Source organism: Pseudoxanthomonas sp. PXM01, assembly GCF_014851815.1.
Lineage (GTDB): Bacteria > Pseudomonadota > Gammaproteobacteria > Xanthomonadales > Xanthomonadaceae > Pseudoxanthomonas_A.
In genome coordinates, this window is the sequence record NZ_JACVAJ010000001.1 from 115,343 (window position 1) to 173,013 (window position 57,671).

The 57,671-nt window shown below is 68.0% G+C and carries 48 protein-coding genes (2 of these 48 running past the window's edge); 13 read left to right on the forward strand and 35 right to left on the reverse strand.

Translation table 11 applies throughout. The annotated features are described in order from the left end of the window. Positions 1 to 200, reverse strand: the 5' portion of a protein-coding gene (gene flgB / locus IB230_RS00505; protein WP_192267724.1) for a flagellar basal body rod protein FlgB. 187 nt of this gene lie to the left of the window's left edge; 200 of the gene's 387 nt are visible here — the first part of the coding sequence; it begins with the start codon at positions 198 to 200; its stop codon lies off the left edge, out of view. Between the two features lie 170 nt (positions 201 to 370). Beyond that, positions 371 to 1,324, reverse strand: a complete 954-nt coding sequence (locus IB230_RS00510; protein WP_192267726.1) for a chemotaxis protein — start codon at positions 1,322 to 1,324, stop codon at positions 371 to 373. A 773-nt stretch (positions 1,325 to 2,097) separates the two neighbouring features. On the opposite strand from IB230_RS00510, the gene flgA reads away from it, so the two are divergent. The 4 genes from flgA to IB230_RS00530 all read left to right on the forward strand — a co-directional run bounded on the left by flgA (position 2,098) and on the right by IB230_RS00530 (position 4,918). Beyond that, entirely contained in the window at positions 2,098 to 2,751 is a 654-nt protein-coding gene (flgA, locus tag IB230_RS00515) for a flagellar basal body P-ring formation chaperone FlgA (RefSeq protein WP_192267728.1), read from the forward strand. Positions 2,752 to 2,919: 168 nt separating this feature from the next. Continuing rightward, positions 2,920 to 3,228, forward strand: coding sequence for a flagellar biosynthesis anti-sigma factor FlgM (gene flgM / locus IB230_RS00520; RefSeq protein ID WP_192267730.1), 309 nt, complete (start codon positions 2,920 to 2,922; stop codon positions 3,226 to 3,228). Between the two features lie 5 nt (positions 3,229 to 3,233). Further along, positions 3,234 to 3,578 carry a flagellar protein FlgN gene (locus IB230_RS00525; protein WP_192267732.1) on the forward strand — a complete coding sequence of 115 codons (345 nt, stop codon included), beginning with the start codon at positions 3,234 to 3,236 and terminating at the stop codon, positions 3,576 to 3,578. 188 nt (positions 3,579 to 3,766) lie between these two features. Further along, a complete protein-coding gene (locus IB230_RS00530) occupies positions 3,767 to 4,918 on the forward strand; it encodes an ATP-binding protein (protein ID WP_192271173.1) in 1,152 nt (383 codons plus the stop codon). A gap of 169 nt (positions 4,919 to 5,087) precedes the next feature. On the opposite strand, the gene IB230_RS00535 is transcribed toward IB230_RS00530, so the two are convergent. The 17 genes from IB230_RS00535 to IB230_RS00615 all read right to left on the reverse strand — a co-directional run bounded on the left by IB230_RS00535 (position 5,088) and on the right by IB230_RS00615 (position 26,547). After that, complete coding sequence (locus IB230_RS00535; protein ID WP_192267734.1) at positions 5,088 to 5,357, reverse strand: GIY-YIG nuclease family protein; 270 nt, start codon at positions 5,355 to 5,357, stop codon at positions 5,088 to 5,090. Continuing rightward, entirely contained in the window at positions 5,350 to 6,996 is a 1,647-nt protein-coding gene (locus IB230_RS00540; protein ID WP_192271175.1) for an EAL domain-containing protein, read from the reverse strand. The genes IB230_RS00535 and IB230_RS00540 overlap by 8 nt, the downstream gene beginning before the upstream one ends. 65 nt (positions 6,997 to 7,061) lie before the next feature. Beyond that, the gene (locus tag IB230_RS00545) at positions 7,062 to 7,697 is read right to left on the reverse strand and encodes a histidine kinase (RefSeq protein ID WP_192267736.1); all 636 of its coding nucleotides are present in this window, start codon (positions 7,695 to 7,697) and stop codon (positions 7,062 to 7,064) included. 132 nt (positions 7,698 to 7,829) lie between these two features. Then, on the reverse strand, positions 7,830 to 9,020 hold the full coding sequence (locus tag IB230_RS00550) for a methyl-accepting chemotaxis protein (RefSeq protein ID WP_192267738.1): 1,191 nt from the start codon (positions 9,018 to 9,020) through the stop codon (positions 7,830 to 7,832). 221 nt (positions 9,021 to 9,241) lie between these two features. After that, entirely contained in the window at positions 9,242 to 10,312 is a 1,071-nt protein-coding gene (locus tag IB230_RS00555; RefSeq protein WP_192271177.1) for a chemotaxis response regulator protein-glutamate methylesterase, read from the reverse strand. Continuing rightward, a complete protein-coding gene (gene cheD / locus IB230_RS00560) occupies positions 10,309 to 10,911 on the reverse strand; it encodes a chemoreceptor glutamine deamidase CheD (protein WP_192267740.1) in 603 nt (200 codons plus the stop codon). The genes IB230_RS00555 and cheD overlap by 4 nt, the downstream gene beginning before the upstream one ends. After that, positions 10,908 to 11,816: a CheR family methyltransferase gene (locus IB230_RS00565; RefSeq protein ID WP_192267742.1), complete on the reverse strand. Its 909-nt coding sequence runs from the start codon at positions 11,814 to 11,816 to the stop codon at positions 10,908 to 10,910. Before IB230_RS00565 ends, cheD begins: the two co-directional genes overlap by 4 nt. Positions 11,817 to 11,916: 100 nt before the next feature. Further along, on the reverse strand, positions 11,917 to 14,139 hold the full coding sequence (locus IB230_RS00570) for a methyl-accepting chemotaxis protein (protein ID WP_192267744.1): 2,223 nt from the start codon (positions 14,137 to 14,139) through the stop codon (positions 11,917 to 11,919). A gap of 92 nt (positions 14,140 to 14,231) precedes the next feature. Continuing rightward, entirely contained in the window at positions 14,232 to 14,579 is a 348-nt protein-coding gene (locus tag IB230_RS00575) for a hypothetical protein (RefSeq protein WP_192271179.1), read from the reverse strand. 227 nt (positions 14,580 to 14,806) lie between these two features. Continuing rightward, a complete protein-coding gene (locus tag IB230_RS00580; protein WP_192267746.1) occupies positions 14,807 to 17,419 on the reverse strand; it encodes an EAL domain-containing protein in 2,613 nt (870 codons plus the stop codon). A 164-nt stretch (positions 17,420 to 17,583) separates the two neighbouring features. Further along, a complete protein-coding gene (locus tag IB230_RS00585) occupies positions 17,584 to 19,833 on the reverse strand; it encodes a methyl-accepting chemotaxis protein (protein WP_192267747.1) in 2,250 nt (749 codons plus the stop codon). A gap of 214 nt (positions 19,834 to 20,047) precedes the next feature. After that, the gene (locus tag IB230_RS00590; protein WP_192267748.1) at positions 20,048 to 20,536 is read right to left on the reverse strand and encodes a chemotaxis protein CheW; all 489 of its coding nucleotides are present in this window, start codon (positions 20,534 to 20,536) and stop codon (positions 20,048 to 20,050) included. Positions 20,537 to 20,633: 97 nt separating this feature from the next. After that, positions 20,634 to 23,339 carry a methyl-accepting chemotaxis protein gene (locus tag IB230_RS19895; RefSeq protein WP_305077065.1) on the reverse strand — a complete coding sequence of 902 codons (2,706 nt, stop codon included), beginning with the start codon at positions 23,337 to 23,339 and terminating at the stop codon, positions 20,634 to 20,636. 168 nt (positions 23,340 to 23,507) lie between these two features. Next, a complete protein-coding gene (locus IB230_RS00600) occupies positions 23,508 to 24,287 on the reverse strand; it encodes a flagellar brake protein (protein ID WP_192267749.1) in 780 nt (259 codons plus the stop codon). Positions 24,288 to 24,463: 176 nt separating this feature from the next. Continuing rightward, on the reverse strand, positions 24,464 to 25,249 hold the full coding sequence (locus IB230_RS00605; RefSeq protein WP_192267750.1) for an alpha/beta hydrolase: 786 nt from the start codon (positions 25,247 to 25,249) through the stop codon (positions 24,464 to 24,466). A gap of 189 nt (positions 25,250 to 25,438) precedes the next feature. Further along, entirely contained in the window at positions 25,439 to 26,221 is a 783-nt protein-coding gene (locus IB230_RS00610; protein ID WP_192267751.1) for an SDR family oxidoreductase, read from the reverse strand. Next, positions 26,218 to 26,547: a nuclear transport factor 2 family protein gene (locus IB230_RS00615; RefSeq protein WP_192267752.1), complete on the reverse strand. Its 330-nt coding sequence runs from the start codon at positions 26,545 to 26,547 to the stop codon at positions 26,218 to 26,220. Before IB230_RS00615 ends, IB230_RS00610 begins: the two co-directional genes overlap by 4 nt. Positions 26,548 to 26,645: 98 nt before the next feature. Between IB230_RS00615 and IB230_RS00620 the strand changes: the two genes are divergently transcribed. Continuing rightward, the gene (locus IB230_RS00620; protein ID WP_192267753.1) at positions 26,646 to 27,581 is read left to right on the forward strand and encodes a LysR family transcriptional regulator; all 936 of its coding nucleotides are present in this window, start codon (positions 26,646 to 26,648) and stop codon (positions 27,579 to 27,581) included. Between the two features lie 80 nt (positions 27,582 to 27,661). Here the strand turns inward: IB230_RS00620 and IB230_RS00625 are convergent, their stop codons facing one another. Further along, complete coding sequence (locus tag IB230_RS00625) at positions 27,662 to 28,378, reverse strand: XRE family transcriptional regulator (RefSeq protein ID WP_192267754.1); 717 nt, start codon at positions 28,376 to 28,378, stop codon at positions 27,662 to 27,664. A gap of 241 nt (positions 28,379 to 28,619) precedes the next feature. Here IB230_RS00625 and IB230_RS00630 point away from each other — a divergent pair, with 241 nt between their 5' ends. The 8 genes from IB230_RS00630 (at position 28,620) to IB230_RS00665 (ending at position 41,040) form a co-directional block, all read left to right on the forward strand. Next, positions 28,620 to 30,644, forward strand: coding sequence for a serine hydrolase domain-containing protein (locus IB230_RS00630; protein ID WP_192267755.1), 2,025 nt, complete (start codon positions 28,620 to 28,622; stop codon positions 30,642 to 30,644). 63 nt (positions 30,645 to 30,707) lie between these two features. Next, a complete protein-coding gene (locus IB230_RS00635) occupies positions 30,708 to 31,709 on the forward strand; it encodes a dipeptide epimerase (RefSeq protein ID WP_343227237.1) in 1,002 nt (333 codons plus the stop codon). Then, positions 31,706 to 32,980, forward strand: a complete 1,275-nt coding sequence (locus tag IB230_RS00640) for a peptide MFS transporter (protein ID WP_192267757.1) — start codon at positions 31,706 to 31,708, stop codon at positions 32,978 to 32,980. The genes IB230_RS00635 and IB230_RS00640 overlap by 4 nt, the downstream gene beginning before the upstream one ends. Before the next feature lie 14 nt (positions 32,981 to 32,994). Further along, positions 32,995 to 34,707, forward strand: a complete 1,713-nt coding sequence (locus tag IB230_RS00645; RefSeq protein WP_192267758.1) for a D-aminoacylase — start codon at positions 32,995 to 32,997, stop codon at positions 34,705 to 34,707. A gap of 129 nt (positions 34,708 to 34,836) precedes the next feature. Then, on the forward strand, positions 34,837 to 37,197 hold the full coding sequence (locus tag IB230_RS00650) for a TonB-dependent receptor (protein WP_192267759.1): 2,361 nt from the start codon (positions 34,837 to 34,839) through the stop codon (positions 37,195 to 37,197). A 57-nt stretch (positions 37,198 to 37,254) separates the two neighbouring features. Beyond that, complete coding sequence (locus tag IB230_RS00655) at positions 37,255 to 38,307, forward strand: DUF1611 domain-containing protein (RefSeq protein ID WP_192267760.1); 1,053 nt, start codon at positions 37,255 to 37,257, stop codon at positions 38,305 to 38,307. 13 nt (positions 38,308 to 38,320) lie between these two features. Beyond that, a complete protein-coding gene (locus IB230_RS00660) occupies positions 38,321 to 39,451 on the forward strand; it encodes a hypothetical protein (RefSeq protein ID WP_225589107.1) in 1,131 nt (376 codons plus the stop codon). Continuing rightward, a complete protein-coding gene (locus tag IB230_RS00665) occupies positions 39,448 to 41,040 on the forward strand; it encodes a serine hydrolase (protein ID WP_192267762.1) in 1,593 nt (530 codons plus the stop codon). Before IB230_RS00660 ends, IB230_RS00665 begins: the two co-directional genes overlap by 4 nt. A 168-nt stretch (positions 41,041 to 41,208) precedes the next feature. Here the strand turns inward: IB230_RS00665 and IB230_RS00670 are convergent, their stop codons facing one another. The 15 genes from IB230_RS00670 to IB230_RS00740 all read right to left on the reverse strand — a co-directional run. Then, on the reverse strand, positions 41,209 to 43,851 hold the full coding sequence (locus IB230_RS00670; protein WP_192267763.1) for a Cache 3/Cache 2 fusion domain-containing protein: 2,643 nt from the start codon (positions 43,849 to 43,851) through the stop codon (positions 41,209 to 41,211). Between the two features lie 181 nt (positions 43,852 to 44,032). Then, positions 44,033 to 46,246 carry a methyl-accepting chemotaxis protein gene (locus tag IB230_RS00675; protein ID WP_192267765.1) on the reverse strand — a complete coding sequence of 738 codons (2,214 nt, stop codon included), beginning with the start codon at positions 46,244 to 46,246 and terminating at the stop codon, positions 44,033 to 44,035. 211 nt (positions 46,247 to 46,457) lie between these two features. Continuing rightward, positions 46,458 to 47,651 carry a porin gene (locus IB230_RS00680; RefSeq protein ID WP_192267767.1) on the reverse strand — a complete coding sequence of 398 codons (1,194 nt, stop codon included), beginning with the start codon at positions 47,649 to 47,651 and terminating at the stop codon, positions 46,458 to 46,460. 87 nt (positions 47,652 to 47,738) lie between these two features. Then, positions 47,739 to 49,733, reverse strand: a complete 1,995-nt coding sequence (locus tag IB230_RS00685; protein ID WP_192267769.1) for a chemotaxis protein CheA — start codon at positions 49,731 to 49,733, stop codon at positions 47,739 to 47,741. Positions 49,734 to 49,781: 48 nt separating this feature from the next. Next, positions 49,782 to 50,147: a response regulator gene (locus IB230_RS00690; RefSeq protein ID WP_055944462.1), complete on the reverse strand. Its 366-nt coding sequence runs from the start codon at positions 50,145 to 50,147 to the stop codon at positions 49,782 to 49,784. After that, complete coding sequence (locus IB230_RS00695; RefSeq protein WP_192267771.1) at positions 50,144 to 50,455, reverse strand: STAS domain-containing protein; 312 nt, start codon at positions 50,453 to 50,455, stop codon at positions 50,144 to 50,146. Before IB230_RS00695 ends, IB230_RS00690 begins: the two co-directional genes overlap by 4 nt. A 115-nt stretch (positions 50,456 to 50,570) precedes the next feature. Then, positions 50,571 to 51,650, reverse strand: a complete 1,080-nt coding sequence (locus IB230_RS00700) for a chemotaxis protein CheW (protein ID WP_192267773.1) — start codon at positions 51,648 to 51,650, stop codon at positions 50,571 to 50,573. After that, positions 51,647 to 52,429 carry a ParA family protein gene (locus IB230_RS00705; protein ID WP_192267774.1) on the reverse strand — a complete coding sequence of 261 codons (783 nt, stop codon included), beginning with the start codon at positions 52,427 to 52,429 and terminating at the stop codon, positions 51,647 to 51,649. The genes IB230_RS00700 and IB230_RS00705 overlap by 4 nt, the downstream gene beginning before the upstream one ends. Then, positions 52,429 to 53,391 carry a flagellar motor protein MotD gene (motD, locus tag IB230_RS00710; RefSeq protein ID WP_192267776.1) on the reverse strand — a complete coding sequence of 321 codons (963 nt, stop codon included), beginning with the start codon at positions 53,389 to 53,391 and terminating at the stop codon, positions 52,429 to 52,431. Before motD ends, IB230_RS00705 begins: the two co-directional genes overlap by 1 nt. Positions 53,392 to 53,409: 18 nt before the next feature. Further along, entirely contained in the window at positions 53,410 to 54,150 is a 741-nt protein-coding gene (locus tag IB230_RS00715) for a flagellar motor protein (protein WP_192267778.1), read from the reverse strand. 233 nt (positions 54,151 to 54,383) lie between these two features. Beyond that, the gene (locus IB230_RS00720; protein WP_192267780.1) at positions 54,384 to 56,126 is read right to left on the reverse strand and encodes a chemotaxis protein CheA; all 1,743 of its coding nucleotides are present in this window, start codon (positions 56,124 to 56,126) and stop codon (positions 54,384 to 54,386) included. Between the two features lie 27 nt (positions 56,127 to 56,153). Next, positions 56,154 to 56,297 carry a hypothetical protein gene (locus IB230_RS00725; protein ID WP_192267782.1) on the reverse strand — a complete coding sequence of 48 codons (144 nt, stop codon included), beginning with the start codon at positions 56,295 to 56,297 and terminating at the stop codon, positions 56,154 to 56,156. A 37-nt stretch (positions 56,298 to 56,334) separates the two neighbouring features. Then, on the reverse strand, positions 56,335 to 56,952 hold the full coding sequence (locus tag IB230_RS00730) for a protein phosphatase CheZ (RefSeq protein ID WP_192267784.1): 618 nt from the start codon (positions 56,950 to 56,952) through the stop codon (positions 56,335 to 56,337). Further along, a complete protein-coding gene (locus tag IB230_RS00735; protein WP_162338496.1) occupies positions 56,952 to 57,332 on the reverse strand; it encodes a chemotaxis response regulator CheY in 381 nt (126 codons plus the stop codon). Before IB230_RS00735 ends, IB230_RS00730 begins: the two co-directional genes overlap by 1 nt. Positions 57,333 to 57,449: 117 nt before the next feature. After that, positions 57,450 to 57,671, reverse strand: the 3' end of a protein-coding gene (locus IB230_RS00740) for an RNA polymerase sigma factor FliA (RefSeq protein ID WP_192267786.1). It continues 531 nt past the right edge of the window; only the last 222 of its 753 coding nucleotides appear in the window; its start codon lies off the right edge, out of view — the gene reads right to left on this strand; the stop codon is at positions 57,450 to 57,452.

The following is a 57,671-nucleotide window of genomic DNA, read 5'->3' on the forward strand; positions in this document are numbered from 1 at the left end:
ATGTGCTGCTCGCTGGTGCTCCGCAACGGGGCGGCCTTGGCGGCGGCCTGTTCCAGCGCGGCCTGGAAGTCCAGGTCCTTGGCCTTGAAGTTGGGCGTGTCCGCATTGGACAGGTTGCTGGCGATCAGCTGCATCCGCTGCTCACGCAACGGCAGGGCCGCCGCGTGGACACCCAGGTAATTGGAGATGGGATTGGACATGGCACCGCTCCGGCAGACCGTTGCCGGGGCAGGTGCAAGGCGTGTGCCAGAACGCGCGCTCAGCGCGAGCTTCTGGACAGGAAGCCGTAGAGTCGAGCTTGCTCGACTGCTTTACGGCCGGGCGTGGGATCCTGTCCGACCGCCAGCGGAGCAAGCTCCGCTCTACGCCGTCAGGCGGCCATTCTTGCCGCCGCCACCTGGTTCAGGCGGAACAGCACGTGTTCGGCCAGCTCGTGCGGGCTGTACTTGGCCACGAAGGCATTGGCGCCCACCCGTTCGACCATGGCGTTGTTGAATACGCCCGACAGGGACGTGTGCAGCAGCACGTACAGGCCGGCCAGGCCGGGATGGCGCCGGATTTCCGTCGTCAGTGTGTAGCCGTCCATGGCCGGCATCTCGATGTCGGAGATGACCATGGCGTAGCGATCGGCCGGGTTCTCGCCGGCGGCGTGCACCTGCAAGAGATGGTCCAGCGCCTGGCGGCCATCGGAGAGCAGGGTGGCGGTGACGCCCAGTTGCTCCAGCACGCTGCGGATCTGCGAGCGCGCCACGCGGGAATCGTCGACCACCAGCACCTGCATCGGCGGGGCGTCGGCCGGCAGGGCCATTTCCGGCGCGAGCGTGGCGTCCATGCGCGACTGGCAGATGTCGGCCAGCACGCTTTCCACGTCGATCACCTGGATCAATTCGCCCTGGAACCGCGTCACCGCGGTCAGGAAGCTGTTTTCCGCGCCCAGCTCCGGCGGCGGATGGATGTCCTCCACCGCGATGTTGACGATGCGCTCCACGCCGCTGACCAGGAAGCCCTGCACCGAGCGGTTGAACTCGGTGACCACCAGGTAGTTGGGGGCATTCTCGGGATTCGGGTCGCGCTCGGGGTGGCGGATGCTCAGGCCCAGATCGAGCACCGGCACGGACCGCCCGCGCACGTCCGCCACGCCGACGAATTCGGAGGGCAGGCCGGGCAGCTGGAACAGGCCCGGGCGGCGCAGCACTTCCTGCACCTTGAAGACGTTGACGCCAAAAAGCTGACGCCCGCCCAGGCGGAACAGCAGCAGGGCGAGGCGGTTGTGGCCGGCCAGGCGGGTGCGCTGGTCGATGCGGTTGAGCAGGTCCTGGGTCATGTCCAGCATATCGGCCGGGGGGGAGGGCTCTTGAGGGGGCTGCCGAAGCTGTGAAGCCCCTCTCCCTGCGGGAGAGGGGTTGTGGAGTGGGCCAACGAAGTCTGTTGCCTGTGCGGGGCATTGGCCTGCCCACGCCGCCGCGTTGGATTCCTGGGCCTGCCGGGATCGTTCCTTTGAGGTGCCGGCATGGTGCCGCTCGCCGCGGGGGCCTTACTTTCTTTGCTTGTGCAAAGAAAGTAAGCAAAGAAAGCACACCCCGGCGGTCCGCCCGCCGCTGCGCGGCGGGTTCGCAGTCCCAGCGGGAATTTTCGTGCGGGGCATCCTGCCCCGTACGAAAACGGCGCACATCCTTGTGCGCCGCCCTGCGGGTTTTGCCCGCTGTGACTGCCGGCCCTCAGGGGGCCCAAAGCTGTAGCTGATGGGTCGACGCTCGTTTTCGCCGCTGCCGTTGCTTCCGGGTCCCCATGAGGCACGGCGAGTGGGACGGATAAAACCCGAAGGGCGCCGTCATGGATGACGGCGTTTTCGTATGGCACATGGAGGTGCCATACGAAAATTCCCGGCCCGCTCGCGGACCCGGCGCGTAGCGCCGGGCGTGCCGCCTGGGGTGTGTTTCTTTGCTTCTTTCTTTGCACAAGCAAAGAAAGAAGGCCTCCGCGGCGAGCGGCACCAAACCCCAGCGTCAAGAAACCTCACGCCGAAGGCCCTAAGAGGGGACGGCTTCTGGCACACCGCTTGCACCTTCCTCGCCGATGAACCACCGGAGCCCACCCATGCTGCTGCGCCTGACCACCGCCCTGATCGGCGGACTGACCGCGTGCGCCGTGCTGGCCGCGGATTTCCAGCCGGTCGACAGCATCAAGGCCGCTGCCATCGGTGCCTTGCCTCCCGGCAGCGAGGCCGATGCCACGCTCGATCCGGCCCTGCGCCTGCCGCGCTGTGGCGCCGCGCTGGTCGCGCGCGTGCAGGGGAGCAGCAGCGTGGAGGTCAGTTGCCCGCAGGATGCCGGCTGGCGCCTGTTCGTGCCGGTGCGCGTGCGCCGCAGCCAGACCGTCCTGGTGCTGGCGCGGGGAATCGCGCCTGGCGAAACAATCACCGCCGACGCCTTCGTCGCCGAGCGCCGCGACGCCTCGCGTATCGTGGGTGCCGCCGTCGCCGATCCGGCGCAGGCCGTAGGCCGCGTCGCCCGGCGCATGCTGCCGGCCGGCGCGGTGCTGGCGTCGACGGACCTGGTCGCGCAGCGCCTCATACGTCGCGGCGACAACGTGGCGCTGGTATCCCGTCGGGGTGGCGTGGAAGTCCGCGTGGCCGGCAAGGCGCTGGCCGATGCCGGCGAGAACGAGCGGGTGACCGTCGAGAACCTGTCTTCGCGCCGTGTGGTGCAGGGCATCGTGGGTGCGGGCGGCGACGTCTGGGTGAGTCGATGAAAAAAATTCCACATTCGCCCTCAAGATGTCCTGGAAGGGGCCGATACCGACGCTGGGTGGAAGGACATCGGGCAGAATCCGGCGTCCCCTCGGAATTGTGCGATCCGTCACTAAAGTCCACCGGGTGGCGGCCGATAACTCCTATGAACCCTGTTACAGGTGACTGACATGAACCAGAAAATCGAAGGCACTCCCCCTGCCGCCATCCGCACCACGGGCCCCGTAAGTGGCCGTGTCGCATCCGCCGGCGCCGATCGTTCCAGCCCCGTGGAAGCCAGTGCGGCGGGCGACAGCCTGCGTCTGACCGGTGAAGCCACCAGCCTGCAGGCGATGCAGCGCGAACTGGCCACGGCGCCGGCGATCAACGAAGCCCGCGTGGCGGCCGTGCGCGAAGCGCTGCAGTCCGGCACGTACAAGATCAACGCCGAGGCGATCGCCGACGGCATGCTTGGCCTGGAAGACCAGCTGGGCGGCTGAGCACGATGAACCACGCGTCCCTCCAGCGACTGTCCACGGCCCTGGAAGAGGAGCGTCGCGCCATCGTCGAGCACGACGTGGAAGCGCTCGTGCGCTGTACCCAGGACAAGCTGGACGCGCTGCGCGCGCTGGAGACCGCAGCCGCCGGCTTCGGCTTCCCCGACGACCTGCGCGAAAGCCTGGCCGACCTGGCCGAGAAAAACCATGCGAACGGCATCCTGCTCGCGCGTCGCCGTCGCGAAGTGAACTGGGCGCTGCGCCACCTCGGCCGCACCGAAAGCCACGGCGCCTACGACGCGCAGGGCCAGACCTCGACGACCACCGCGCCGCGCCCGATCGCCGTGGCCTGAGCCCGGTGCCCGATCCGCAAACTGCGACACCGCACCTTGCCGCCCCTGCGGCCGCGCCGGATACTGGCGCCCCATCGCCGCCACCCGATGCATCCGTGGCCACACCCTCAGCCCCGAATCCCCCCTCCGCCAGCTGCACCGCGGACGACATCCCCAGCTTCGCCGATCTGAAGGCGCTGGCCGAACTGATGGACGATGGCTACCTGCTGTGCCGTGGCGATGCACGTCCCCTGCACGCCAACGCCGCGGCCTGCGCGCTCGTGGGCGATGAAGCCGATGCACTCGATGCGTTGTCCCGTTTGCTGCCTGCGGACGCGATCCGCACCGCCCGCGAATCCGGGCGCTGGAACGGCGACCTGACGCTGGCCGATGGCCTGGTGCTGCAGGTGCGCGCGTATTTCCACGACAATCCCGGCGGTGGCCACTGCATGGTGGTGTTCCACGACGTCAGCGAAGCGCATGCGCGGCAGCAGGAACTGCAACGCCGCCACGCGCAGCTGCGCCAGACGCTGGTGCGACTGGCCGGTGCGCAGGAACAGCTGGTGCAATCGGAGAAGATGGCGTCGATCGGCCAACTGGCGGCCGGCGTAGCGCACGAGATCAACAACCCCATCGGCTACGTGCATTCCAACCTCGGCTCGCTGCAGGAGTACCTGCACAGCCTGTTCTCACTGATCGAGCTCTACGAACGGGCGCTCCGCCTGCCCGATCCCAAGGCGATGCTGTCCGAGATCGAGGACTTGCGGGCGCGTGCCGACATCGACTTCATCACCGGCGACCTGCCGCAGTTGATGTCCGAGTCGCGCGAGGGCATCGAGCGCGTTACCGCGATCGTGCGCAACCTGAAGGACTTCTCCTATTCCGGCCGCGACGACAGCTGGAAATCCGCCGACCTGCACGCCGGGCTCGACTCCACCATCAACATCATCTGGAACGAGCTGAAGTACAAGGTCACGCTGGAGAAGCATTACGGCAAGCTGCCGCTGGTGCAGTGCCGGCCGTCCGAGTTGAACCAGGTGTTCATGAACATCCTGCTCAACGCCAGTCATGCCATCGACGAGCGCGGCACGATCACCGTGAGCACGGGAGTGGAGGGCGACGAGGTCTGGATCGATGTCCAGGACAGCGGCCACGGCATTCCCGACGAGATCCTGCAGCGCATCTTCGATCCGTTCTTCACCACCAAGCCGGTCGGCAGCGGCACCGGCCTGGGCCTGTCGATCTCCTACGGCATCGTCAAGAAGCACAACGGTCGCATCGAGGCGCGCAACGTGCCCGGTGCCGGTGCCTGCTTCCGCATCACGCTGCCGATCCGCCAGCCGGCCGCCGACGCGGCTTAAGCGATCCGATGCTTGTAGGTGTGGGAGCGACGTTAGTCGCGATCATGAAGCCCGGTCGTCATGAAACGTGATCCGTGCGACGGGCCTGAGGTGCGTTCGACGCCATCACAATAGTTCGGTTCTCGCGTTCGCGACTTACGTCGCTCCCACATCTGCATTTGCATCCACGTCAGCGCGATTCGAAGAAGGCGAGCTTCTTCGCCCTGGGCAATCGCTTCAGCTGCGCCTCCGCACGCGAGGCGGCACTGCGGTCCGGATACGCGCGGCTCGCCAGCACCCGCACCGGCGGATTCGCACGCGTGTACTTCGCGCCGGTGCCGGCGACATGCGCGGCGTAGCGCGCGTCCAGGCGATTGGTGATGCCGGCGTAGAAGGCGCCGTTGCGGCATTCCAGCAGGTACAGGCACCAGCTGTCCGTCGTCGTGCCGCTGTCAGGCATGCGCGCGGTGGTGCGGCTGGTTCTCGTAGGTGGTGAAGGCCTGGCGGATGTGCTCGCGCAGATCGTCGTCGTTCCACGGTTTGGTCAGGAAGCGGTAGATCTCGCCGCGGTTGATCGCCTCGGTCACCGTCGCCAGGTCGGTGTAGCCGGACAGCACCAGCCGCACCGTGTCCGGATACAGCAGGCGCACGCGGCCGAGGAACTCGGTGCCGCTCATGTCCGACATGCGCTGGTCGGACAGGATGACCTGCACGTCGTTGGTCGCCAGCAGCTCGAACGCATCGGTGACGTTGCTGGCGGCGAGGATGCGGTAGCCGTCGCGACGGAACAGGCGCACCAGCGAACGCAGGATGTTCTCCTCGTCGTCCAGCAGCAGCAGCGTGCGGTCGGGCTTGGTGGCGGCGAACGCGTCCGCGCGCAGGTAACGGCGGCGCAGCACGGCACCGGCGTCCTCGGCCGACATCGGTTCACCGAACAGGTGGCCCTGGAACATGTCGCACTGGTTGCGGCGCAGGAAACCGAGTTGGGTGTCGGTTTCCACGCCGTGCGCGATGACCTTCATGCCCAGCTGGTGTCCCATCGCGATGATGGCGCAGGTGATGGCGACCTCGCGGTTGCCCGACGGCACGCCCTTCACGAAATTGCGGTCGATCTTGATCTTGTCCACCGAGAAGCGCACCAGCGAATCCAGGTTGGAGTCGCCCATGCCGAAATCGTCCAGCGTCAGCCGCACGCCCTCGCGGTGCAGCTGCGCCAGCGTGCGGTGGACCAGGTTCATGTCCTTGGCCAGCGCGTTCTGGCGCACTTCCAGCACCACCATCTGCGGCGGGATGCCGGCTTCCTGCATCGACTCCAGCACTTCGGACACGAAGCTGGGCCGCAGCAGCTGCAAGGTGGAGACATTGACCGCGATCTCGAAGTCGTCGAAGCCCCAGTCGCGCCAGACGCGCGCCTGCTTGAACGCGTTGCGCAGCACCCAGTCGCCGATCTGCACGATCACGCCGAGCTTCTCGGCCACGTGCATGAAGCGCTCCGGCACCAGCAGGCCCAGGGCAGGCGAGTACCACCGCAGCAGCGTCTCCATGCCGACCACCCGGCCGTCATGTGCGTTGATCTGCGGCTGGTAGAACAGGCGCAGTTCGTTGTGATGGATGGCGTTGACGATCTGCCGCGCGATGATGCTGTCGCTGCGCGCGGTGATCGCCGCACCGCGCCGGTATAGGCGCACCAGGTTCATGCCTTCGTGCTTGGCCTGTTCCATCGCGCTTTCCGCGCACTGCAGCAGGCCCGAGGCGGTGTCCGCGTGTTCGGGACACAGCGCCACGCCGAGCGTGCCGGTGAGGAACAGCGTGTACGGCAGCACCGTCATCGGCAGTTCGATCTGCTCGCGCAACAGGTCGCCGAAGCGCTCCGGCGGCAGTGTGCCCGGTACGCGCGGCACCGCCACGATGAACTCGTCGCTGCCGTGGCGCCAGGCGCGCGCTTCGGGTCCCAGTGCCTGCTGCAGGCGGTCGCTCAGGATCGCCAGCGCCTCGTCGCCGACTTCCACACCCATGTTCTCGTTGATCGAGCGGAAGTGGTCGATGTCGATGTAGAGCAGCATCAACGGCGTGCCTTCCGCCGTGGCGGCGTCGACCATCCGCTGCAGGTCGGGTTCGCCGGCGCCGAGGCGCGGCAGGCGGGGCAGGTGGGCGTGCTCGGAATTCACGCGGAATCGCTGGGGTCGGTGGACGTGGGGCCATAGGGTAGGCGAAGTCGCCAGTGCGTGCCCGTCATGGCGTCGAGCCTGCCATCCACCATGGCTGCCAGCGCCTGCAGGAGGGGCAGGTCTGCGCGGTCGATGTCGGCATCCGACTGCATGTCGAGGGTCATCGCCCCCGACGCGTTCTCATCGCCAGCCAGTACCAGGATCAGCGGGTTGTCCGCCTCCGAGGCGGCGCGCATCACGGTCTGCGCGATGCGGAACGCGACCAGTGCGCTGTCCGCCGCAAGGGAATGCGGCAAGGCCGCCAGTGCGAGGGCTGCGCCGGGAAACAGCCGCTCGTGTTCGGCACGCAGGGCGGCATCCAGGCCGATCGAGTCCAGTTGCGGCGGATGCAGCGTCGCGTGCAGCTCGCGCACGAGGGCGACGGCCTCGTCGCTGGCGCGGATGATTTCGTGCAGGTCTTCCTGACGGATCTCCGGATCATCCTCGGACTGCACCAGATGCGCGCCCATGCGGATCGCCGACAGCGACTGCCCGACCTGGTTGTGCAGGGCACGGCCAACGCGGTGACGATCGGCTTCCTGCAGGCGGAACAGCTGCAGCAGCAGTTGGGCGGAGGACGGCGAAGTCGGCATCGAGGCACACGTTGCGGGCGTGGCCGCAGTATGCCAGCGCGGCTTCCGGGTCGTGCACCCGAGGGCCGGAAACGCGATGGGGCGGCCCTAGGCCGCCCCATCAGCTTCAATCGTGTCCAGCGGGATGCGCGATCAGAACAGTTCGACCGTACCCGCGCCCATGTTCTGCTGCGCGACCGGCTTGTGCGGCGGACGCTCCCATTCGGTGCGCTGGTCGCGCAGGCGGTTGCCGATCAGGCGCAGTGCGCTGAGCAGTTCGTTGTCGGTGGCGCCGCCCGAACGGTGCAGCAGTTCCTGCAGGGCGAGCGCTTCCTTGTTGATGGCGGTCAGGCGGTCCAGATGCGTGGTCGCGCTGCCCAGCGACTGGGTGGCGATGTCTTCGAACTGCAGCGAGCGGACGGCCTCGGCGACGCTGGCGTCGATGGCGTGGCCGCACATCGAGACCTCGCGCATGCCGTCGCCCAGCGAGGCGTTGATCGCGGCGACCTGGTTCAGCATGCCGGCCGCTTCGCTACGGGCTTCGCGTGAACGGTCCAGGTCGCGCGAGGCCATGTTCGACACGGTGTCGCGCACCTTGGCGATGGATTCCTTCGAGCTGTGCGCCAGCTTGCGGATCTGCTCGTTGAAGGCGGTGGAGCGTTCGGACAGATTGCGCACCTCGTCGGCGACCACCGCGAAGCCGCGTCCCGCTTCGCCGGCACGCGCCGCTTCGATGGCGGCGTTCAGTGCCAGCAGGTTGGTCTGGTCGGCGATCGACTTGACGTCTTCCAGCAGCGAGAAGATGCCGTCCAGGTGCTGCGCCATGTCGTCGATGTGGTGCACGGTGGTGCCGCTCTGGCCAGCCACCTGTTCAAGCGCCTCGACCAGTTGCTCCATGCGCTGGCTGGCGTTCTGGGCGAAGCGCGCCACGTCCACGCCGGCACGGTCGCCTTCGCCGTTGCGGTCGATGATGCGGGAGATCGCTGCGCTCTGTTCACGCGATTTGCGGTTCATCGCATCGAAGCTGCCGCCCAGGTTGCCGACGGCTTCGCGGATCAGTTCGCGGGCACGGTCGATCTCGCTGCGCGAGCCCTCGATCTCGTTGTTGACGAAGCGGCGCAGTTCGGTCAGCAGGGCATCCTGTTCGCGCACGACGCTGGCGTGCTCGGGGGAGATCTGGTGCGAGGTCGTCACGGTCAGCCAGGCGAAGATCAGCCAGGCCAGGGTCAACGACGTCAGCAGCGCCCATTGCAGGGCATTGGGCCAGTCGAAGCCGACCGACACCGGGAACAGCAAGGTGAGGATGAGGGGTGCCGCCAAACGAACCAGGATGCGCGAATACATGGGTGCTCTCTGCTGAAGCTCACTGATGAGTATCGGCCGTGCGGATCGGCTCTTTAGGCGGGAAATCCGGCGGTTCCGGAGTTGCGGGCGATCTGTGACGGACGTTGCCGCTTGTGCGACAGGTTGTTGTGGGAGCGACGTGAGTCGGGATGCTCCTCGTTCAGGCATCGTGGTCCCGTCATCGCGACTTGCCTCGCTCCCACAACAGCAATCCTGGAGACTCAGGCGATCGCCGCGGCCAGGTCGAGCAGGCGCTGGGCGATGCGTTCCAGCGGCAAGGCTTCCTTGGCGGCGCCCAGGCGCATGGCGGCGCCCGGCATGCCCCATACGACGCTGCTGGCTTCGTCCTGCACCAGCGTCGGTGCGCCGGCCTGGCTCATTTCCAGCAGGCCGCGCGCGCCGTCGTCACCCATGCCGGTGAGGATCGCACCCACCGCATTGCCGCCGGCGCTCTGCGCGACCGAGCGGAACAGGACGTCGACCGCCGGCTTGTGGCGGTTGACCGCAGGACCGTCGTCGATGCGGGCACGCCAGCGCGCACCGTCGCGGATGATCCGCATGTGCTGCCCGCCGGGCGGCAGGTACGCGTGCCCCGGCAGGATGGCTTCACCGTCGCTGGCCTCGCGCACGGCCATGGCCGAATGCCGGTCCAGCCGTTCGGCGAAGGCGCGGCTGAAGCCGGCCGGGATGTGCTGGGTCAGCACGATGGCGGGCGCGTCGGCCGGCATCTGCTCCAGCACCACGCGCAACGCTTCGGTACCGCCGGCGGACGCGCCGATGGCGATCAGGCGGTCGGTGGTGCGGAAGCGCAGGGCGGGCGGTGCGGGCAGCGCGGTGTCCAGGCCGACGCGCGGTGCACCGGTGCGCGCGAGCGGACGCACGCGCGCCTTCGCCGCGGTCTTGACCTTGGCGATGATCTCGTCGGAATACGCCTGCAGGCCGCTGGCGACGTCGAGCTTGGGCTTGGAGACGAAATCCACCGCGCCCAGCGCCAGCGCCTGCAGCGTCGTGTCGGCGCCACGCTCGGTCAGGGAGGAAATCATCACCACCGGCATCGGCCGCAACCGCATGACGTTCTCCAGGAACGCCAGGCCGTCCATGCGCGGCATTTCCACGTCCAGCGTCATCACGTCCGGATTGAGGCGCTTGATCTTGTCGCGCGCCAGCAGCGGATCGGCGGCGGAACCGACGACCTCGATGCCGGGGTCGCGGGACAGGATTTCGGTCAGGATCTGGCGCACGACCGCCGAGTCGTCGACGATCAGCACGCGGCAAGGGGACGTACTCATCAGAACAGCTCCACGCCCCCGGTGACGGGAGCCTTGGACAGGCGGGCGCGGGCCGCGGATTCGGCGGCCAGCACTTCGGCATCGTGGGCATGCGGCAGGCGCTGCACGACCGCACGGCCGGTGTCGGGGAAGTACCACACCTTGCGCGGATGGATGCCGCGCAGGTCTTCGGCCACCACCGGAATGCGCTCGGCCTCCAGGTAGCGGCGGACGAACTCGGCGTTGCGCGTGCCCACCGGATTGCTGGTGAAGCCCTTCAGCACGTTGGCGCCGCCGAACACCTTGGCCTGCAGCCGGCTGCGCGAGGCGCCGCGCTTGAGCAGGTCGTTGATCAGCAGTTCCATCGCGTAACTGCCGTAGCGCGCCGGCGCGCCGTCGCCGACGTTGCCGTCGGGCAGCAGGAAATGGTTCATGCCGCCCAGCTTCAGCAAGGGGTCGCGGATGCAGGCGGCCACGCACGAACCCAGCACGGTGACCAGCGCAGTGTGATCGTCCACCACCAGGTACTGCGTGGGCAGCAGCTTGGCGGCTTCGGTCTTGAAGCGGATGTCGTGGTAGCGCAGCACGCTGCCATCGGCGAAGGCGGCCGCGGCGGCGCTCATGCGGCGCCCTTGGCGCGGCGGTACAGCGTGCGACCGCACGGCTGGATGATGTCGGCCGCGTGCAGGTAGTTTTCCGAATGCCCGGTGTACAGCATGCCGTCGTCGGCCAGGTGCGGGACCAGGCGCGTGAGGATGCCGCGCTGGGTCGGCTTGTCGAAATAGATCATCACGTTGCGGCAGAACATCGCCACGAACGGGCCGGTCACGTCATAGCGTGGCGCCAGCAGGTTGAGCGGGCGGAACTCGATCAGCTGCTGCAGCGCCGGATGCACGCGGCACTTGCCTTCGTTGGGGCCGCTGCCGCGCTGGAAATAGCGCCGTTTCAGCGCGTCGCTCAGGCCGGCGATCCGCTCGACCGGATAGACGCCGCGTTCGCCGGTGGCCAGCACCTGCGTATCCACGTCGGTCGCCAGGATGCGCACCGGCGGCGTCAGCGTGCCATAGGCCTCGCAGGCGGAGATGGCGATGGAGTAGGGCTCTTCGCCGGTGGACGCGGCGCAGGACCAGATCTTCAGCGGACCGTCGTGGCGGCGCTTGGCCAGTTCTTCCTGCAGGCGTTCGAAGTGGTGCGGCTCGCGGAAGAACGAGGTGAGGTTGGTGGTCAGCGCGTTGGTGAACGCCTGCCATTCGTCGCCGCCGTCGCGTTCCAGCTGGTCCAGGTAATCCTTGAAGCTGCGCAGGCCGAGCGCGCGCAGGCGGCGCGAAAGCCGGCCATAGACCATGTCGCGCTTGCCGTCGGCCAGGGCGATGCCGGCGCGCTGGCGGATCAGGTCGGCGACGCGGCGGAAGTCGCGGTCGTCGAACTCGAAGTCACGCGTGCCGCTGGCAGGTGCGTCGTCGGCGGGGAGCGGGGAAGTCCGTCGGGTCGAGGTTACCGGGGCGATGGAGCGGGTACTGACGGACATGGGCGTCTCGAGAGAGCGGGTACTGAGGGAGTACTCGACCGATGCACCGTCACGGGGACGGTACATCGATCATCGGCTGGACTGATGCAAACCGCGTGCCTCAGAACTCCTGCCAGTCGTCGCCGTCGGCCAGGGCCGGTTCCAGCACCGCTTTGGCGGCGGCCCGGACGGCCGGCTTGGCCGGCGCGGCAGCGGGAGCCGCCTTGACCGCCTTGGCGGCGGGCGCCGCGTGGGCATGCAGCTTGAACACCGACACCGATTCGCTCAGGACCTGCGCCTGTTCTTCCATCGAACGGGCGGCGGCCGAGGCTTCTTCCACCAGCGCGGCGTTCTGCTGGGTGGTTTCGTCCATCTGCGTGATGGTCTGGTTGACCTGCTCGATGCCGGCCGACTGTTCCTGCGAGGCCGCCGAAATCTCGGCCATGATGTCGGTCACGCGCTGCACGGAGGCCACGATCTCGGCCATGGTGGTACCGGCCTGGTTCACCAGTTTGGAACCATCGGCGACCTTGTCCACGGACGTCTCGATCAGGCCCTTGATCTCCTTGGCCGCGTTGGCCGAGCGCTGGGCGAGGGTACGTACTTCCGAGGCGACCACGGCGAAACCACGGCCCTGTTCGCCGGCACGGGCGGCTTCCACCGCGGCGTTGAGCGCCAGGATGTTGGTCTGGAAGGCGATGCCGTCGATGACCGAGATGATGTCGGCGATCTTCTTCGACGACTGCTCGATGTCGCGCATGGTCGTCACCACCTTGCCGACCACGTCGCCACCCTGCGACGCCACGCCGGCGGCACCGATCGACAACTGGTTGGCCTGGCGTGCGGACTCGGCGTTCTGGCGCACGGTGGAGGTCAGTTCCTCCATCGAGGCGGCGGTTTCTTCCAGGTTGGCGGCCTGCTGCTCGGTGCGGCGCGACAGGTCGGAGTTGCCGGAGGCGATCTCGCCGGCGGCGGTGTTGATGCTGGTGGAGGCGTCCTGGATGCGGCCGACGATGTCGGTCAGCTGCGTGACGGTGGCGTTGGCGTCGTCGCGCATGGTGGCGAACACGCCGTGGAAGTCGCCTTCCATGCGGGCGGTCAGGTCGCCGCGGGCGATGGCCTGCAGCAGCTCGGACACTTCCGCCAGGTTCTCGTCGGTCGTCTCCATCAGCTGGTTCAGGCCGTCGATCATGTCGCGGAAGTCGTACTGGTACTTGTCCACGTCGCCGCGCTGGGTGAAGTCGCCGGACGAGGCGGCCATGGCTAGGCGCTTGATCTCGCCGTTGATCGCGGACAGGTTGGCCTTGGTGGCGTCCATCGTCTCGGTCAGGTTGGCCTTCTCGCCGGGCAGCTTGGGCATGTCCTGGCTGAGGTCGCCGACCGAGTAGCGTTGCATGATCTTCAGCGCATCGCCGATCGCCTGCAGGTGCGAGGCGACCAGGGCGTTGGTGTCGCGCACCATGCGGCCGTACTCGCCCGGGAACGCGCTGTCGTCCATCCGGTAGCTGATCTGGCCTTCGTCGTGGCGCGCGGCCATGTCGCTCTGCGCGGCGATGACCGACTGCACCTGCGTCTGCATGCGCTGCATGGCGGTGAGCAGCTGGCCGACTTCATCGGAGCGGCTGGTGTCGATCTTGCCGTCCAGCTTGCCGGCGGAGACGTCGTTGGCCACGCGCACGGCTTCGCCGACCGCATTGGCGATGGCGCGGGCGAAGAACCAGGCCAGGGCCAGGCCGCCGACGATGCCGGCCAGCAACATGACGATCATCAGCGTGCTGGAGGCGGTGTAGGTGCTGTCGGCGTCGGCGCTGGCGCTCTTGGCCTGCTGGTCGACGACGTTGATCAGGGCGGTCAGTGCCCCGGTGGCCTTGCGGTGCTGGTCGCGCGTGGCACCGATGAAGGTGTCCACGGCGTCATCCGGCAGGCCGAGGTCGAGCATCTCCTGCACTTCCGTGTAGGACTGCTGGGCCGCTTTCCATTCCTTGGAGAAGGTGTCGTAGGCCTTCTTCTCTTCCGGGCTGGTGATGAGCTTGGCGTACCCCTGCCTGGCGTCTTCGATGCGCTTTTCGGTCTCGGCGGCCAGCTTCCTGGCCTCCGCCTTCACCGCGTCGCTGGCGCGCACATGCTGGCGATAGGAGTTGGTGCGGTACTCGCCGAGCAGACTCTGCATGTCGCCGGCGGCCTTGACGCTCGGCAGGACATGGCCGGTGACTTCGGTGGTGGCACCGTTCAACGAGTTCAGGCCCACGAAGGCCGCAATGCCCTGGATCAGCATCAGGGCCAGTACGACGCCGAAGGCGAGCATCATCTTCGTCGTCAGTTTGAGGTTCTTGATCCGCTGCATGGGATTCTTTTTCCTTTACCGGGGCGCGCGCCGCGCCGCTCTCAGTGGCAACCAAGACAGGGCAGGGCGTCGTGCCCTGCCCGTGGGACGGCTCAGCGGATCGTTGCCAGCTTCAGGTTCGACGGCGAGTTCACCACGATCTCGGCGCGCGACTGGTCACGCTCGATGGTGCCGATCACGCAGACGTCCTTGCCTTCCAGTTCTTCCGGCGCCGGCTTGAACTTGGCGCGGGCGTCGCCCGGGATGCGCGCGGTGAAGGTGTGGCGCGGGAAGTTGCCGCCCATGTACAGGAAGGTCGGCGTGCCTTCGGTGTTCTCGGCGAAACGGGCCTTGCCCACCTTGCCGCAGACCGTACCGGCCTTGCCGGCGAAGCGCGGTGCCATGTCGGCCGGGATCGCGTTGTCGACCTGCGACTGGCTGTTGGCGGGCGCGGCGGGCATCAACAGGGCGGTGGCGGCGACGGCGATGGACAGGGTCAGGACGGACGCGATTTTCATTCCAGTAGCTCCGGATGGTCAGAAGGGATAAGGACTCTCCGCCTGAGATCGGCGCGGTGACGTGGAACTTGAGGTGATGGCGCCCCGGAATGGCGCCGATGCGCGTGACTGGGAGCTGCATCACACTTCGGCCGGTCGCGCGCCATTGCGCACGCCGGCACCGCGATGCGTCAGGACGCGGGGACAGCGTCCGCAGTGGATTCCACGACCGAGGCATAGCCGTGTGTCCCGAGCCAGTCTTCCAGCGCCGCGGGCGGCAGGGGCGGCGAGAACAGGTATCCCTGCAGCACGGGAAAGCGCTGCTCGGTGAGGAAGCGGTGCTGCGACTCGGTTTCCACGCCTTCTGCGACCACCTTCATGCCCAGGCTTTCGCCGATGCGCAGTACGGAAGATGTCAGCGTGCGCGCGATGGCGCTGGTGTCGATGTCGCGCACGAAGCTCTGGTCCAGCTTCAGTTCGCTGATCGGCAGGCGATGCAGGTGGCTGAGGCTGGAGTAGCCGGTGCCGAAATCGTCCAGCGACAGGCGCACGCCGAGCACGTAGATCGCCTCGATGTTCTCCAGCACATCCGGATCCGGGTCGAGCATGACGCTTTCGGTGATCTCCAGCGTCAGGTCATCGGGGACCAGGCCGTGTTCGTCCAGCAGGTCGGAGATCTGCAGCGACAGCTGCGGGTCGCGGAAGTTGATCGCCGACACATTGACCGACACGCGCGGGATATCGACGCCGCGTCGCCGCCAGTCGGCCATCTGCGCGCAGGCCTGGCGCAGGACCCACAGGCTGAGATCGGCGATCAGGCCGCATTCCTCGGCCACCGGCACGAAGCGCGACGGCGGGATGACGCCCAGATCGGCGTGGTGCCAACGGAGCAGCGCCTCGACGCCGTACAGCTGGCGTCCGTCGCAGCCACCGACCTGCGGCTGGTATTGCAGGTTCAGCTGGTTCAGCCGCAGCGCATCGCGCAACGCCGTCTCCAGCGAGACGCGTTCCTGCGCCAGGCGGTTCATGTCGACGCTGAAGAAGCGGAAGCCGCTGCCGCCATCGCGCTTGGCGCGGTACATCGCCATGTCGGCATGGCGCACCAGCAGATCGATGTCGCGGCCGTCGTCTGGGAACATGGCCACGCCGATGCTGGCGCTGGGATGCAGGGTCATCAGGCCGGCGGCGGTGGGCGCGGCGATCGCGCCCAGCAGGCGCTCGGCCACGCTGCCGGCCTGTTCGGCGCTGCACATCGGCAGCACTGCGACGAATTCGTCGCCGGCCTGGCGGCCGACGATGTTGATGCCGCCGAGTTCCTCGCTGAGGCGCGCGGCGACGTCGCGCAGCAGGCCGTCGCCGGCCGCGTGGCCCTGCGCGTCGTTGACGCGTTTGAAACGGTCCAGGTCGATGAACAGCACCGCAGCGGTACCGTTGCCCTGCGCGACGTTCGCCAGCGCCTGTTCGGCCTTGGCACTGAACATGATGCGGTTGGGCAGGCCGGTCAGCGTGTCGTAGAACGCGAGCTGGTGCACGCGCTCATTGGTCTGTTCGCGTTCCAGCGTCAGCGAGCACAGGTGCAGGCAGGTGTCGGCAAGGCGCTCGTGCAGCTCCTCGGGACCGCGGTTTTCCCGGTAGTAGAACGACAGCGTGCCGAGCACGCGGCCGCTGCTCGACTTGATCGGGTGGGTCCAGCACGCGCGCAGGCCGAGCGGCGTGGTCAGGTGGCGGGTGTTGGCGCACAGCGGATCGCTGGCGATGTCCTTGACCAGCACCGCGCGCCCGCGCCAGGCGGCCACGCCGCTGACGCCGGCGCGCGGGCCGATCGGCAGGCCGTTGATCTTGCGCGCCCAGGCTTCGGGCAGGCTCGGCGAAGCGAGGGCATGCATCAGTCCCTCGCTGTCGACGGTGATGATGGAGACCGTCAGCTCCGGCGCGATGTGCTCCACCTCGCGGCAGATCAGCGTCATCACGTCGGCGACGTTCCACTCGTGCACCAGCGCATCCAGCACCTTGTTGTGCAGCACCTGGTGCATCTTGGTCTGGGTGATGTCGCTGAGCACGCTGACCAGGCCCAGCAGCGAGCCGTCCTCGTCGTGCACCGGATTGATCGCCGTGGACAGCCACAGCGGACGACCGGCCTTGGTGTAGAGCAACACTTCGGTCTGCAGGCCTTCGCCGGCGGCCATCGCCCGGCTGATGCGCTCGTCCAGCGAGCCATCGGTGTGCGGTCCGGACAGCAGCTCCGCCGGCTTGATGCCGCGCAGCTCCTCCAGCCGGTAGCCCAGCATGCGGGTGAAGCCGCTGTTGACGTAGACGACCTCGCGGTCGGCCGAACTGATGAAGATCGCGTTGTCGCTGCTGTCCACGACAATGGACAGCTGGCGCAGCCGTGCCAGTTGCCGTTGCTGGTCGCTGGTGTCGCGGACAAAGGCGGTATGGAACACGTGGTCGCCGATGACGACCTTCGACATCGAGACCGAACACGCGCCTTCGCTGCCGTCGGGCCGCAGCAGGGTCGCATCGCGATGGCTGCCCAGCAGGGACGCCAGGGTGGATTCGGCGGTACCGCCGGCCGGTGTCTCGCCGAGCAGACGGGTGAAGGGCAGGCCGTGCACTTCCTCGCGGCGGCAGCGCCACAGCGTCTCCGCGGCGGGATTGAACAGCACCACGCGATGGCGGCTGTCGATGACGAACGCCGCGTCGACGGATTGCTCCAGGACATGCCACAGGCTGTCCTGCGCCGGCTCGACCGGCGCCTGTGCGTCGCGCAGCGGCGTCAGTGCGTTCAGCGTACGGCGAAGCATGCGCAGTCCTTGCCGTGCACCGGGGGGCGGCGGGCGTCGTCGTTGGCGGTGGTTGCGACGGTCATCGGGAGCCGGGAAAGGAAGCCTTCTGGTGACATATCGGCCATGGTCCGGGTTACTTGAACGCGGTCACGGGACAGGCGTGGAATGCGGCACGCGGTGCGTCAGAACTCCTGCCAGTCGCCATCGGCCAGGGCCGGTTCGGGCAGGCGTACCGCCGGCTTGCGGGCCACGGCCTTGGCGACCGGCTTCGGCGCGGCGACCGGGGCCGCGGCGACGGCCTTGCGCACCGGTGCGCTGGTGGTGGCGTGCAGCTTGAACACCGCCACCGATTCGGTCAGCGACTGCGCCTGCTCTTCCATCGAACGGGCAGCCGCGGTGGCTTCTTCCACCAGCGCAGCGTTCTGCTGGGTCGCTTCATCCATCTGGGTGATGGTCTGGTTGACCTGCTCGATGCCGGCGGACTGTTCCTGCGAGGCGGCCGAGATCTCGGCCATGATGTCGGTCACGCGCTGCACGCTGGCCACGATCTCGGCCATCGTCGCGCCGGCTTGGTTCACCAGTGCCGAACCATCGGCGACCTTGTCCACGGACGTCTCGATCAGGCCCTTGATCTCCTTGGCCGCGTTGGCCGAGCGCTGGGCGAGCGTACGCACTTCCGAGGCGACCACGGCGAAACCACGGCCCTGCTCACCGGCACGGGCGGCTTCCACCGCGGCGTTGAGCGCCAGGATGTTGGTCTGGAAGGCGATGCCGTCGATGACCGAGATGATCTCGGCGATCTTCTTGGACGACTGTTCGATGTCGGTCATGGTGGTGACGACCTTGCCGACCACATCGCCGCCCTGCGAGGCGACCGACGCGGCACCGATGGCGAGCTGGTTGGCCTGTCGGGCGGACTCGGCGTTCTGGCGCACGGTGGAGGTCAGTTCCTCCATCGAGGCGGCGGTTTCTTCCAGGTTGGCGGCCTGCTGTTCGGTACGGCGCGAGAGGTCGTTGTTGCCGGAGGCGATCTCGCCGGCGGCGGTGTTGATGCTCAGTGCCGCGGTCTGGATGCCGCCGACGATCTCGGTCAGCTGGCCGACGGTGGCGTTGGCGTCGTCGCGCATGATGGCGAACACGCCATGGAAGTCGCCTTCCATCCGCGCGGTCAGGTCGCCATCGGCGATCGCGCGCAGCAGGGCCGACAGCTGCGCGAGGTTGCGGTCGCTGGTGGCCATCATCGCGTTCAGGCCCTGCACCATCTGCAGGAAGTCGTGGCGGAAACCGGCTTCGTCGCCGCGCGCCGTGAAGTCGCCGGCGGCCGCCGCCTGCGCCAGGCGTTTGATCTCGCCGTTGATGGCCAGCAGGCTCTGCTTGGCGGCGTCCATCGCCTCGTGCAGGAAGGCGCGCGTGCCGGGCAGGCGGCGCGCATCCTGGCTCAGGTCGCCGCTGGCGTAGCGCTCCAAGATGCCGATGGCATCGCGGAAGGCATCCAGGTGTTCGAACATCATGGTGTTGATGCCGCCGGCCAGTTCGCCGTACACGCCGGGGAAATCTTCCGGCATGCGGTGGCTGATGTCCTCGGCGGCATGCAGGCGGATCATGTCGCGCGTCTCGTGCGAGAAGCGCTCCAGCATGTGCACCATCTCGTCGGTGGCCTTCAGCATCTGGCCGACTTCGTCGCGGCCATGGTGGCCGGTGCGCACGCTCAGGTCGCCGCGCGAGACGCCCTTGATCGCGGACAGGGCGCGCGCCACCGGTTCCAGCACCGACTGGCCGATGACCCAGCTGATCGCCATGCTCAGCAGCACCAGCAGGCCGCCGACAGCGGTCATGATGAAGGTGAACTGCAGCGCCTGCGCCTGGGTGTCGTCGATGTAGACGCCGGTGCCGACCACCCAGCCCCACGGCTGGTACAGCGCGGCGTAGGAGGTCTTCGGTACCGGATCTTCTTCGCCGGCCTTCGCCCAGCTGTAGTCGACATGGCCGCCGCCGGCGCGCGCCGCGCGCACGAACTCCGGGAAGATCCGCTTGCCGTCGGGGCTCTCGACGTCGCCCAACGGCTTGCCGATCAGGTCGGGCCGCGTGGGATGCATCAGCATGACCGGGGCTTCGTCGGTGACGAAGAAGTAGTCCACGCCCTCGTTGGCCTGCATCGCGGCGAGGGCGGCGAGCGCGCGCGCCTTCGCTTCGGCTTCGTCCAGCGTGCCGGCGTCGGCCTGTTTGGCGTAACTGCCGATCACGCCCAGCGCCATGTCGGTCTGCGCCTTCAATCCGGCCTGGCGCGTCGCGTTCAGATCCAGGTACTGCATGCGCGCCGCGATCACGGCGAGCGACACGACCCCCAGGGCGACCAGGGCGGTCTGGATCAGGAACCGGCGCTTGAGCGGCAGCGAGGAGAGGGTGGCGGCGATCTTGGCGGTGAACGTCATGGCGATCTCGGACGACAGGGGGTGGCGTGCGGGGAGGAGGACGGGAACAAGGAGGTCCCGCTGTTGTTATCGGCCGCGGCGTCGGAACTTTCAGTCATGTGAAGCCCCCTGCGACGAATGGCGCATGCCGGGGCAGGGCGGAAACGCGAAGACCGCGGGCCTTGCGGTCCGCGGTCTTCGGAGGGCGACGCCATGCCGGGCGTCCGGCGACGGATCAGGCGGCGGCCTGTTCCGGCAGCGGCTGACCGAGGTCGGCGCTGTCGATCAGCGTTTCGATGTCGAGCAGGATCAGCATGCGCTCGTCCACCGTGCCGATGCCCGAGATGAAGCGGGTGTCGACGCTGGCGCCGAATTCCGGCGTGGGACGGATCTGCTCGGCGTTCAGCGCCAGCACGTCCGACACGCTGTCCACGACGATGCCGACCACGCGGTCTTCCACGTTCAACACGATCATCACCGTGAAGGCGTCGTAGCGCGCTTCCTTCAGACGCAGCTTCAGGCGCAGGTCGATCACCGGCACGATGGTGCCGCGCAGGTTGATCACGCCCTTGATGTAGTCCGGCGCGTCGGGCAGGCGGGTCACCGAGTCGTAGCCGCGGATTTCCTGGACCTTCAGGATGTCCACGCCGTAGTGCTCGTCTCCCAGGGTGAAGCTGAGGAACTCGTCCGCGCTCGCTGCTGCCTGGGTCTTCTTGTCGCTCATGGGTCGGGCTCCTGTTGCAGCCGGTAAGGGTTCGGGGTTCCCGGGGCGGAACCGGTCAAGGCCAAGATCGGCCCCGGGCGGGGTTTCTTTAGCGGGCTCAGTGGGCGTGCGGTGCGGACACCGGGCGCGGCGCGCCGCCGGCCGCGATGCGGGTGACGCGTTCCTGCACCAGGCGGGCCACGCTGCCGTGGCTGTCCAGCCGGAAGCTGGACACGGCATCGTTCAGCGCCTGCGCCTGTTCTTCCATCGAGCGGGCGGCGGCCGAGGCTTCTTCCACCAGCGCGGCGTTCTGCTGGGTGGTTTCGTCCATCTGCGTGATGGTCTGGTTGACCTGCTCGATGCCGGCCGACTGTTCCTGCGACGCCGCCGAAATCTCGGCCATGATGTCGGTCACGCGCTGCACGCTGGCCACGATCTCGGCCATCGTCGCGCCGGCCTGGTTCACCAGCGCCGAACCATCGGCGACCTTGTCCACGGACGTCTCGATCAGATCCTTGATCTCCTTCGCGGCATTTGCGGAACGCTGGGCGAGGGTGCGTACCTCGCTGGCAACGACCGCGAAACCGCGACCCTGTTCGCCGGCACGCGCCGCTTCCACCGCGGCGTTGAGCGCCAGGATGTTGGTCTGGAAGGCGATGCCGTCGATGACCGAGATGATCTCGGCGATCTTCTTCGACGACTGCTCGATGTCGCGCATGGTCGTCACCACCTTGCCGACCACATCGCCGCCCTGCGAGGCGACCGAGGCCGCGCCGATGGCGAGCTGGTTGGCCTGTCGGGCGGACTCGGCGTTCTGGCGCACGGTGGAGGTCAGTTCCTCCATCGAGGCGGCGGTTTCTTCCAGGTTGGCGGCCTGCTGTTCGGTACGGCGCGAGAGGTCGTTGTTGCCGGAGGCGATCTCGCCGGCGGCGGTGTTGATGGAGCCGGAGGCGTCCTGGATGCGGCCGACGATGTCGGTCAGCTGGGCGACGGTGGCGTTGGCATCGTCGCGCATGGCAGCGAACACGCCGTGGAAGTCGCCGTCCATGCGCGCGGTCAGGTCGCCCTTGGACAGCGACTGCAGCACGCCGGAGACCGCCTCGACGCTGCCGGCGATCGCGGCCAGCAGGCCGTTGACCTGCTGCGACAGCATCAGCAGGAAGCCCTGCTTGCCGGTCTCGGCGATGCGTCCGCTCAGGTCGCCCTGCGCGGCGGCCTGCACGATGCGGGTGACTTCCTGCTCGACCATGACCTCGTTGGTGCGGTCGGCCCACTCGACCACGTAGCCGATGCGCTGGCCTTCGCCGTCGGTCACCGGGTTGATGATCAGCTGCATGATGCGGCCGCCCACGGCGATCTGCGCGCGGTGCGTGCCCTGCAGCGCGGCCAGCATGCGCGATTGGTGTTCGGGCTTCTTGTGGAAGATGTCGATGCTGCTGCCGATCACCGTGCGCACGTCGAAGGCGGGCAGGTCGCGGCGCAGGTCCTGCTCCACGTCGGCCAGCATCTTCATCAGCGGGCGGTTGGCGTAGACGATGGTGCGGTCGGCGTCGGCGATCATGACGTTGGTGGTCACGTCTTCCAGCGCAGTGCGGATGCGCAGGCTTTCCTTCGCCACCACGGCGTCGCGTTCGATGCGTTCGCGCAGATGGCCCTGCATGCTGCGCATGGCCTTCATCAGCGTGCCGATCTCGTCATCGCCGCTGGCATCGATGTCGCTGTCCAGCTTGCCGCGGGCGATGTCGTCGGCGACGCGCACGGCACCCGCCAGCGGCCTGGCGACCTGGCGGCGCAGCAGCCAGAACACCGCACCGCAGAGCAGGGCGGCGCCAAGCGAACCGACGGCCACTACCGTCCACAACACGGCGCGGGCCTCCTTCATCAGGACGGCGCGCGGGACCACCACGCCGAGCGCGAAGCGCTCCTGCGCGCCACCGATCTGCAGCGGCACGTAGGCTTCCATCACCGCGTCGCCGGCGGCATTGGCGGCCTCGCGGAACACGGATTCGCCGGCGGCGATCCGCTTGATCACGTCGGCGGCCTGGTCGCCCGCATACGGCTTGCCGACCGAAGCCGCATCCTGGTCGGCGATGACCACACCGGCCGGCGTCAGCAGGCGCACGAAGCCCGCGTCCATCGGGGTGAGTTTGGCGATGCGTTCCTGCAGCGACTGCAGGGCGAAGTCGACGGTCATGACGCCGACGTACTTGCCGTCTTCCAGCACCGGGGTGGACAGGGTCGTCATCAGCACGTCCTTGCCCGCGATCTTGTACACGTAGGGCTCGGCGACCACCTGGCGCTTGAGTTCGCGCGGACGCAGGTACCAGTCACCGGCACCGGGGACTTCGTAGTCGCGCAGCGCCTCTTCCAGCGGTACGCCGTCGCTCCATGCCCAGTAGCTCATGAAGCGGCCGGTGTCGTCGTGGCCGGCCGCGGACACGTAGTCCGCATCCTTGCCGTCGAACGCATCGGGCTCCCATAGCGTGCCCACGCCGATCCATTCCGGATGGGCTTCCAGCTGGCGCTTGAAAATGGCGCTGGCGGCGGAGCGGCTGATGCCGTCGCCGTTGCGTTGGGCGAGCAGGGCATGCGCCAGGGCCGCATTGGTGTCGAAGGCGCCGGTCAGTTCGCCCGAGATGCGCTGCGCTTCCAGATTCGCCAGCCCTTCCATCGTGGTGCGGGCGCCGGCGAGCAGCGACTGGCTGCTGCGCAGGTAGCTGGCCGCCGCGGCGACGCCGAAGGCGAGCAGGGCGACGACGGCGGTGCCGTACATCACGCGCGTGGCGATGCTGCGGGAAGAGAAGCGGGCGGAAGCGGATGACATGGCGGCCTCGTGCGGATGGGGCGGTACGGCTGCCCCGGTGCACGGAGCGGCCGCCTGTGGGCCACACCTGCGTGTCAGGAGCGTTACACGGGGTATCGGCGGGCGTGCGGCGGGATTGAGCGCAAGACGCTCAGAACCGACGGAAGGCGTTCGAAACGTCGACGCCGGTCACGCCGCGCCGCGCTCGCGGGCGCTGCGCTGGCGTTCCAGGCGGAAGATGTAGCGCTGGATCAGGGCGTCGCCACCGCGCGGCATCTCGGTGAACTGGCAGCCGGCACGCCAGCTTTCGCTGCCGTTCTGGTTGAGCTGGCGATGCAGGCTCTTGACCATCAGGCGCACGCACAGCGGCCCGCTCTCGGGCAGGTGCAGCAGGCTGCCGGGGAACTCCTTGTACGGCTGCAGCGTCGGCTCTTCCGCCTGCACGGCCAGCGCGATGCCGCCGCCGCTGATATCCAGCACGCGGTAGTTGCGGTAGGTCGTCTCGCCATCGGGGTGGCGGGTCGGGACGGCGCACTCCATCGGCTGCGTCACCGGCACCTGCAGCCGGTAGAACTCGCGGCGCTGCAGGCGCAGGACACTTTCCGGCAGCGATGCGCGGAACGCGACCTGCCCGTCCTTCTGGACGCGCTGCAGGTCGTACAGCTTGAACTGCACGTGGATCCGCTCGAGCCGGGACACGCAGGTGACGTGGGTGGCTTCCTCGATGCTGCGGTTGATCGCCTCCGAGGCGCTGCCGTCGATCAGGACGCCGTCTTCGTCCTCCAGCACTTCGACCACGGACGTGGGGAAGGTGTGGTTGCGCGGCATCGCGCAGCCGCTGACCAGCGCCCGCTTGTCGATCAGCGACTGCAGGATCTGGCGGATCGCGTACTCGCCATGCACCAGGTACTTGTCTTCATCGTCGTACCTGACGGGATCGGCCAGTGGGGAGTCGCTGGTCTCGGTCATTGCGGGCGGGAACGTCGGGGCAGGGAGGGCGTCACAGGCTGTATCGGCGTACGTCACAGCATCTTTAGTGGCGGTGCCCGTGCATCCGGCGCCCCTTGGGCGGAACACCCTGCGAAGACGCGCCGGAGGGGCACGTCGGAGGTGACGGCGACACGCGCCGTCACCTCCGGAGGTGCTCACCTGGCCTGTCCGGCGACGTCCTTCGCCGCGCGATCAATCGTATCGGCCACCACCTTGGGCTGGGTCATGAAGACCGCGTGGCTGGCGGAGACCTTGGTGATGCGCGCATTGATGCGTTCGGCCATGTGGATGAGCATGGCCTGGTCGAAGGCCTTGTCTTCGGTGGCGATGACGGCCCAGCTGGGCTTCGTGCGCCATGCAGCATTCGTCAGCGTGGTGCCGAACACCGACATGTTGATCGGCACCTGCGAATCGCGCAGGAATGCCGCGTCGGCGTCCGTGGCGTCACCGGCGAAGCCCGCCTTGAACTTGGCCGGGTTGATGAAGCCGTAGCCATCGCGCCCGGTCTCGATCACGAACTCGGGCGTCGCTGCGAAGCCTTCGTACTGCTGCGCCGTGGTTTCGCCCGCGTCGGGGGCCAGCGCCGACACGTAGACCAGGCCGGCCACCTTGTCGTGGACACCGGCTTCGGTGATCACCGTCCCGCCCCAGGAGTGCCCGACCAGGATGGCCGGACCGTCCTGGCGATCGAGCACGCGCGTGGTCGCGGCCACGTCGTCGGCGAGCGACGTCAGCGGGTTCTGCACGATGGACACGCGGTAGCCGCGTGCGGTCAGGTCGTCGTACACCGGGCGCCAGCCGGCGCCGTCGGCGAAGGCGCCGTGCACCAGCACGACGTTCTTCACCTGGCCGCCATCGCGGGTGGTCTCGGCGGCATGGGCGGTGGGGGACAGGCTGGCGGCCAGGGCGGCGGCGAGCAGGGCGGGGATGAGCTTGAACATGGTCGTGTCCTCGGGGCAGTGGTGGGTAGCGTTCGGAGTGCGGCGTTGGCCGGCAGGGGTACTGTGCAGGTCCCTCAGGAACCATCGGTCACGAAACGTACTGATAATTTGATCCTTCGTACGTGTTTACCGCGAACGCCTCCCGGCCCGCCCGCCGGGTCGCCGGCGGGCGGGGAGGTCATCGTGGGCTTACGCTGTCGGCACGGTGCCGCCGTCGATCGTGTGTTCCGATCCCGAGATGGACGCGGCGCGAGGCGAGACCAGGAACGCGATGAGGTCGGCCACCTCGGACGGCTGGGCCGGGCGCCCCACCGGAATGCCGCCCAGCGCGTCCATGACCATCTGCTTGGCGCCTTGGTAGTCGGTGCCGGCGTTGGCCGCGATGCCGCCGAGGAAATCGATCGAGGCTTCGGTCTCGATCCAGCCCGGCGACACGCGGACCACCCGTACGCCCTGCGGCGTGACTTCCTTCGACAGTGCCTTGCTGTAGGTCGACAACGCGGCCTTCGCGGCGGCATAGGCGATGGTGGAATCGTGCAGCGGCAGCAGGCGCTGGATCGAGGTCACGTGCAGGATCACGCCGGAGCGCTGCGCGAGCATCGCCGGCAGCAGTGCACGGTCCATCCGCACGGCGGACATCAGATTGAGGTCCAGCGCCTTCGCCCACTCGCCGTCGTCCAGCCTGGCGAAGCCGCCCGCGGGCGCCGACGAGCCGCCCACCACGTTGATGAGGATGTCGACGGTGCCGAGGTGGCGCTGGGCCGCGTCGGTCGCCATGCGAACACCCTCGGCGGTGGCGAGATCGGCGGCGACGTAGTGCACGCCGTCGGTGGGCTGCCTCGGCGCCGACAGCGCCGTCGCCACGACGCGTGCCTGCAGCGAGGCGAGCCGTTCGACGACGGCGGCGCCGACGCCACGCGTGCCGCCGGTCACCAGCACGCGCTTGCCCGCCAGCGAGAGATCGAAGCTCATGGCGCGATCTCCAGCGTGGCGATCTTGCCGCGCTCCAGGGTGAAGCGGTAACGCAGGTCCAGCGGACTGCCCGGGAAGTCGCCCGACACGCGGCTGGTCACGGTGTAGCTGCGGCCCTGCGTCTCCAGCGTGTGGGGCGTGGCGGTGTAGGTGTACTGGGCGGACGAGGCGGTCTTCCAGGCCTCGATGGCGGCGAGGCCGGCATGGGTGTGGCCTTCGTCCAGGACCAGGCCATCCCTGGTGAAACAGCGGGCGACGGCCTGGCCGTCCTGGCGGTCGGCGTCGAAGTAGGCCGCGATGGGCTCGGGCAGGTTCAGGTCTTTCATGGCGGTGCTCCGGTGTGGGTACGGCGCTAGGTTGATCCGTCCACCCGGGTAAGAGAATCACCTATGATCCGATCAGGCTATGCAGGAATCCGTATACAATGCGCGGCGCAGAATTCGCGGAACTGAAGGCCTTCGTGGCCATCGTCGACCGGGCCAGCTTCGCCCGCGCCGCCGATCACCTGGGGCTGTCGCGGTCCGCGCTCAGCCAGACCATCCGTCAACTGGAATCGCGGCTGGGGGTGCGTCTGTTGAACCGGACCACGCGCAGCGTGTCGCCGACCGAACCGGGCCGCCGATTGCACGAGCGCCTGGCGCCGATGCTGCGCGACATGGACGAGGCGGTGGCGCAGGCGGTGGGCACGAGCGCGCGCGCCGCCGGCACGCTGCGCATCAACACGCTGAGCATGGCGGCCAGGCGCGTGCTCGCGCCGCGACTCGGAAGGTTCGCGAAGGCGAACCCCGACGTCGTGCTCGACATCGTGATCGACGATGCGCTGAGCGATATCGCCGGCGAAGGCTTCGATGCCGGCATCCGCGTGGGCGGTCGCCTGCAGAAGGACATGGTGGCGGTGCGGCTGACGCCGGACATCGAGCTGTTGGCCGTGGCCTCGCCCGGGTATCTCGAGCGGCATGGCGAACCGAAGACGCCTGCGGATCTGGACCGCCACGCCTGTATCAACTGGCGCTTCCCCGGCAGCGGCAAGATCGCGGGCTGGCCGTTCGCGAAGAAGGGCAAGACGGTCGAGGTTTTCGGCGAGGGCAAGGTGATCTCGAACCACCAGGACATCATCGTGCCCGCCGCGCTGCAGGGACTCGGCATCCTCTACGCATACAACGACGACGACATCGCCGAGGCCCTGCGTGACGGACGCCTGAAGCGCGTCCTTGCCGACTGGTCACCGACAGTGCCCGGCCTCTACCTCTACTACTCGAGTCGCCGCTACATGCTGCCGGCGCTGCGCGCCTTCATCGACTGCCTGTTGGACCGCGACCTCGGCAATGAAGATCCTGCAACGTCTTCAAGTTCCGGATAGTCGTCTACAGCGATGGGGCGGCTGGCGGCCTGCTCCGGCGCGACCGCGTCTTCGTGGCAAGCATTCCCGACGGTCGGTCGCTACTTCGCTTTCGCCGGTGCTTTCCTTCCCGTGGCCTTCGCGGCGCGGGTAGCGGGCGCCGCGGGTTCTTTCGCCTTGCGCTGCTGTGCGGCGCTCTCTTCGCCGTGCAGCGTCATCAGGGATTCCAGCAACTGCTCGTCCGAGCTGGAGCAGACGCCGAGCAGCAAGACTTCGTCGCAGCCCTCGGCCGCGATGTACGCGTGGCCCATGTTGGAGTCGATGTAGACCGACTGGCCGGTCTCGAGCACGATCGGGTCGTAGAACTCGGTATGGACTTCCATGCGTCCTTCGAGGACATGGATGTATTCCTCGCCGGAGTGGTGGACCAGTTCGCCGAACTCCTCGATCGTCTTCGCGCGCACGCGGGTCAGTACCGGGATCATGCGCTTCCGGCGCAGTTCCGGGCACAGGTAGAAGTAGTCGTAGTTGGGCGTGGTGACGCGGATAGCGTCCTCGATCCGCCCGATGCTGCGGCGTGCGGTCACCGGCGGTTCCACGTTCTCCACGTCCTCGGCGAACAGTTCCGACATCCGCAGCTGCAGGCGCTGCGCCAGTTGCAGCAGCTTGTCGTAGGTCAGCGTGAGGCGGTCGTGCTCGACTTTAGACAGCGTCGAAAGCGGGATACCCGCGTGCTCGCTCATCTGCTTGAGCGTCCATCCCTTGCGCGCGCGCAGGGAGCGCAGCAGGCCGCCGATGGTGGGGTGTTGTGACGTCATCCTTGCGGGATCTCCTGGGACCCGATGCTTCTGCTGGCGTATCCAGCACGGCGGCATGATCGCCTTCCGGCAGGGTCGCGGGAAGGGGCGAGCGGTTCAAGCGCTGCCGGCGCCTGACGTTCGGCACGGGTTGACAATTCTCTGATTAGGATCATTATCGCCGAATCAGGATACATCTGCCAGCGCGCCGTCGGGCGCGGACCGGCCCTCCGTTCCCTCGTTCCAGTCGGGAGATCGTTCGATGCGTGCGATTCATCAGATCCTGTGCGGCGCCATGCTGACCGCCCTGGTGTCCTTGCCGTTGCTGGCCCAGGACGCCACGTCCCCCACGGCGATACCGCCTGCGCCCGTTGCCGCGGCGCCGGACAACGGCGTGTCCGCCACCACGGAGACGCCGTCGACGCCTGCAGGCGTGCCGGTCCTCACCCGTGAGGATGTCGGTGCCTGGCTCGATGGCTTCCTGCCTTATGCCTTGGCCAACGGCGACATCGCCGGTGCCGTGGTCGTGGTGGTGAAGGATGGGCAGGTGCTGGTGCAGAAGGGCTACGGCTACGCCGACCTCGCCAAGCGCACACCGGTCGATCCGGATGCCACGCTGTTCCGGCCGGGCTCGGTGTCCAAGCTGTTCACCTGGACCGCGGTGATGCAGCTGGTGCAGGCCGGCAAGCTCGACCTCGATGCGGACGTAAACCAGTACATCGATTTCAAGATTCCCGCCCGCGACGGCAAGCCGGTGACGCTGCGCCAGGTGATGACGCACACCACCGGCATGGAAGAGCAGATCCGCGGCCTGATCACCGCGAAGCAGGACGAGATCACGTCGCTCGGCGATGCGCTGAAGCACTGGACGCCGGAACGCATCCATGTGCCGGGCGCCACGCCGGCGTACTCGAACTACGCCACTGCGCTGGCCGGCTACATCGTCGAGCGCGTGTCGGGGCAGTCGTTCGATGACTACCTCGACGGCCACATCTTCAAGCCACTCGGGATGAACCACTCAAGCTTCCGTCAGCCGCTGGCGCCGGCGCTGCTGGAGGGCATGTCGAAGGGGTACTCGAAAGCGTCGGAAGGCGAGCCCAAGGACTACGAGTTCATCAGCCTGTCGCCCGCAGGCAGCCTGGCGGCGACGGGGTCGGACATGGCGCGCTTCATGATCGCGCACCTGCAGGACGGCGCATTCGGCGACGCGCGCATCCTCGATGCGGCGACCGCGGAGAAGATGCATTCGACCGGACAGGCCTCGGTCGGACCACTGAACCGGATGATGCTTGGCTTCTACGAGACCACGGTGAACGGCCATCGCGCGATCTCGCACGGCGGCGACACGCAGTGGTTCCATAGCGACCTGCAGCTGTTCCTGGACGACGGCATCGGCCTGTTCGTCTCGATGAACAGTTCCGGCCGCGATGGCGCGACCGGCCACATCCGCTACGCGCTGTCGCGCGGCTTCGCCGACCGCTACCTGCCTGGCACGCCGGCCAAGCCGGTGGGCGTGTCGAAGGAAGATGCCACGGTGCACGCCGCGCAACTTGCCGGTACCTATACCAGCAGCCGCCGTCCCGATACCAATTTCGTGTCGCTGGCCAACCTGCTGGGTCCGATCAAGGTGGTCGCCAACGAAGACGGCACCATCAGCGTGACCGCCGCCATGGGCGTCGGCGGCGCGCCGAAGAAGTGGCGCGAGATCGCGCCGTACGTGTGGCAGGACACCAGCAGCACCGATCGCCTTGCGGCTGACGTCGTCGATGGCAAGGTGACGCGCTTCAGCATGGAGCCGTACGCGCCGATCATGGTGTTCGAGCGCCTGTCGGCCTGGCGCGCGCTGTCGATGCCGCTGCTGGTCGCCAGTCTGGCGGTGCTGCTGTTGACGGTGATCGCGTGGCCGGTGTCGGCGCTGGTGCGCCGCTACTACGGCGTGCGCTATGCACTGGATGGCATCGACGCGCGTGCGCATCGCCTCGTCCGTATCGGCGCGCTGCTATCGCTGCTGGCGACGGCCGCCGCGCTGGGCCTGGTGGTCGGCATGCTGAGCAAGCTGGAGATGACCAGTCCGGGCAGCGATGGCCTGATCATCGCGATGCGCCTGTTCGCCACCGTCGCGCTGCCGCTCGGGGCCGGCATCGCGGTCTGGAATGCGTGGCATGTGCTGCGTGGCCGTCGTAAATGGCTGGCGAAGCTGTGGGCACTGCTGCTGGCGCTGGCCTGCCTGTTCCTGCTGTGGATCGGCTTCGCGCACCACGTGATCGGGTTCGGCGCGAACTACTGACTTCCCGCGGCCGACGGCATGCGCCGTCGGCCGTCTTTTGGCCTGTTCCTGCGCGAGGCTGCCGTGCCCGTCGAACTCCAGCTGCACAACGAACCATTGCCGCTGTCCGCGCCGTTCCGCATCTCGGGGCACGTGTTCGAGGCCATGCCGGCGACGGTGGTGACGCTGCGCGATGGCCCGCACATCGGCCGCGGCGAGGCCGCCGGCGTCTACTACAACAACGACCACCCCGAGACGATGCTGGCGACGCTGGAAGCGTTGCGGCCGCGCATCGAAGCGGGCCTCGACCGCGACACGCTGCGCTCGCTGCTCCCGCCGGGTGGTGCGCGCAATGCATTGGACTGCGCGCTGTGGGAACTGGAATCGCAACGCAGCGGACAACCGGTGTGGTCGCTTGCGGGGTTGCCGAGCGTGTCGCCGCTGCTGACCACATTCACCGTGGGGGCCGACGAACCCGGGACGATGGCCGAGCGCGCCGCTGCCTATGCGCAGGCGCGTGCATTGAAGTTGAAGCTGACCGGCGACGCGACGCTCGACGCGGCGCGCGTACGCGCGGTGCGGGCCCGCTGTCCGGACCCGTGGATCGGCGTCGACGCCAACCAGGGCTATACCGGTGCGACGCTGCCGTCGCTGCTGCCGGTCCTGGTCGAGGCGCGGGTATCGCTGCTGGAACAGCCGTGCGCGCGCGGCAGCGAGAACGAACTGGACGGCGTCGAGCGTGCACTCCCGTTCGCGGCCGACGAGAGCATCCTCGATCTGGCCGAACTGGAAGAATGGCATCACCGCTTCGACGTCATCAACATCAAGCTGGACAAGTGCGGTGGCCTCACCGAAGGCCTGATGATGGCGCGGCGCGCCCGCGAGCTCGGCAAGCGCGTCATGGTGGGCAACATGGCCGGCACCAGCCTGGCGGCGGCCCCGGCGTTCGTACTGGGACAGTACTGCGATGTCGTCGACCTCGATGGCCCGGTCTTCCTGGTCCGCGACCGCGTGCCGTCGGTGCGCTACGAAAACGGGCTCATCCATTGCGGCGACGAGGTATGGGGGCCGAAGACGAGCGCATGAATGCATCGGTCGGCGTGCAGGAGAAAACCTGGTTCGGCCAGCCCCGCGGGCTGACCATCCTGTTCCTGACCAACATGTGGGAGCTGTTTTCCTACTACGGCATGCGCACGCTGCTGGTCTACTACATGACCAAGCAACTGCTGTTCGCACAGGAGAAAGCGTCCTTCATCTATGGCGTCTACACGGCGATGGCGTACTTCACGCCCATCATCGGTGGCGCCATCGCGGACCGCTGGCTCGGCAAGCGCAACGCGGTGATCCTCGGCGGTACCATCATGGCCTTCGGGCACTTCGTGATGGCGTTCGAGCCGATGTTCTACGTGGCGCTGGCGACCATCGCGCTCGGCAATGGCCTGTTCCTGCCCAGCCTGCCCAGCCAGATCAACGATCTCTACGCCGCCGACGATCCGCGTCGCGGTCGCGCCTACAACGTCTATTACGTCGGGCTGAACATCGGTGGCTTCCTCGCGCCGCTGGTGTGCGGCACGCTCGGCGAGCTGTACGGATGGCACTACGGCTTCGGTGCGGCCGGCATCGGCATGTTCCTGGGACTGATGATCTACGTCGTCGGTCGCCGGTACCTGCCGCCGGAGCCATCGCGGCTGGCGGTTCCGTCTGCCGGACTCGCCGGCGCGCGCGCGACGCCGTCCTACGCCGTGTGGTGGCTGCTGCTCGGCGTCGGCATCGCGGCCACGATCTTCCGCGGTGCTTACGAGCAGGTAGGCAACACGCTGCCGTTGCTGATCGACACCGGCGTGGACCGCGTCGTCGCCGGCTTCACCATTCCGATGACGTGGTTCCAGTCGCTCAACCCGTTGCTGGTGATCAGCATGACGCCGCTGTTGCTGCTGCACTGGCGGCGTCGCGCGGATGCCGGTCGCGACACGTCGCCGGCCTTGAAGATGGCGATCGGCGCGCTGATCGTCGCCGTGGCCTACGTCATGTTGGCGGCGCTGAGCGCGTGGACAGGCGACGCGCGCATCGGCTGGGGATGGCTGGTGGTGTTCTTCGTCGTGCTCACGCTGGGTGAGCTGTACATCCTGCCGACAGGGCTCGGCCTGTTCGCGAAGCTCGCGCCCCCGCGGCTGGGTGCCACCACCGTGGCGTCCTGGTTCCTGGCGGTCTTCAGTGGCAGCCTGCTGGCCGGCCTGGTGGGCACGTTGTGGTCGAAGACCAGCCATGCCGGCTTCTTCCTGCTGCTTGCGGGCCTGGCCATCGTCGCCGCGATCCTGCTGTGGCGGCTGGACCGCCCGATCCGCTCAATGCACTGACCCGGAGAACCGACATGACGCGACTCACGCCCCGCCTGCTGTTCCTTGCGCTCTTCGCCTCCGGCTCGACACTGGCCGCACCCGCCGAGCGCTACGACCTGCTGATCCGCAACGGCGTGGTGTACGACGGCAGTGGCGGCGCACCGCAGCGGGTCGATGTGGCGGTGAAGGACGATCGTGTCGTCGCGCTGCTGCCGGCCGGCCAGGCGGCCGCGGCCGATCAGGTGCTCGACGCAAAGGGCATGGCGGTCGCGCCGGGTTTCATCAACGTGCTGAGCTGGGCGACCGAGTCGCTGATCGCGGACGGCCGTGGCATCAGCGATACCAAGCAGGGCGTGACGCTGGAGATATTCGGCGAAGGCTGGTCGATGGGGCCGGTCAATCCGCGCATGAAGGCGGATGCGCTGAAGCAGCAGGTCGACATCCGCTACGACATCCCGTGGACCACGCTGGGCGGCTACCTCGAACACCTGCAGCAGCGTGGCGTCACGCCGAACATTGCCTCGTTCGTCGGTGCGACGACCGTGCGCATCCACGAACTGGGCGAGGACGATGTCGATCCCACGCCCGAGCAACTGGCGCGCATGCAGGACGTGGTGCGGCAGGCGATGCGCGAAGGTGCGCTGGGCGTCGGCAGCTCGCTGATCTATCCGCCGGCCGCGTTCGCCGACACGAACGAACTGATCGCGTTGGCGAAGGCGGCCGGTGAATCCGGTGGCGGCTACATCTCGCACATGCGCAGCGAAGCGGACCGCTTCCTGGAAGCCATCGATGAAACGATCTCGATCGCCCGCGCCACCGGCCAGCGTGCCGAGGCCTACCATCTGAAGGCCGCCGGCGAGAAGAACTGGCCGAAGATGCAGCAGGCCATCGACCGGATCAACGCGGCGCGCGACGCGGGCCTGCAGGTCAGCGCCGACATGTACGTCTACACCGCCGGTGCGACCGGGCTGACCGCCAGCCTGCCGCCGTGGGTGCAGGCCGGCGGGCACGACGCGATGATCCAGCGTCTCAAGGATCCCGCGATCCGCGCACGGGTGATCGCCGAAATGCGCGACCCCAACGTGTCCTGGGAAAACCTGCGCCTGCTCGCCGGTTCGGACGAGCGGCTGTTGCTGATCGAGTTCAAGAGCGACGCGCTGAAGCCGCTCGGCGGCAAGACGCTGGCGGCGATCGCACGTGAGCGCGGCACGCCGGTCGAGGACACGGCGATCGATCTGATCATCGAGGACGACCATCGCATCGGCACCGCCTACTTCCTGATGAGCGAAGAGAACATCGAGCTCGGCCTGAAGCAGCCGTGGGTCAGCCTGGGATCGGATGCGGAGTCGTCGGCGCCGGAAGGCGTCTTCCTCAAGTCGAGCACGCATCCGCGCGCCTACGGCAACGTCGCGCGCTTCCTTGGCCACTACGTGCGCGACCGCAAGCTGATGCCGCTGGAGGAGGGCATCCATCGCCTGACCGGCCTGCCGGCCGCGAACTGGAAGCTCAAGGATCGCGGCTGCCTGCAGGCCGGCTGCTACGCCGACATCGTGGTGTTCGATCCGGCGACCATCGCCGACCGCGCGACCTACGACCGGCCGCAGCAGTACGCGACAGGCGTCAGCGAGGTGTTCGTCAACGGTGTGCAGGTGTTGCGTCAGGGCGAACACACCGGCGCGACGCCGGGCCGTGTGGTGCGCGGGCCCGGTTGGACAGGGAAGGTCGACGATACCGCTCGTCGATGATTCTCTGTTTGTATTGACAATTCTCTGATTGGGATCATTATCCCTGATCAGGATGTCGCATGACCCGGCCGGGGGCCGGCGCGGCGTCCAGACCACCGCAGACCCTTTAAGTCGCCCGGGAGAACAGGCATGACCCAGTTCCAGTCCGCACGGCCGTGGTACCGCAAGCAACTCTCCCTGGCGATCGCCGGCGCACTGGCGTGTTCCGTCGCGCCGGCCCTGGCGCAGGATGCCGCCACGACGCAGCCTGACGGCGCCAGCGCCGACGCGACCAACCTCGATACCGTCGTCGTCACCGCCAACAAGCGCGTGGAGAACGTCCGCGACGTCGGCGCGTCGATCAGCGTGATCGGCGAGCGGCAGCTGGAGAACATCGGTGCCGTGTCGCTATCGGACTACGCCGCCTTCATCCCCGGCCTGCAGGTGCAGAACGACGGCAGTCCCGGCCTGACGCGCATCTCGCTGCGGGGTGTCGCCGCGCTGTCGTCGGGCGCCACGGTCGCCACCTACATCGATGAAGTGCCGGTGGGCTCCAGCGGCATCTACCAGGGCGCGAGCACGCTGATGCTCGATCTGCTGCCCTACGACGTCAGCCGGGTCGAGGTGCTGCGCGGGCCGCAGGGTACGCTGTATGGTGCCGGCGCCATCGGTGGCCTGCTCAAATACGTGACCCGCGAGCCCGAGCTGTCCACGACCGAGGCGCGCGTGGGTGTGGGTGTGCGCAGCGTGCAGGGCGGCGACCAGGCGCTGAACCTGCGCTTCGGCGCCAGCGTGCCGTTGAAGGACGACCGACTCGGCTTGCGGATGAGCTTCGCGCGCAACGAGATCGCGGCATTCACCGACAACGCCGTCGATGGGCGCGAGGACATCAACGGCGGCAGTCAGCTCGGCGCGCGCACGGCGCTGTCGTGGGACGGCGATAAGGTCGATCTGGATCTCGGTGTCCTGCACCAGCGCATCCGCAGCGACGACCGCGCCGGCGTGGCGCTGGATCCGGACACCCAGCAGCCGCTGTTCGGCGATGACGACGACCTGGCCTGGCAGCCGCGCCCGTTCTCGAAGGAGCTGACCCTGGTCTCGCTCGGCCTGGATTGGGAGCTGGGCTGGGGCAATTTCATTTCGGGGACCGGCTGGTCGCAGACCGATACCCTCGACCAGATCGATTCGACCGTGCAGTTCGGCGAAGTCGCGGACGGTCTGCTGGGGCTGCCCGAGCCGGGCAGCTCTTTCGTGCGCTACAGCTTCGACATGGAGAAGGTCACGCAGGAGTTCCGCCTGCAGTCGAAGGGCGGCGGTACCTTCGAATGGATGGTCGGCGCGTTCTACACCAAGGAGGATGCGCTGCAGAGCCAGTTCGCATGGCTGGGCCAACGGGATGGCACGCCATTGCCGGCGCCGTACGACGACATGTTCGGCACGCTGGCGATCATCAACCTGCCCAGCACCTACAAGGAATACGCGCTGTTCGCCAACGGCTCATGGCGGTTCGGCGAGCGCTTCAAGATCGATGCGGGCCTGCGCCAGGCACGCAACGACCAGTGGTTCAGCCAGAACGTGCCCACGGGCATCCTGGCGCCGATCGGCGAAACGCCCGGCGACTCCAGCGAGGACGTGTTCACCTGGAGCCTCAGCCCGCAGTACCGGTTCTCGGACGACGTCATGGTCTATGCGCGCGTGGCGACCGGTTATCAACCGGGCGGTCCGAACGTGGCGCTGGCCGGCATGCCGCCGCAGGTCGACTCGTCGATGCTCGACAGCTACGAGATCGGCCTGAAATCGCAGTTCGCCGACCGTCGCGTGACGTTGGACCTCTCGGCGTTCCGGATCGACTGGGAGGACATCCAGGTGGCGTCTTCGTTCAACGGCGTCGGCGGTCTGGTCAATGGCGGCGAGGCCACCAGCGAAGGTGTGGAACTGTCTTCGCAGTTCCGCGTGACGGATGCGCTGACGCTGGGTCTGAATGCGGCCTACACCGATGCGAGCATCAAGAACGATTTCGAGCCGACGGTGATCCCGCAATACGACGAGGACGGAGACCCCGCGTTCGACGTGATCCTGTGGACGGGCCTCGCCGGCGATCGCATGCCGTACTCGCCGAAGCTGTCCTGGACGGCGACAGCCGAGTACGCATTCTCGACGGCGGGCGGCGTCAGCGGGCAGGTGGGTGCCGCGCTGCGCGGCGTGGGGAAGCGCGTCAACGACACCACCGAGCGGCAACGCGTCACCGCACCGGGTGAGCCGGACACGCTGCTGGTGCCGGACGACATCACGGCGCCGCTGCAGCTGCGCAGCTACCGTGCTCTCGACCTGTACGCCGGCATCGGCAAGGGCAACTGGGAGCTGCGTGCCTACGCCAACAACGTCACCGGCGAGAAGGCGTGGTCGACCCTGGCGCCGATGGACGGCGCACTGACCGGCACGCGGTCGCACCTGGCCGGGGTACCGATCCAGCCACGCAGCTTCGGTCTGGAAATCGATTTCCGCTTCTGACCATGCGCCGCCCGCGCGAGCGGGTGGCGTCGTCCTCCCCGGATCCGGGCACCGCGCATGCAGACCGCCGTTCCGTCGTCGCTCGACGCCGACATGCTTCCGCAGCCGTACCTGCTGTTCCTCGGCGATACCGTCGAACCCAGCTATGCGAAGACCGCGTTCGGCCTGCGCGACTGGGCGCGCGAGCGCTGTGTGGGCGAATTCGCCTGCGACACGGTCGCGGTCACGACGGGATTGCCGTTCCTGTCGCCGGCACAGGCCCGGCAGGCGGGCGCACGCGCGATGGTCATCGGTGTCGCCAATCCGGGCGGACGCATTCCGGCGACCTGGATCCCGTTGCTGATCCAGGCGCTGGAGTCGGGCCTGGACCTGATCGGCGGCATGCACATGCGGCTGTCGGGCATCGAGCCGTTGCGCAACGCCGCGCGTGCGCTGGGCAGGCGCCTGATCGACGTGCGCGATCCGCCCGCCCACATTCCCGTTGCCAGCGGCGCCAAGCGCACCGGCAATCGCCTGCTGACCGTGGGTACCGATTGCGCACTCGGCAAGAAGTACACGGCACTGGCGCTCACGCGCGCATTCCGGGCGCGTGGCGTCGATGCCGACTTCCGTGCCACCGGCCAGACCGGGATCCTGATCGCCGGCGCTGGCGTCCCGATGGATGCGGTGGTGGCCGATTTCGCCGCCGGTGCCGCCGAGACGCTGTCGCCCGATGCGGCGGCCGGGCACTGGGACGTCATCGAAGGGCAGGGCTCGCTCTCGCACCCAGCCTACGCAGGCGTCTCGCTGGCGTTGCTGCACGGCAGCCAGCCGGACGTGATCGTGGTCTGCCATGAGTACGGCCGCGAGCGTGTGCTCGGTTATCCACACTATCCGCTGCCGTCGATCGAGGACACCGTCGCGCTCGCATTGACGCTGGGCGCCCGCACCAATCCCGCCATCCGTTGCGCGGGCATCAGCGTCAACACCGCCCGGCTCGAGGCCGAGGCTGCCGGCCACGTCCTCGCGGCGATGGCGGATCGCCTCGGCCTGCCGGTCGCCGATCCGATCCGCGGAGGCGATGCATTCACCGCACTGGTCGACGCCTGCCTGGCGCGTGGCGTACGTTGAACCGATGAGCGCCATGCCGACGCGGTTCCAGCGCTGGATCCTGCCCGGGCTCGCCTTCAAGGCGGCGGTGATCGGCGGCGGCTACGCGACCGGCCGGGAACTGGCGGAATACTTCATTCCCAGTGGTCCGCAGGGCGGAATGCTGGCGATCCTAGCAGCGATGGCGTGCTGGAGCCTGGTCTGCGCGCTGACCTTCACGCTGGCGCATGCGACCCGAAGCGTCGACTACCGCAGCTTCTTCGCCGTCCTGCTCGGGCGCTTCGCGTTCGTGTTCGAACTGGCGTACCTGGTGTTCATGGTGCTGATCCTGGCGGTGTTCGGCGCGGCTGCCGGCGAGATCTTCGCGGCATTGCTGGGCTGGCCGAAGCTGGTGGGTACGCTGTTGCTGATGATGGGCATCGGCGCCTTCGCCGCCTACGGCAACGACACCGTCGAAGCGTTGTTCAAGTGGGTATCGGTGTTCCTCTACGGCATCTATGCCGCGTTCGTACTGATCGTGCTGGCCGGCTTCGGCGACCGCGCACTCGCCACGCTGTCCACGCCGCTGCCGACCACGGGCTGGCTGCAGGGCGGGCTGACCTACGCCGGCTACAACATCGTCGGCGCGGTGATCGTGCTGCCGCTGGTGCGGCATTTCATCGACAGGCGCGATGCGGTGATCGCGGGCGTGCTGTCCGGGCCGCTGGCGATGCTGCCGGGGCTGCTGTTCTTCCTGTGCATGTTGGCGTGGTACCCGCAGATCGGTGACGAAGCCCTGCCGTCGGACTTTATCCTGCGCCAGCTCGACATGCCGGTTTTCCATGTGCTGTTCCAGTTGATGATCTTCAGTGCGTTGCTGGAAAGCGGAACGGCCGTGGTGCATGCCGCCAACGAACGGATCGCGCACGCGTGGCACAGCCGTCGCAGCAGCCGTCTTGGCAAGCGTGTGCGCCTGGCCATCGCCAGCGTGCTGCTGGTCGGTTCGATCTTCATCGCCGACCGCGTCGGCCTGGTGGCGTTGATCGCCCAGGGCTACCGCGGGCTGGCCTATCTGTTCCTTGCGGTCTACGTCCTGCCGCTGTTGACGGTCGGTGCCTGGCGGCTGTGGCGCGGTCCTGCTGCTGTCGCCATGCCGGCGCCCACCCTGTCCGGAGATCGTCCATGAACGTTTCCCTGAAAACGGCGTTCGCCGCCGTCCTGATGGCATGGCTGTGCGCGGCGACACCTTCGCACGCGCAGGTGCCCGCAGGATTCGACGCTCGGGTCGAGCAGGCCATGCGTTCGCGCGACGTGCCGGGGATGGCGATCTCGATCGTCAAGGACGGCCGGATCGTGCATGCGAAAGGCTATGGCGTGCGTCGGCTGGGCGGTAGCGAGCCGGTGGATGCGGACACGATCTTCCCGACCGGATCCACCGGCAAGGCGGTGACCGCGGCGGCTCTCGCCATCCTGATCGACGACGGCAAGCTGTCGTGGGACGCCAAGGTGGCCGACCACCTGCCGGATTTCCGCATGTACGACGCCTGGGTCACGCGCGAGATGACCGTCGCCGACCTGCTGCTGCACCGGAGCGGCCTTGGCCTCGGGGCGGGCGACCTGCTGTTCATTCCGCGCACGTCGCGCAGTCGCGCGGACATCGTGCGTGCCTTGCGGCACATCAAGCCGGCCACCAGCTTTCGCAGCGGCTATGCCTACGACAACATCCTGTACATCGTGGCCGGCGAACTGGTGGCCCAGGTCAGCGGGCAGCCATGGGAGGACTTCGTGCGCACGCGCATCTTCCAGCCGCTCGGCATGACGACCGCCGTCAGCGACGAGGAGGACCGTTTCGCCAACCCGAACCGCGTGCAGCCGCATGCGCGGCTCGACGCACGCCTGCGCGGCCTGGGTCCGCAGCAGGTGCTGCCGGAACGCGAAGGCCTGGGCCAGGTGGGTGCGCCGGCCGGTGGCCTGTCGTGGAGCGCGAAGGACTTCGCGCGCTGGGTGCAGGCGCAACTCGCGCTCGGCGCGCTGCCCGACGGCAAGGGGCGCATCTACAGTGAAGCGTCCGCGCATGCCATGTGGACGCCGCAGGTGACGATTCCGATCCGACCGTATCCGGCGCCGATCACCGACATGACGCCGCAGTTCTCCGGCTATGGCTATGGCTGGAACGTGCAGGACTACCGTGGTGTCAAGGTGGTGCAGCACGGCGGCGCGGTATTCGGTGTCCTCGCCTTCGTCGTGCTGGTGCCAGAGCGCAACCTCGGCATCGCGCTGCAGATCAATTCGGAGGACGTCGAGGTGATGCGTGGCCTGGGCTACGAACTGCTCGACCACTACCTGGGCTTCGAGGCGCGCGACTGGGTCGGGGCGTTCTCCACCTGGAACCAGGCGCGGCTGGCGGGCGGGTTGGAAGCGCTGCAGGGCATGAAGGGCGCCACGCGCAACGCCGCCTCGCGACCCTCCCTGAAGCCCGCCGGTTATGCCGGCGACTACAGGGACGCGTGGTACGGCCCGATCACCATCGCCGAGCATGCAGGCAAGCTGCGCGTCGACTTCCGGCAGACGCCCAACATGGCGGGCACGCTGAGCCACTGGCAGTACGACACGTTCCGCGTGGACTGGGACGATGCCTCGGTCGAGCCGGCCTACATGACGTTTTCGCTCGACGCCGATGGGCGCGCACGGCGCATCACGATGAAGGCGGTGTCGCCGTTGGCGGATTTCAGCTACGACTATCACGACCTTCTTTTCGAGGCCTCGGGGCCCTGATCCGAGCGGATGCCTCCAGCGCGTGTGACGCGGTGGGTGCAGGTGGCGGCCTCTTGCCGGCATGCGGAACGGTGACCGCGTTGCGCAGGTAGCCGTGCCCCCGTAACGCACACGGCCCGCGAGGTGCGGGCCGTGTGGTCGAAGCGGGCAGGCAGGCGCAATGGCGGATCAGAACTCCTGCCAGTCGCCGTCCGCCAGCGCGGGTTCCTGCAGGGACGCGGCCGGTTTGCGGGCGACTGCCTTCGCGGGTGCCTTGGGCGTCGTTGCGTGGGCGGCGGCAGGCGCCTTGCGCACCGGCGTGCGGACGGCGGCTTGGAGCTTGAACACCGCGACCGATTCGCCCAGTGCATGCGCCTGTTCTTCCATCGAACGCGCGGCGGCGGAGGCCTCTTCCACCAGCGCGGCGTTCTGCTGGGTGGTCTCGTCCATCTGCACGATGGTCTGGTTGACCTGCTCGATGCCCGAGGACTGCTCCTGCGAGGCGGCGGAGATCTCGGCCATGATGTCGGTCACGCGCTGCACCGAGGCCACGATCTCGGCCATGGTGGTACCGGCCTGGTTCACCAGCCTGGAACCGTCGGCGACCTTGTCCACCGAGGTTTCGATCAGCGTCTTGATCTCCTTGGCGGCATTGGCCGAGCGCTGGGCGAGCGTGCGCACCTCGCTGGCGACGACCGCGAAGCCACGGCCCTGTTCGCCGGCACGGGCGGCTTCCACCGCGGCGTTCAAGGCCAGGATGTTGGTCTGGAAGGCGATACCGTCGATGACGGAGATGATCTCGCCGATCCGCTTCGAGGACTGCTCGATATCGGTCATCGTCGCCACTACCTTGCCGACCACGTCGCCACCCTGCGACGCCACACTGGCGGCACCGATCGACAACTGGTTGGCCTGACGGGCCGATTCGGCGTTCTGGCGTACGGTGGAGGTCAGTTCCTCCATCGACGCGGCGGTTTCCTCCAGGTTGGCCGCCTGCTGTTCCGTGCGGCGGGACAGGTCGAGGTTGCCCGATGCGATCTCGCCGGCGGCGGTATTGATGGACGCGGAGGCATCCTGGATGCGGCCGACGATGTCGGTCAGCTGGCCGACGGTGGCGTTGGCGTCGTCGCGCATGGTGGCAAACACGCCGTGGAAGTCGCCTTCCATCCGCGCGGTCAGGTCGCCGCGGGCGATGGCCTGGAGCAGGGTGGAGACCTCGGCCAGATTGTTGTCCGTGGTCTCCATCAGCCGGTTCAGGCCGGACACCATGTCGAGGAAGTCGAACTGGTACTTCGTCACGTCGCCGCGCTGGGTGAAGTCGCCGGAGGAGGCGGCATGTGCGAGACGCTTGATCTCCGCGTTGATGGCTGACAGGCTGGCCTTGGTGGCGTCCATCGTCTCGGTCAGCACCGCCTTCTCGCCGGGCAGGCGGTCCATGTCGATCGACAGGTCACCGATGGAGTAACGCTGCATGACCTCGATCAGGCGCATCTTCACCGCGATGTGGGCGGCGACCAGCGTGTTGGTGTCGCGCACCATGCGGCCGTAGTCGCCCGGGAAGCCGGTGTCGTCGATGCGGAAGCTGATCTGGCCTTCGTCGTGGCGGCGCGTCATCTCGGTCTGCGCGGCGATCACCGAGACCACCTGCGTCTGCACGTGGTGCATGGCGGTCAGCAGTTGGCCCACTTCGTCGCTGCGGGACGTATCGATCCGGCCGTCCAGCCTGCCTGCCGCAACGTCTTCGGCGATGGCGACGGCCGCGCGCAGCGGACGCGAGACCACGCGGCGGACGCCGAGCGCGGTCAGCACGCCGATCACGAGCAGCGCCAGCAGCGACAGCGATACGATCGCGATCATCAGTGCATGGCTGGCGGCGAGTACGTTGTCGCGTGGCTCGACGGCCACCAGCGCCCATTTCCAGGGGGCGAACTGCTTTACCGCAACCAGCGCGGGCACCGCGTCGTCGCCCGCCTTGGGGGCGATGTCGAGCACCGCATGCCCGCTGTCCTGCGCCAGCAACGCCTTCATTGCCGGCACCGAGGCCGCATCGACCACGGCGGTGTAAGGGGATTCCTGGCTGGCGGGATGCGCCGCGAGCATGCCCTGGTGGTCGCCTTCGGCGAGGTCGACCACGAAGAAGTAACCCGCTTCGCCCAGCTGCGTCGTGCGCAGCTTGTCCTTCAGCGCCGCCAGTCCGTCGCCGTAGTTCTGACCGACGAACAGGATGCCGACGGTCTTGCCTTCGGCATCCTGCAGGGGCTGGTAATGGGTCATGTAGTCGCGGCCGAACAGGCGGGCGCGACCGGTGTACGGCTTGTCCTCCAGCATCAGCGCGTAGGCGGGATGCTTGTGGTCCAGCGCGGTGCCGATGACGCGTTCGTCCTGCGTGTTGCGCAACGAGGTGGTGGCGCGGATGAAGTCGTCGCCCTGGCGCACGAACAGCGTGGCGACCACGCCCGTCGCCTCGGTGAAGCGGTCGACGGCGGTGAAATCGAGATTGATCGCCTGCCCGCCGAAGCGCAGCGCCGGCACGTCGACATCGCCGATCAGCGTGCTGTTGTCCGCGTCCACCGAAACATCGCCGGAGGGCAGGGCGGCGCGGAAACTGCTGGCCATGCGCTGCGTGGCGTCCGTCAGGGTGCTGTCGTAGAGGGCGATGGATTCCTGCATGACCTGCGCCGCGACGTCCAGGTCGCCCAGTGCGCGCGCTTCGATGGCGCGGCCCGACTGCCGTTGGACCACCAGCGCCAGGAGGGTGAGGACGATGGCCACCGCGACGGTGACCTGGAGCGAGAGTTTGCTGCCGAGCGACAGGCGCGCGAGTCGATTCATGGGACAGGGCGGAGTGTGGTGGTGGCCCTAGCGATATCGGCGTCGCCCTCGCGTCATTAAGTAAATGAACGTACTTTCCCGACGAACGGTCGGGCGGTCCCTGACAGGTCGCGGCCCTCCGAAACGAAGACGGCCCGGAAAGTCCGGGCCGTCGTTCGGTCACACAGGTGCGGGCAGTGGGTCAGAACTCCTGCCAGTCGCCATCGGCCAGGGCCGGTTCGGGCAGGCGTGCCGCCGGCTTGCGGGCCACGGCCTTGGCGACCGGCCTGGGCGCGGCGGCAGGGGCCGCGGCGATGGCCTTGCGCACCGGCGCGCCGGTGGTGGCGTGCAGCTTGAACACCGCCACCGATTCGGTCAGCGACTGCGCCTGCTCTTCCATCGAACGGGCGGCCGCGGTGGCTTCCTCCACCAGCGCAGCGTTCTGCTGGGTCGCTTCGTCCATCTGTGTGATGGTCTGGTTGACCTGCTCGATGCCGGCGGACTGTTCCTGCGAGGCGGCGGAGATCTCGGCCATGATGTCGGTCACGCGCTGCACGCTGGCCACGATCTCGGCCATCGTCGCGCCGGCCTGGTTCACCAGCGCCGAACCATCGGCGACCTTGTCCACGGACGTCTCGATCAGGCCCTTGATCTCCTTGGCCGCGTTGGCCGAGCGCTGGGCGAGGGTGCGCACTTCCGAGGCGACCACGGCGAAACCACGGCCCTGCTCGCCGGCACGGGCGGCTTCCACCGCGGCGTTGAGCGCCAGGATGTTGGTCTGGAAGGCGATGCCGTCGATGACCGAGATGATCTCGGCGATCTTCTTGGACGACTGTTCGATGTCGGTCATGGTGGTGACGACCTTGCCGACCACGTCGCCGCCCTGCGAGGCGACCGAGGCCGCACCGATGGCGAGCTGGTTGGCCTGACGGGCCGACTCGGCGTTCTGGCGCACGGTGGAGGTCAGTTCCTCCATCGAGGCGGCGGTTTCTTCCAGGTTGGCGGCCTGCTGTTCGGTACGGCGCGAGAGGTCGTTGTTGCCGGAGGCGATCTCGCCGGCGGCGGTGTTGATGCTCAGTGCCGCAGTCTGGATGCCGCCGACGATCTCGGTCAGCTGGCCGACGGTGGCGTTGGCGTCGTCGCGCATGATGGCGAACACGCCATGGAAGTCGCCTTCCATCCGCGCGGTCAGGTCGCCGCGGGCGATGGCCTTCAGCAGCTCGGACACTTCGGCCAGGTTCCTGTCGGTGGTTTCCATCAGCTGGTTCAGGCCGGCCACCATGTCGCGGAAATCGTACTGGTACTTGTCCACGTCGCCGCGCTGGGTGAAGTCGCCGGAGGAGGCGGCATGCGCCAGACGCTTGATCTCGGCATTGATCGCCGACAGGCTCGCCTTGGTGGCGTCCATCGTCTCGGTGAGCACCGCCTTCTCGCCGGGCAGGCGGTCCATGTCCACCGACAGGTCGCCGATGGAGTAGCGCTGCATGACCTCGGCCAGGCGCATCTTCACTGCGATGTGCGACGCGACCAGTGCATTGGTATCGCGGACCATACGGCCGTAGTCGCCCGGGAACGCGCTGTCATCCATCCGGTAGCTGATCCGGCCTTCGTCGTGGCGTGCGGCCATTTCGCTCTGCGCGGCGATGACCGACCTGACCTGCGTCTGCATGCGCTGCATGGCATTGAGCAGGTCGCCGGTCTCGCTGCGGTCGTCGACCGTGATCTGGCGATCGAGCTGGCCACGCGCCACGGCGTCGGCGACGCTCATGACGTCGCCGATCGGACGCACGATCGAGCGCGTGATGAGGACCGCCGCCGCGATCGCCAGCAGCATCGCCACCACGACCAGCAGGCCGATGGCGCGGATGTTGCTGTTGTAGCCCGCCTGCTGGGCAGCCACCGCCTCGTCCAACCCCTTCATCTTGTCGTCGAGCATCCGCGCGACGGCGTCGGCCACGGCCTGGCGCAGGTCGCCGGCGTCACTGGCAGGCGTCAGGTCGCCGACCTTGACCGATTCGATCAGCTGGCGGCTGTTGTCGAAGTACAGCGCGGACTTGGCCAGCATCTGCTGGTACAGCTCCTGCTCCTGCTTGTCGGTGATGCTGTCGCCGTACGCCTTCGACAACGCGTCGAACGCCTTGTCGCCCGCGACCATCTCGCCTGTGTATTCGGCGACCTTGTCCGGATCCTCGTAGTTGGCGACCAGGCCGCGCTCGCTGACGCGATACTCGGCCAGCATGGTCGCCAGACGGCCCAGATCGCGGATGGCCGGGACCTCCTTGTTCGTGATCTCGACCACCACGCCCTGGGCGACGCCCATGCGCTGCGCGGAGAACGCGCCGGTGACGACGATGAGCAGGACGAGGACGGCGAAGCCGATGGCCAGGCGTTTGCCGATCTTGAGGTGCTTGAACATGAAGTGGTCTCGGTTGAGTTCAGCGGTTGGTGCTGGTGCGTCAGGCTGAAGCAAGGGCGGTCCCTGTCCCTTGCTGCGATGTCTGCTCTGGAGTAGCGGCGTTGAGGGCCGCTTCTTTACCGTCGTCCGATGGATGGGTAAGCGCGCTTACCGAACTGCTGTCGCGCGCGCACCGGATTCGTGACGGGCTGCGCGCGAGGCGGCGATGCGCTCAGAAATGCATCTGCGCGCGCAGTTGGAACACGGTCGGATCGGCGGAGAACGCGCCGCGCGTGGCGTCCGTCTTCACGACGTTGGCCTGGAACTTGAAATACGGCGTCAGGTACCAGTTGGCGCCCAGCGTCCAGTTGTGTTCGCGGCCACCGGCGATGCCGTCGCTGTCCAGGTCGATGCGGCTGTAGCGGGCCAGCAGCTCCAGCGCGCCGTACTTGCCCTTGGGCTTGGGGTTGGCGACGTTGCCGCCGCTGTAGCCGCGCGACTCGCCGGTCGCCAGCCAGCTGGCGAACACGTAGCCGCCATCGGCCGAATACGACGGCAGGCCGAGGTCGCGGGTGGTCTTCTGCCGCAGGTATTCGCCCTGCAGCGACCACGGGCCGTGGATCCACAGCGCTTCCAGGCCGGTGCGGTCGATGCGGTCCACGCGCGTGAGCGTGCCCGAGTCGACCAGGCGCACGTCGGTAAGCGCGGCTTCGGGACGTGCGCGCCAGCGGACGCTGGGATGCACGGTCGCGCCGAGGCCGTTGACCTCGCTGTCCGGACGCTCCTGCGAGCCGGCCACGCCCAGGTGCAGCACGTCGCCGGCCGCCTTGCGCGGCGTCCACGCCAGGCGTATCGCGGCCGTGTCGCCCTTGTTGTTGCCGAGCAGGTCGGATTCGAAGAAGTAGCCGGCGTTGGCGATGTAGCGATCGCGTTCGAACGCCCAGTCGATGCCGCTGCGGCGGTTTTCGTAGAACGCCTGCGTGGGCAGGGCGTTCTCGAGGAAGCTCACCGTGCGCGTGGCGGTGTTGCCTTCGAAGCCGAGCGGCACCTTCATCTGGCCGATGCGCAGCTTGCCGAGGTCGCGGCCGAACAGGGCCTTGGTCTCGACACGCAGCGCCACGTCGTTCCAGCTCTTGGCGTGGAAGTCGTAGGTGACGCCCAGTTCGTAGACGCCCTTCCTGCGCAGGGTCAGGCCGAGTTCCTGGCGGCGCCAAGCATCATCGTCTTCCAGGTCGGCGCCGTTGTAGCCGTCGCCGGAAAAGTCGTTGACGTCGTACTGCAGGTTGCCGCCCAGGCTGAGTTCGGTGCCGCCACTGAAGGTGATCTTCGGCGGCCACGCGGTGGCGGCGGTCTTGCCGTCGTCGGCGTGGGCGCCGGCGTGCACGGCCAGCAGGGCGAGGGCGAGGGTGGAGAGGGCGTACTTCATGCGGATACCGGTAGTGTAGGCGCGTGCGTCACCGGGCGTCGCCTGTGGGAGGCGACGCGCGGGAAGGCAACGCGAGGGAATGTGGCGTCAGGCCGCCTGCTGCATCCGGCGCGTGCGCACCAGGCCGCCGACGTCGACGATCAGGGCGACGCGGCCATCGCCGAGGATGGTGGCGCCGGAGATGCCGTCGATGCGGCGGTAGTTGTTCTCGAGGTTCTTCACCACGACCTGCTGCTGGCCGATCAGTTCGTCGACTTCCAGCGCGAGCTTCTGGCCATCGGCTTCCACCACCACCACCAGTTGTTCGGCGTTGCGGTTGTCGCCGTAGCGGTAGTACTCGTTCAACGCGACGATCGGGAGGTATTCGCCGCGCACGCGCAGCACGCGGCCTTCGCCGCCCACGGTGCGCACGTCTTCGCCTTGCGGCTGCAGTGCTTCCAGCACATAGGTCAGCGGCAGGATCAGGGTTTCGTCGCCCACCGAGACGGCCATGCCGTCGAGGATGGCGAGCGTCAGCGGCAGGCGGATCACCACGCGGGTACCGTGGCCGGCCGCGCTTTCCAGCTGTACTTCGCCGCCCAGCGCCTGGATGTTGCGACGGACCACGTCCATGCCCACGCCGCGTCCCGACAGATCGGTGACGGCATCGGCGGTGGAGAAGCCGGGCTGGAAGATGAGGTCCCACACCTGCGCATCGGTGGGATTCTCGGGCAGCGGCAGGCCGCGCTCGGCCGCCTTGGCGAGGATGCGATCGCGGTTGAGGCCGCGGCCGTCGTCGCTGACTTCGATGACGATGTGGCCGCCCTGGTGCGAGGCCGCCAGCGTGATGGTGCCGGTCTCGTCCTTGCCTGCCTCGGCGCGCACGTCGGGCATCTCGAGGCCATGGTCGATCGAGTTGCGCACCAGGTGCACCAGTGGATCGGCGATGCGTTCGATCAGGCCCTTGTCCAGCTCGGTGCCTTCGCCGACGGTGCGCAGGCGCACCTGCTTGCCGAGGCGGGCGGACAGGTCGCGGACCAGGCGCGGGAAGCGGCGGAACACGGCGTCCACCGGCAGCATGCGCACGCCGATGACGGCTTCCTGCAGGTCGCGCGTATTGCGCTCCAGCAGGTCGAGGCCGGCGAACAGGCGCTCGCACTGGGCCTGGTCGAGCAGGCCGGAGACCTGCTTGAGCATGGCCTGGGTGATGACGAGTTCGCCGACCAGGTTGATCAGCCCGTCGATCTTGTCGACGCTGACGCGGATGGAGGTTTCGGCGGCATCGTTGGCGGCCGGTGCGGCGGCTGCGGCAGGCGCCTGCACGCCGGCGGCGGCGACCGCGGCCACTGGTTGCGCGGCGACGGCGACGGCCTCGACTGGCACCGCGTTGCGCTGCATCGGCTGGATGTCGAGTTCGCAGTCGTCGACGACCCAGGCGAACACGTCGTCCACCGCACTGCGCGGCACCTTGCCGATCAGGCCGAGGTCCCACGCCAGGTAGGCTTCCAGCGGGTCGATCTGCTCGAAGCCGGGCAGGCGTTCCATACGGCACGCGATTTCCAGCGGACCGAGGTGTTCCAGTTCGCGCAGGATGCGCAGTGGATCGTTGCCGCTCATGAACAGCGACGGCGCCGGGGTGAAGCCGATCTTCCATCCATCGGGTTCGGCGTCGGCGACCACTGCCACCACAGGTGCGGCGGCGGCGGGTGCGTCCTGTCCGGACAGCACCGCATTGAGGCGATCCTTCATGGCCTGTACGGCGGCGGGATCGGCCGGCGTGCCGTGTTCGGCTTCGGCCAGCAGGGCGCGCAGCACGTCGACCGAGGCGAGCATCGCATCGACCGCAGGCGGGCTGACCGCACGCTGGCCGGCACGCAGTTCGTCCAGCAGGGTTTCCAGCACGTGGGTCATGCCGGCGATGGCGTCGAAGCCGAACGTCGCCGAGCCGCCCTTGATCGAGTGCGCGGCGCGGAAGATGGAGTTGATCAGGTCGCCGTCACGGTTGCCCTGTTCCAGCGACAGCAGGCCGGCCTCCATGGCTTCCAGTCCTTCGCGGCTTTCCTCGAAGAACGTGGCGTGGAAGCGCTGCATGTCCATGTTCATTGCGACGGTGCCCTGGTGCGGTCGGAAGGGAAGCGGAGGAAAGGAGGATCAGCCCAGGACTTTCTGGACGGTGGCGACCAGTTGTTCCGGGTTGAACGGCTTGACCAGCCAGCCGGTCGCGCCGGCGGCCTTGCCTTCGGCCTTCTTGTCGGCGGCCGATTCGGTGGTCAGCATCAGCATCGGCGTGAACTTGTAGTCCGGCAGGCCGCGCAGCGCACGGATCAGCGAGATGCCGTCCATGTTGGGCATGTTGACGTCGGTGACCACGGCATTGAACTTCTGTCCCTGCGCGCGCCCCAGCGCCACCTGGCCGTCTTCGGCTTCATCGACCGAGAAACCCGCCGAGCTCAGGGCGAAGGCGACCATCTGTCGCATCGAGGCCGAATCGTCCACTACCAGAATGCGTGCGCTCATGCGGCGTTCTCCACTTGTTGCGTGTTGTGTTCGTTGTCGTTGTTCAGGCCCAGCTGCGGCGCGATGCCGAGCAGGCGCGCGGCGTCGCGGAAGCTCTGGCTGACCGCACTGAAATCGGTGGCCAGGCCGGCCTGTTCGCGCTGGCGCACGAAACTGCACAGCACCTGCAGGCTGGCGGTATGCACGCGCTGCACGGTGCCGGCGTCCAGCGCCAGCGGTCCCGGCTGCGCGACGTGCGGGGCCAGGTGCTGCTTGAGGTCGGTGGCGGCTTCGATACCGAGGTCGTCACCCAATGGCACAGCGCTCATCGTGTCTCCGGAAAGGCGGCTCTAGTCGGGTATCGGCGCGTGGAGGCCGCACTTGAGTGAGGGCGAACCAAAAACGGCACTGCCGTCACATCGCGGCGTTCGATCAGCGGCGGACTCACTGCAGGATCCGCGAGGCGTCCAGCAGGATCACCGCGCACTCGTTGAGGCGCGCCACGCCGCGGAACAGCGGATTGGCGATGCGGCCGACCCGTGCGTTGTCGGGCGACTCGATCTGCTGGTCGGTCAGGTTGGCGACGTCCTCGACCGCGGTCACGCGCAGGCCCAGCGTCTCGCCGTGTTCTTCCAGCACCACGATGCGGGTGGTGGCATCGGACTCGACCGCGCGCCGGCCCAGGTACAGGCCCAGGTCGATCACCGGCACCACCTGGCCGCGCAGGTTCATCACGCCCAGCATGTGCGGGGCCGCGCCACGCAGCGGCAGCAGGGTCGCGGGACGCACGACCTCCTGCACCTTCAGCAGTTCCAGCGCGTAATGCTGCTGGTCGCAGCGCAGGCGCAGCCAGCGGGTCTTGCGCTCGGTCGCGCGCCGACGCTCGCCGGTGTCGGTCGGCGTCAGCAGATAGGGTTTCGCCGGCAGCGGCGCCGTCGCACGCGGGGGCGGCGCCACCGGCACCGGTGCCGCGACGGCGGGTGCAGGCGCGACGCGCGAGGTCGGCGCGGCCCCGCCGTGCAGGGTGTCGAGCAGGGCTTCGAATTCGTCGTCGCCGATCAGATCGCCCTCGGTGCCTGCGCGGACAGGGGCCACGGCCAGTGCGGTCGGTGCCGGGTCGGCGGGCGCGGCCACCACGGCGGTCGGCACGCCGTTGCCATGCAGCTGGTCGAGCAGGGCTTCGAACTCGTCGTCGTCGATCAGGTCGGTTTCGCTGCCGGCGCGCACGGGCGCGACCGCGAGGACAGGCGGTGGCGTCGTTGCGGGCGCGGGCACCGTCGTGATGGCGGCTGGCGCGGCATCGCCATGCAGGGTGTCGAGCAGGGCTTCGAATTCGTCGTCGGTGATCAGGTCGGCTTCGCTGCCGGCACGCACGGGCGCCATGGCCAGCGTCGGCGTGGCGGCCGGCGCGACATCGATGGCGATCGGAGCTGTCGCCGCCGGCTCGGCGGCCTGCACGGGCGCCACGGCGGCATCGCCGAGCAGGTCGAGCAGGTAGTCGTCGAGGACGGCGGGGGTGGTCATGCGGCCTGCTCCGTGTCGCGGGCTTCGGTCAGCAGCAGCCAGTCCAGCGCGCGGCGGTAGGCCGACAGTCCACGACCGGGGTAGGCGGTGGCCGGGCTGGAACGCGTCAGCACGTCGACGCTGCAGATGCGGGTGTCGTTGGGAATGGCGTCGTTCCAGACGCGCTCGCCGTACTCGTCCTGCATCGCCTTCAGCGTGTCGGCGCCGGTACGCGTGCGCTTGTCGTGCAGGGTGGGCAGGATCGACACCGGCAGTTCGCGGTGGCGCGAGCGCTGGATCATCTCCGCCGTGCGGCACATGCCTTTCAGGCCATGCAGCGCCAGCGGTTCGGTCTGCGTCGGGATGATGACGTGGTCGGCCGCGGCCAGCGCGTTGACCATCAGCAGGCCGAGCGTGGGCGGGCAGTCGAACAGCACGTGGTCGTAGGCGTGGCCGCCGCGCGCGAGCGCGTTGGACAGCGCCAGGCCGAGGCCCGGCTGGGTGGCGCTGCGGCGTTCCAGCGTGGCCAGCGGCGTCTGCGCGGCGACGAAGGAGAGGTTCTCGATTTCGGTGTTGCGCGCCACGCTGGCCAGCGTCGGCGGCTGTTCGTCGAACAGGTCCAGCACGCCGGTCGGCTGCGGATCGGTGGCCAGGCCGAACGCGCGCGTCAGCGAGGCATGCGGATCCAGGTCGATCAGCAGCACGCGATGGCCGCGCATGGCCAGGCCGCGCCCGAGGGCGAGGGTGGTGGTGGTCTTGCCGACGCCGCCTTTCTGGTTGGCGATTGCCCACACGCGCATCACTGGACTCCTTCATGGACCTGGGGCGCCGGCGGCGCTCCGGGCATGGGCGACGCGGCGTGGGCCGGCAGCGGCGGCAGCGAGATCACTGACGGCGGCGGCGGGGCCTGTTCCTGTGCCTGCAAGTTCGGTGCCGGACCGGTGGGGCTGGCCAGGATGATCAGCAGCACGCGGCGGTTGGCGTTGCGGCCTTCCTGGGTGGCGTTGTCGGCGATGGGGCGGAACTCGCCGTAGCCGATCATCGCCAGCCGCTCCGGCGGAATTCCGTCGCGCACGAACAGGTGCACCACGCTGGCGGCGCGTGCCGACGACAGCTCCCAGTTCGATGGGAACTGCGAGGTGCGGATGGGGCGGTCGTCCGTGTAGCCCTCCACGCGCACCGAGTTGGGCACGTTGCCCAGCACCGCGGCGAGCTTGCCCACGGTCTGCTGGGCCTGCGGGTCCAGCGCCGCCGAACCGGTGGCGAACAGGATGTCGCTGTTGATCTGCACTTCCAGCCACAGCGCCGAGCGCTTGATGGTGACCAGCTTCTCGTCGATCAGCGGCGCAAGCGCGCGCTCCAGGTCGTCGGCGATGCGCTTGAGCTCGCCCTGCGCGGCCTGCAGGCCCTTGGCGTCGAGCGACATGTTCATCTGCGACGCCATCGCCGCCAGCAGGGTGACGTTGGGCGACGGCGAGGGCGCGGAGGGTCCTTTCTTGGCGCCGGACTTGATCGGCGACGGCCGGTCGTAGTCCGCACCCTGCAACTGGTGGTTGCCGACCTGCACCGGATTGATCGTGCGCGGCGCTCCGCCGAAGGCGGCGGTCAGCGAATCGGCCACCACCCGGTACTTGCCCTCGTTGACGGTGGAGATGGCGTACATCACCACGAAGAAGGCGAGCAGCAGCGTCATCAGGTCGGCATAGGGGATCGCCCAGGCCTCGTGGTTGGCGTGCTCTTCGTGCTTCTTCCTGCGTGCCATCGCCGTCGTCCCGCAGGCTCAGTGCAGGAAGCCGGCCAGCTTGGCCTCGATGTTGCGCGGGTTCTCGCCCTGCGCGATGGCGATCAGGCCCTCGATGATCATTTCCTGCTCGCGGCTGCGGCCGCCGATCACGCTCTTGAGTTTGCTGGCGATGGGCAGGAAGAACAGGTTGGCCGAGGCGATGCCGTAGATGGTCGCGGTGAACGCCGCGGCGATGCCGTGGCCCAGCTTGCTGGGGTCGGCCAGGTTCTTCATCACCGCGATCAGGCCGAACACGGCGCCGATGATGCCCAGCGTGGGCGCGTAGACGCCCATCGCCTCGAACACCTTGGCGGCAGCCAGGTCTTGGTGTTCCTGGCCGTTGAGGTCGATTTCCATCATGTGGCGGATCGATTCCGGCTCCACGCCGTCGACCAGCATCTGCAGGCCTTTCTTCAGGAACGGATCGTCGAGCTGGTTCACCACCGGCTCGAGCCCCAGCAGTCCCTGCTTGCGGGCGATGTTGCTCCATTCGACGATCTGCGCGACCAGCGCGTCGCCTTCGGTGCCGGGCGGACGGATGATCCAGCGCACGATCGCCAGGGCGCGCTTGAACACCGGCGGCGGCGTATGCACCAGGATCGCGGCGATGGTGCCGAGGATGACGATGACGAACGCGGCCGACGACCACAGCGACGACAGGCCTGCGCCCTTGAGGATGCTGCCACCCACCAGGGCGACCAGCGCCAGCAGAAGTCCGATGAGGCTGAAGATGTCCATGGTCTGATCTATCGGCCCCGTTCAGGTGGACTTGAGGTGCGCTTCCTGCAGGAGCGATGTAAGTCGCGACCGGGGTCACACCCGGTTCGTGGTTGCTGTTGTGGGGCGATGGCGGCTTTTGTAGGAGCGACGTAAGTCGCGACCGTGATGACGAGTGCGTCCGGCTGCCGCGTTGCGCACGGCGTGCGGTCGCGACTTACGTCGCTCCTACAGGAAACCAACCGCACACCGCGTCACGCCGTCGCGCGCAGTCCGTCGACGTCGAGGATCAGCGCCATGCGGCCATCACCGATCAGGGTGGCGCCGGCGTAGCCGGTCAGGCCGCGCACGGCACGCGGCAGGGGTTTGATGACGACTTCCTCGCGGCCACGCACCTGGTCGACGATCAGGCCGAAGCGCTGTTCGCCCATCTGCAGCACCACGATGGTGAGCAGCGGCGCCATCACCGGATCCACGCGCAGCCACTGCCGCAGGTCGACCAGGGGCAGGGTGTGGGTCTGGCGGTCCAGCACGGCCTGGCCGTCGAACCAGCGCAGGCTTTCCGACGGCGCATGCAGCACTTCCATGACGCGCGCCAGCGGCAGTGCGTAGACAGGATCGCCGGCCTGCACCAGCAGCGTGGGCAGGATGGCCAGCGTCAACGGCACGCGGATGACGAAGCGGCTGCCGCGGCCCACGTCGGAATGGATGGTGATCTGGCCACTGAGTTCGCGGATGCGCGACTGCACCACGTCCATGCCGACGCCGCGGCCGGAGATGTCGGTGACCACGGCCTTGGTGGAGAAGCCGGCCATGAAGACCAGCTGCAGGCACTCGTCGTGGGTCAGACGGGCGGCCGCCTCCGGATCGATCAGCCCCTTCTCCAGCGCCTTCGCGCGCAGGCGCTCGGGATCGATGCCGGCGCCGTCGTCGCGGATCTCGATGGTGACGAAGTCGCCTTCCTGTTGCGCCGACAGGCGCACATGGCCGGCGCGCGGCTTGCTGCAGGCTTCGCGCAGCGAGGGCACTTCGATGCCGTGGTCGATGGCGTTGCGCACCAGGTGCACCAGCGGATCGGCGAGCGCCTCCACCAGGTTGCGGTCGAGCTCGGTGTCGGCGCCGACCAGCTCCAGGTCGACTTCCTTCTGCAACTGGCGGGCGACATCGCGCGCCACCTTGGGGAAGCGCGAGAACACCTTGCCGACCGGCTGCATGCGCGTGCGCATGACGGCGGTCTGCAGGCGCGCGGTGGCGATATCCAGGCTGCTGACGGCGCGGTCGAGCTCCTCGTCGCGGATGCGGGCACGCAGCGTCTTCAGGCGGTTGCGCGACAGCACCAGCTCGCCGACCAGGTTGACGATGGCATCCAGCCGCTTGGTATCCACGCGGATGGTCTGTTCGGCCTCGCCGCCGGCCTTTGCGGCCGGCTTGGGTGCCGTGGGTTTCGCCGGCGTCGGGGCGGCCGCGACGGGGGCGGGGGGCGCAACGCTGGTCGGTGCGCCGCCGCCATGCAACTGGTCGAGCAGGGCCTCGAATTCGTCGTCGCCGATCAGGTCGCCGCCGGCCTGCGCTGCCGGTGCGGCTGCCGCGACAGGTTTCTGCGCCGGCGTGGGGGCGCTGCCGTGCACGTCGAACTGCTCGATCAGCGTCTGCGGCGCGTGCGGCGGTTCCTCGCCGGCGCCGACGGCGTCCAGCATCTGTTGCAGCCAGTCCAGCGATTGCTGGGCGGCGTCGAAGTGTTGTGCTTCCAGTGTCGCCTGGCCCGCGCGCACCAGCCCGAGCGTCTCCTCGGCCGCGTGGCAGAGATTGACCATCGCCTGGATGCCGAGGAAGCCGGCGCCACCCTTCAGCGTGTGGAAGCCGCGGAACACCGCATTGAGCTGGCCGCTGTCGGACGGGTCGTGCTCCAGCGTCACCAGCTGTTCGCCCAGCCGGTCGAGGATCTCCTGTGCTTCGATCAGGAAGTCGGCGGCGATTTCAGGGGTGACGGCAGACATGGGAGGACGGGGTACCGTGGCAGGCGATCAGCGGGAGGGATCGGGCAGGTGCATCGCGTGGGCGTGGCGGCGGCGCAGAAGGCGCCCGACCACGACATCGCACACCAGCAGCAATCCCACGAACAGCAGGACGACGGGATGGCGGGAACGGCGGGCGGAAGCAGCGTGCATGGCAGGTCTCCGGTTCCGCAGCGCACGTCCCCCGGGGCTACAACCCCAGGCCGGACAGCAGGTCGTCGGCGTCGTCCTGCGAAAACGCGTTGCGGTCAAGACCAGCAACGGCCGGGCCGGCGAGTTCTGAACCCTTCTCCTGCTTTTTTTCAGGCGGAGGCAGGCCGAGCGCGCCGAAACCCTCGTGTACGCGGCGCACGATGCCGGCCACGCGACGGATGATCTGGCCGGTGAGGTCCTGGTAGCTCTGCGCCAGCGCCATCTCGGACAGGCCCTTGCCGATGCGCTCCACCAGCGCCGCCTGTTCGGCGGACAGCGCGGTGGCCTTCAGTTCGGTCGCGTAGCCGCGGCACTGCTCGGCCAGGTCGAGGGTCTTGTGGCTGGCCTGTTCGGTCATCTCGACCACGTGGTCCAGGCGCGAGCAGGCGTCGTCGAGTTCGCCGGCATCGGTCGGGGGCAGTTCGCCCAGCGTCTGCGCGAGCTCGCGCGCCAGGCGTCCGAGACCTTGCATCATCGGCTGCGTGCGCCAGGCGGCGATCGCATCCAGTTCCCGGCGCCAACCGGCTTCGTCGCCCTGTTCCAGCGCATCGAGCGCGTGCTGCAGTTTTTCCACCAGCGCCGCGCGCGCACCGGTGGCATCGGCGACGGCGTTCATCAGGCGGCGGCTCCCAGGCGTTCGAAGATCTTACCCAGCTTCTCTTCCAGCGTCTGTGCGGTGAACGGCTTGATGATGTAGCCGTTCACGCCGTTCTGCGCGGCCTCGATGATCTGTTCCCGCTTGGCTTCGGCGGTCACCATCAGCACCGGCAGCGTCTTGAAGCGGTCGTCGGCGCGGATGGCCTTCAGCAGTTCGATGCCGGTCATGCCCGGCATGTTCCAGTCGGTGACCACGAAATCGAAGCTGCCCTGGCCCAGCGCGGTCAGCGCGGTGGTGCCGTCGTCGGCCTCGGCGGTGTTGGTGTAGCCGAGGTCGTTGAGCAGGTTCTTGATGATGCGGCGCATGGTGGAGAAGTCGTCCACGATGAGGATGCGCATGTTCTTGTTGGCGGTCACATCGAACTCCGGTAAAGCGTGCCCGGCGAGGGGCAACGGCAAGGCAGGGGCTGCACGCGGCGGCCTACCGGGGCTTTATCGGCAGGCTGCGGGGATTCTTCAGTCTTGGTCTTCCAGGCCGGCATCGGCCTTCTCGAACACCTGCAGGCGACCGCGCAGGCGCACCATCGCCTGGCCGTGGATCTGGCAGACGCGGGACTCGCTGACGCCCAGCACCGCGCCGATTTCCTTCAGGTTGAGCTCCTGCTCGTAGTACATCGACAGCACCAGCTGCTCGCGTTCGGGCAACTGACCGATGCACTTCACCAACTGCTGGCGGAA

Coding starts and splice junctions, on each gene's coding strand:
- IB230_RS00510 (WP_192267726.1), bottom strand. CDS start 1,324: ATGACCCAGGACCTGCTCAACCGCATCGACCAGCGCACCCGCCTGGCC.
- flgA (WP_192267728.1), top strand. CDS start 2,098: ATGCTGCTGCGCCTGACCACCGCCCTGATCGGCGGACTGACCGCGTGC.
- flgM (WP_192267730.1), top strand. CDS start 2,920: ATGAACCAGAAAATCGAAGGCACTCCCCCTGCCGCCATCCGCACCACG.
- IB230_RS00525 (WP_192267732.1), top strand. CDS start 3,234: ATGAACCACGCGTCCCTCCAGCGACTGTCCACGGCCCTGGAAGAGGAG.
- IB230_RS00530 (WP_192271173.1), top strand. CDS start 3,767: ATGGACGATGGCTACCTGCTGTGCCGTGGCGATGCACGTCCCCTGCAC.
- IB230_RS00535 (WP_192267734.1), bottom strand. CDS start 5,357: ATGCCTGACAGCGGCACGACGACGGACAGCTGGTGCCTGTACCTGCTG.
- IB230_RS00540 (WP_192271175.1), bottom strand. CDS start 6,996: ATGGTCGACGCCGCCACGGCGGAAGGCACGCCGTTGATGCTGCTCTAC.
- IB230_RS00545 (WP_192267736.1), bottom strand. CDS start 7,697: ATGCCGACTTCGCCGTCCTCCGCCCAACTGCTGCTGCAGCTGTTCCGC.
- IB230_RS00550 (WP_192267738.1), bottom strand. CDS start 9,020: ATGTATTCGCGCATCCTGGTTCGTTTGGCGGCACCCCTCATCCTCACC.
- cheD (WP_192267740.1), bottom strand. CDS start 10,911: ATGAGCGCCGCCGCGGCCGCCTTCGCCGATGGCAGCGTGCTGCGCTAC.
- IB230_RS00565 (WP_192267742.1), bottom strand. CDS start 11,816: ATGTCCGTCAGTACCCGCTCCATCGCCCCGGTAACCTCGACCCGACGG.
- IB230_RS00570 (WP_192267744.1), bottom strand. CDS start 14,139: ATGCAGCGGATCAAGAACCTCAAACTGACGACGAAGATGATGCTCGCC.
- IB230_RS00575 (WP_192271179.1), bottom strand. CDS start 14,579: ATGCCCGCCGCGCCCGCCAACAGCCAGTCGCAGGTCGACAACGCGATC.
- IB230_RS00580 (WP_192267746.1), bottom strand. CDS start 17,419: ATGCTTCGCCGTACGCTGAACGCACTGACGCCGCTGCGCGACGCACAG.
- IB230_RS00585 (WP_192267747.1), bottom strand. CDS start 19,833: ATGACGTTCACCGCCAAGATCGCCGCCACCCTCTCCTCGCTGCCGCTC.
- IB230_RS00590 (WP_192267748.1), bottom strand. CDS start 20,536: ATGAGCGACAAGAAGACCCAGGCAGCAGCGAGCGCGGACGAGTTCCTC.
- IB230_RS19895 (WP_305077065.1), bottom strand. CDS start 23,339: ATGTCATCCGCTTCCGCCCGCTTCTCTTCCCGCAGCATCGCCACGCGC.
- IB230_RS00600 (WP_192267749.1), bottom strand. CDS start 24,287: ATGACCGAGACCAGCGACTCCCCACTGGCCGATCCCGTCAGGTACGAC.
- IB230_RS00605 (WP_192267750.1), bottom strand. CDS start 25,249: ATGTTCAAGCTCATCCCCGCCCTGCTCGCCGCCGCCCTGGCCGCCAGC.
- IB230_RS00610 (WP_192267751.1), bottom strand. CDS start 26,221: ATGAGCTTCGATCTCTCGCTGGCGGGCAAGCGCGTGCTGGTGACCGGC.
- IB230_RS00615 (WP_192267752.1), bottom strand. CDS start 26,547: ATGAAAGACCTGAACCTGCCCGAGCCCATCGCGGCCTACTTCGACGCC.
- IB230_RS00620 (WP_192267753.1), top strand. CDS start 26,646: ATGCGCGGCGCAGAATTCGCGGAACTGAAGGCCTTCGTGGCCATCGTC.
- IB230_RS00625 (WP_192267754.1), bottom strand. CDS start 28,378: ATGACGTCACAACACCCCACCATCGGCGGCCTGCTGCGCTCCCTGCGC.
- IB230_RS00630 (WP_192267755.1), top strand. CDS start 28,620: ATGCGTGCGATTCATCAGATCCTGTGCGGCGCCATGCTGACCGCCCTG.
- IB230_RS00640 (WP_192267757.1), top strand. CDS start 31,706: ATGAATGCATCGGTCGGCGTGCAGGAGAAAACCTGGTTCGGCCAGCCC.
- IB230_RS00645 (WP_192267758.1), top strand. CDS start 32,995: ATGACGCGACTCACGCCCCGCCTGCTGTTCCTTGCGCTCTTCGCCTCC.
- IB230_RS00650 (WP_192267759.1), top strand. CDS start 34,837: ATGACCCAGTTCCAGTCCGCACGGCCGTGGTACCGCAAGCAACTCTCC.
- IB230_RS00655 (WP_192267760.1), top strand. CDS start 37,255: ATGCAGACCGCCGTTCCGTCGTCGCTCGACGCCGACATGCTTCCGCAG.
- IB230_RS00660 (WP_225589107.1), top strand. CDS start 38,321: ATGCCGACGCGGTTCCAGCGCTGGATCCTGCCCGGGCTCGCCTTCAAG.
- IB230_RS00665 (WP_192267762.1), top strand. CDS start 39,448: ATGAACGTTTCCCTGAAAACGGCGTTCGCCGCCGTCCTGATGGCATGG.
- IB230_RS00670 (WP_192267763.1), bottom strand. CDS start 43,851: ATGAATCGACTCGCGCGCCTGTCGCTCGGCAGCAAACTCTCGCTCCAG.
- IB230_RS00675 (WP_192267765.1), bottom strand. CDS start 46,246: ATGTTCAAGCACCTCAAGATCGGCAAACGCCTGGCCATCGGCTTCGCC.
- IB230_RS00680 (WP_192267767.1), bottom strand. CDS start 47,651: ATGAAGTACGCCCTCTCCACCCTCGCCCTCGCCCTGCTGGCCGTGCAC.
- IB230_RS00685 (WP_192267769.1), bottom strand. CDS start 49,733: ATGAACATGGACATGCAGCGCTTCCACGCCACGTTCTTCGAGGAAAGC.
- IB230_RS00690 (WP_055944462.1), bottom strand. CDS start 50,147: ATGAGCGCACGCATTCTGGTAGTGGACGATTCGGCCTCGATGCGACAG.
- IB230_RS00695 (WP_192267771.1), bottom strand. CDS start 50,455: ATGAGCGCTGTGCCATTGGGTGACGACCTCGGTATCGAAGCCGCCACC.
- IB230_RS00700 (WP_192267773.1), bottom strand. CDS start 51,650: ATGACCACCCCCGCCGTCCTCGACGACTACCTGCTCGACCTGCTCGGC.
- IB230_RS00705 (WP_192267774.1), bottom strand. CDS start 52,429: ATGCGCGTGTGGGCAATCGCCAACCAGAAAGGCGGCGTCGGCAAGACC.
- motD (WP_192267776.1), bottom strand. CDS start 53,391: ATGGCACGCAGGAAGAAGCACGAAGAGCACGCCAACCACGAGGCCTGG.
- IB230_RS00715 (WP_192267778.1), bottom strand. CDS start 54,150: ATGGACATCTTCAGCCTCATCGGACTTCTGCTGGCGCTGGTCGCCCTG.
- IB230_RS00720 (WP_192267780.1), bottom strand. CDS start 56,126: ATGTCTGCCGTCACCCCTGAAATCGCCGCCGACTTCCTGATCGAAGCA.
- IB230_RS00725 (WP_192267782.1), bottom strand. CDS start 56,297: ATGCACGCTGCTTCCGCCCGCCGTTCCCGCCATCCCGTCGTCCTGCTG.
- IB230_RS00730 (WP_192267784.1), bottom strand. CDS start 56,952: ATGAACGCCGTCGCCGATGCCACCGGTGCGCGCGCGGCGCTGGTGGAA.
- IB230_RS00735 (WP_162338496.1), bottom strand. CDS start 57,332: ATGCGCATCCTCATCGTGGACGACTTCTCCACCATGCGCCGCATCATC.